The organism is Facivitalis istanbulensis (assembly GCF_040560405.1).
Taxonomy (GTDB): Bacteria; Pseudomonadota; Alphaproteobacteria; order Sphingomonadales; family Sphingomonadaceae; genus Sphingomonas; species Sphingomonas istanbulensis.
Genome location: NZ_JAVSCQ010000023.1, coordinates 1 through 54,989 on the forward strand (window position 1 = coordinate 1; position 54,989 = coordinate 54,989).

Sequence of the window (54,989 nt, forward strand, 5' to 3'; positions counted from 1 at the left end):
GATGCGCGCCAAGGGCAAGGCGCCCAAGACGATCCTCATCGCCGTCGCACGGCAACTCCTCGTCATCCTCAACGCCATGATCCGAAAGCGACAGCCTATCGCTCTCGCATGAGCATCACAGTTGCCCCCATGGTTCGCATGGCCGCGCGCTGACGCGCTTTTCATATCCGGGCAAGCCGGTGTTCAGCCGCGACTGGCCACATTATCATCCGAAGAAGCCCGCGCCCGTTCGGTCGGCGCGTGGCGATGGCGGATGGCAGCATGGCGCGTATCGCATCCTGGCTGATAATGGCTCCGGTCCTGCTGGCGGCGATGCCTGCCCGCGCCGCCGATCCGGCCCGGGATGCCGCCTGGGCCGAGCGGCTCGGCTGGGGCCCGTCGGCCGTTCCCGAGACCGGCCCGCCGCCGGGCAGCGACGCCTGGCTGCGTCATCAGCTCGACGGAAAGATCGATCCCCTGCCGCCCGCCGTCCAGGCGCAGATCGACGCGATGCGGATCTCGCGCGAGCCGGTCGCGGCGCTGGTCGTCGAAACCGACGCGCTGCAACGCAACGCCAATCTGCTGAAGGACCCGGACCAGAAAAAGGCCGCGCGCGAGGTCTATCAAAAGGCGATGAACGCGCTGGCCGACGAAGCCCGCACCCGCTTCGTCCTGCGCGCGCTCTATTCGCCCGACGCGTTGCGCGAGCGGATGACCTGGTTCTGGTTCAACCAACTCAACGTCCAGGCCGGCAAGCGCGACATCCGCGCGATGGTCGGCGATTATGAGGACACGATCCGCGCCCATGCGCTGGGCCGGTTCCGCGATCTGCTGGAGGCGACGCTGCGTCACCCGGCCATGCTGCGCTATCTGGACAATGACCAGAATGCGCGCGGCAAGATCAACGAGAATTACGCACGGGAGATCATGGAGCTGCACTCCATGGGGGTCGGATCGGGCTATAGCCAGCAGGACGTGCAGGAACTGGCGCGCATCCTGACCGGCGTCGGCGTCGACCAGAAACCCGATGCCCCCCGGCTGAAACCCGAACTCCAGCCGCTCTATCTCCGCGCCGGACTGTTCGAGTTCAATCCCGCGCGCCATGATTTCGGCACCAAGCATTTCCTGGGCCACACGATCACCGGCTCGGGCTTTGCCGAGGTCGAGCAGGCGCTGGACCTGATCGCCGACAGCCCCGCGACGGCGCATCACGTCTCGCTGAAGATGGCGACCTATTTCATGGGCGACCATCCGCCGTCCGCGCTGGTCGACCGGATGGCCGCGACCTTCCGCAAGAGCCATGGCGACATCGCCGAGGTATTGCGCACCATGATCCGCTCGCGCGAATTCGCCGGATCGCTGGGCAGCGGGTTCAAGGACCCGGTCGGCTACACATTGTCGGCGGTGCGGCTGGGCTATGGCGATCGCACCGTCACCGACGCCCGGCCGATCATCGGCTGGATACGCCAGATGGGCGAAGGGCTGTACGATCACGAAACCCCCGATGGCCATGACCTGACCAGCGCGGCCTGGTCGGGGCCGGGCCAGATGGCGACGCGCTTCGACATCGCGCGCCAGATCGGTGGGGGCGCCGCCCGGCTCTTCCAGCCCGCCGATGCCGCACCGGGCACACCCGCCCCGCGATCCGCGCCGCCGATACTGAAGGATTCGCCCATTCTCGTCGCGCGGATGCCGGCCATGGGCAAACCGACCATCGCCACCCTGGCCCAGGCGCGCTCGCCCGCCGAGTGGAACGCGCTCTATTTCTCCTCGCCCGAATTCATGCACCGATAGGAGGATCGCATGATGATCCCGCATTTCCCCCGGCATCTTTCCCATCATGTCCATCGCCGCGACCTGCTGCGCGGTGCCGCCGCCCTGGCTCCGATGGTGGTCGCGGGCCGCGCCTTCGCCGCGCCGCAGGCGGGCAGCCGCCTGCTGGTCGTGTTCCTGCGCGGCGCCTATGACGCGGTGAATATCGTGGTGCCGAGCGGCAGCGATTTCTATCGCCAGTCGCGGCCCACCATCGCGCTGCCCAAACCCGATCCGGCCAATGCGCAGGCCCCCCTGCCGCTCGACGCCGACTGGGCGCTGCATCCGACGCTCAGGGATTCGATCCTGCCGCTTTGGCAGGCGAAACAGATCGCCTTCGTGCCGTTCGCCGGCACCGACGATATGAGCCGCAGCCATTTCGAGACGCAGGACACGATCGAGCTGGGGCAGCCGGTCGGCGGGCATCGGGACTATGGCTCGGGCTTCATGGCGCGGCTGGCCGCTATTCTGGGGCAGAAGGAACGGCCGATCTCATTCACCGACCAGTTGCCGCTATGCTTCCGCGGCGGCGAGGACCCGATTCCCAACCTCGCGCTCGCCAATGTCGGCAAGCCGATCGACCAGCGCCAGGCCTCGCTGATCCAGAGCATGTATTCCGGTCATCCCGACCTCGCCCGCTCGGTCAGCGAGGGCTTCACGGTGCGCGACACCGTCTACAAGACGCTGGACCAGGAAATGAAGGCGGCCAGCCGTGGCGCGGTGTCGGCCAAGGGCTTCGCCCTGTCGGCGCAGCGGATCGGCATGCTGATGCGCGATCAGTTCAACCTCGCGTTCGTCGATGTCGGCGGCTGGGACACGCACGTCAACCAGGGCGGCGCGACCGGCTATCTCGCCGATCGGATGGGCGATCTGGGACGCGGGCTGGCCGGGTTCGCGCAGGCGATCGGGCCGGCGGCGTGGCGGACTACCACCGTTGTCGTCCTGTCCGAATTCGGCCGCACCTTCCGCGAAAATGGCGATCGGGGGACCGATCACGGCCATGGCAGCATCTATTGGGTGATGGGCGGCGGCGTGTCGGGCGGTCGCATGGCGGGCGAGCAGGTCGCGCTGTCCGCCGCCACGCTCAACCAGAATCGCGACCTGCCGGTGCTGACCGATTACCGCGCGCTGATGGGCGGGCTGGTGGCGCGCCAGTTCGGGCTGAAGGCCGATCGGCTCGCCACGCTGTTCCCCGACACGATGCCGCGGGATCTGGCGCTGGTCTGATCCGTCAGGCGGCGCGCGCGCGGATATCGGTCAGGACATCGGCCAGCGTCAGCCGGGCCAGCGCCTCCTCCAGCCCGACGCGCACCGGCATCAGCATCGTGCCCAGGCTGTCGGTGATATGCCGGTCGATGATCCCGTCCCCTGCGGGCGGGTTGCGATGAAAGGCGAAGATATTGCGATCCTCGACCGCGTCATAGACGTCGAACAGCCGGATGTCGGCTGGCGCGCGCGCCAGCATCGCGCCGCCCCGATTGCCCAGCTGCGAGCGGGTCAGCCCGGCACTGGCCAGACGCAGCAGCAGGGCGCGCACCACCGCCGCATTGGAATTGACGCTGGCCGCGATATCTTCGGATCGAAGCGGCGTCTCGCCATGCTCGGCCATCAGGGCCAGCATGTGCAGCGAGACCACGAAACGCGTACTGGTCGGCAAGAAACCCGGTTCCTTCAATCTTTTGCACAGCATCGCCAATCGGTTGCGAAGGGGGCGGCGCTGCCTCTCATGCCGGGCGCATTCGTGCCCGGCAAATGGCGATCCATGTCCGTTGGGCGAAGGCCCGGCGGCCCCTAGCGGGCCGTGCCGCCGGGCAGGCGGATTTCATAGAGTTCGGGCCAGTTCTTGCCGGTCACGAAAATCCGGTGCTTTGCCCGGTCAAAGGCGATGCCGTTGGCGACCGAATCCCGGTCCGTAACGCCCGCGCGCGCCACCAGCGCGCTCAGGTCGATGACGCCGCTCACTTGGCCTGTCGCCGGATCGATCTGCACGATATAGGGCGTCATCCAGACATTGGCCCAGATTCGGCCATCGATATATTCCAGCTCGTTCAGATATTTGAGCGGCCGCCCGTTGACGCTCACGTCCAGCGTGCGCGCGACGCGCATCGTCTCCGGGTCCAGGAAACGCAGGCGCGGCGTGCCGTCGGACAGAATGATGTGATGCCCGTCATCGGTCATCGCCCAGCCTTCGCCCTGATAGCGCCACTCGCCGGTCCGTTTGAGCGCCGGGCGGCTCCAGCGGAAACCGCGACCGCCATGCCAGGTCACGCTGCGCAGCTCGCGGCCCCAGGCGACGATCCCTTCGCCGAACAGGCCATCGGGCACCACCGCCTGCCGCACCGTCCGGCCGGTCGGCAGGTCGACCTGGCGGATGACGCTCTCGCCCTCGCGCCCCGTGCTTTCGTAGAGAACACTATCGGCGATGAGCAGCCCTTCGGTAAAGGCGGTGCGTTCGTGCGGATAGGCGTGGACCAGCTCGGGCCGCACCACCGGCGGCGGCGCGGGCGCGACGGCTGTGGGCGCAGGCGCGGCCTGGTGCGGCGCGGCGGACGCGCCGAGCAGCAGCGCGAGCAGGATCGACACGAGGGTCACAGCGTGCGCACCAGACGCGCGACACGCGCGATCCAGGCGGGGGCGGGCACGGTCACGCCCGCGCTTCCCGGTTCCAACGGCAGAAGGTGCAGCGCATCATGCGCCAACCCGGCCAACCGAGCAAAGACATAGCCACCGGCGCGGCGGGGCACGAGGATATCGCGATTCATGGCGTCGGCGAAGCTATCGGGTGCCAGCGGTTCGCACCAGAGTTCATCGCCCGCGCGATAGTCACCGATCGCGCCGGTCACCGTCACCGCGATCATGCCCGGCGTCGCGCAGGGGGGCGAAACCGCGCGCGGCTGGCGCGGCGCGACCGCCCCGCGCGGCCCCAGCAGCGCGGCGACCGGCAAGGTCTCGCGCAGGGGCAGCGTCACCAGATCGGCGGTGGTACAGCCCAGCGCGGCGGCGATGCGGTGAAGCCAGGGCAGCGACACGGTGCGCGTCCCCATCTCCAGCCGCCCGATCGTCTGCGGCGTGGTCGGCGGGCAACAGGCGCGCGCGACGTCCTCCAGCGTCATTCCCTTGGCGCGGCGAACCTCGCGTATGGCGGTAATCATCGCGCCCTCCCCTCTCTTCCGGTCCCTGCGGCTGTCCTACAGCGGCCTGCCGCTGGCAAGCCCCCCGTCCACCCGATCGCTTATGGGCATGGCAAGCAGGCATGGGTGGCGGCGAGGCGCGTGCTGGGCTAGGGACGGCGCCGGTCCCCCCTTATTCTACCGGAGACGCCGCCGATGCGGTTCGCGATCGTCAAATGCCATGGCTCGGGCAATGACTTCCCGATGATCGACGCGCGTACCCTGACGCTCGCCGAGGAGCAATGGGCGGGCGTGGCGCGCGCGCTGGCCAAGCGCGACGGGCCGGTGGGTGGCGACGGGCTGCTCCTGCTGGTGCCGGGCGACGCGCAGGCTGCCTTCGGCATGGTGATGCGCAACAGCGACGGCAGCGAGGCGGAAACCTGCCTCAACGGTGTCCGCTGCGTCGCGCGGGCGGGGTTCGAGGCGCTGGGGATCGACGCCGCCACCGTCCGGCTCAAGACCTCGCACGCCGCCGCCACCCGCGATGCCGACCTTGCCCCCGGCGTCTACACGGTCCGCGAAACGGCGGGCCCGGCGGGACTCTCCACCGCCGCCTGGCCGATCCATGGCGCGCCCGAGCGGCTGGTCGAGGCGGTGTTGCCGATGCTCGACACGGACCGGCGCTTCACCGCCGTCACCATGCCCAATCCGCATCTGGTCCATTTCGTCGAGACCGGGGACGAGGCCGAACTGGTCCGGCTGGGCGGGATGTGCGAGGCCGCGCCCGACTGGCTGCCCAACCGCGCCAATGTCTCGTTCGTCGAGTTGCGCGGCGATTCGCTGTTCGTCCGCACCTTTGAACGCGGCGTCGGCCTGACCGACAGTTGCGGCAGCGCGATGGCGGCCTCCACCTATGCCGCCTGCCTGACTGGACGGATCGGCTGGGACCGGCCGACCGTGGTGTTCAACCGGGGCGGGCTGGTCCGCGCCTTTGCACAGGCGGACGGGATGGTCACGCTGTCGGGCAACGCCACCTATGAATGGGCCGGCTCGATCACGGTCGATCTTGCGACCGAGACCGCGAGCGAGTTGGTGATCGAACGGCGCTTCCTGGACGAAATCGCCGCCTGGGACGCCGCGAAGCGGCAATAGGGATGCGCCGGACGCCACCCTAGGCGCAACACGCGCAACGTCCGCGCGTTGATGGACTATGCGCCCCGTCCGCCGCCAGATTGCCGACCAGCTCCGCGATATCGTCGGCGCGCGCCAGATTGACCTGACGCGGCCGCCCGGGGATGACGGGCTGTTCGGCCCGGGATCGGCGACATGGGCGGTGCATGGCGATTTCACCGCGATGATGGCGGGGGGCATCGCCTCTCTGCTGCTCCAGATGCTCCACCCCGCCGCGCTGGCGGGCGTGTGGGATCATTCGGATTTCCGCCGCGACATGGCCGGGCGGCTGCGGCGGACCGCCGGGTTCATCTCCGTCACCACCTATGGCGCGACCGAGGCGGCCGAGCGGATGATCGCGCGGGTGCGGGCGGTGCATGAGCGGGTGCGCGGCACGCTGCCCGACGGCACGCCCTATGCCGCCTGCGATCCGCATCTGCTGACCGTTGTTCATGCCATGGAGGTCGACAGTTTCCTGCGTGCACATCGCGCCTATCGCGATCCCGGCTTCCCCGATGCACGCGCGGACCAGTATCTGGCGGAGATGGCGGGCCTGGCCCGGCGTCTGGGGGCCGTCCAGGTGCCCGAGGACCGGCGGCAACTGGCGCGCTTCCTCCGCGCGATCCGTCCCGAGTTGCGCATAGATGCTCGCACCCGCGCGGTGGCGCGGACGCTGCTTCACCAGCCGCCGCCCAGCCCCGCCCTGGCCCCGGTCAGCAAATGGCTGACCCAGGCGGGTATCGCGCTGCTCCCCGATTGGGCGGCGCGGCTGCACGGGCTGGACGGCACCATGCCCATTCGCCCGGTGTTGTTCGCGGGCACCCGGCGGCTGGGCGGCGCGATCCGCTGGGCGCTGGCGGGTTAGGACAACACCGAATCCTGCTCCTCTCCGAGACGGGAGCAAATGGTCGAGTGGCGATCGGCCCGCCCCCTCCAAGCCGCAGCGTTCAAGCCACCCCCAGCCGCCGGATCGCGCCCAGATAACCGCCCATCCCCTCCAGCGCGCGGACGGTCAGCACCATGAAGGCGCGGCGGCGGTCGGCGGGATCGGGTTGCCGCTCGAACAGTCCCGATTCGGTCATCTTGCCGATCCAGCGCAACGCGGTCGTCGGCGCCACGGCCGACGCGATGCACAGGCTCGACACCGAGACGCGCCCGCCCTCCAGATGCGCGGCATGCAGGTCGAGCAGCATGTCCCAGGCCGGTTCCTCGAACAGACCGGGCGCGAAGAAGCCGTCGCGCAGGCGGCGCGCGCGGATCATCCGGCGGACCAGATCGGCATCGCCGGGCAGTGCGCGCATCGGCGCGGCGTGAAAGCTCTGATGCCGGTCGCCGACTCCGCCCGACCGGTCCTCCGGCGTCTGCGTCGACAGCCGGGTCAGCGCCTCGGCAATGCGCGCCACCTCGGCATTCAGGTGACGCAGCCGTTCGGACTCGCCCTCGCGGAGATGACCATGCACCATGGCGGCCCCAGCCTGCGCCGCCCCCGCGACCGCCAGTGCCCCGACCAGTTCGATCTCGCTGGCATCGCACAGCATCGCGACGCGCGGGCCCAGCAGCATGGCGGCGACCAGATCGATATCCGCCGCCGACAGGCTGACCACCACCGACAGGTCCAGTGCGGTGGCGACCGCGTCGATCCGCGCCAGCGCGATCTCCTTCGCCTGCGCATCGGCACCGTGCGTGTCGATCATCAGCAGCGGCCACCCCGCCTGCCGCCCGATCTCCTCGGCCACGCCGGGCCAGTCGATGACTCGCATCACCCGGCCGCCCGCCTGGCGCACCACCTGTTCGGCCGCGCCCGACAATGCGGGCGCGCTGACCAACACGACCGGAAAGCCGTCGCCGTAATAATCCCGTTCGTCCACCGATGCCCCCCGTCCAGTCACCGTGACCGGCCATGGACGCACGGACCCGTCGCGCCTGTCGCGCCGTCCACCGCCCGGCCGATCGGAGCCGCCGTCCGGGAGTCGACAGCGGCCCGAATCAGACGCTCAGCCGAGCGCCTTGACGATCTCTTCGACCATCTTCTTGGCGTCCGCCAGCAGCATCATGGTGTTGTCGCGGTAAAATAGCTCGTTATCGACCCCGGCATAGCCGACGCCGCCCATCGAGCGTTTGACGAACAACACCGTCTTGGCCTTTTCCACATCCAGCACCGGCATCCCGTAGATGGGCGAGGATTTGTCGGTCTTGGCCGCCGGATTGGTCACGTCGTTCGCGCCGATCACGAAGGCGACGTCGGTCTGGGCGAACTCGGCGTTGATGTCCTCCAGCTCGAACACCTCGTCATAAGGCACGTTCGCCTCGGCCAGCAGCACGTTCATATGGCCGGGCATCCGCCCCGCGACCGGATGGATGGCGTATTTGACGCGCACGCCTTGCTTCTTCAGCAGATCGCCCATCTCGCGCAGGACATGCTGCGCCTGCGCCACCGCCATGCCGTAACCGGGGACGATCACCACCTGTTCGGCCTGCGCCATCAGGAAGGCCGCATCCTCCGCGCTGCCGCGCTTCCACGGCCGGTCGACCGCCGCGCCGCCGCCCGCACTGCCCGCATCGCTCGCGCCGAAGCCGCCCGCGATCACGCTGATGAAGCTGCGGTTCATCGCCCGGCACATGATATAGGACAGGATCGCGCCCGAGCTGCCGACCAGCGCGCCGGTGATGATCATCGCGGTGTTGTGAAGGGTGAAGCCCATCGCCGCGGCGGCCCAGCCCGAATAGCTGTTCAACATCGACACCACGACCGGCATGTCCGCGCCGCCGATGGGCACGATCAGCAGGAAGCCGATGGCGAAGGACAATATGGTGATCGTCCAGAAGATCCATGGCGCCTGGTCGCGGGTGAACATCGCGACCAGGATGACGATCGCGCCGAGAATGCCGAGGTTCAGCGCATGGCGGCCGGGCAGCAGGATCGGCTTGCCCCCCATATTGCCGTTGAGCTTCAGGAAGGCGATGACCGAGCCGGAGAAGGTGATCGCACCGATCGCGACGCCCAGCGCCATTTCGACCCGGCTGACGACATGGATGCTGGCAAAAGGCTGTCCGATCATCGGCACGACCATGTCGGCGATGTCGAACGCGACCGGATTCAGGAAGGCGGCACAGGCGACCGCCACGGCGGCGAGGCCGACCAGCGAGTGGAAGGCGGCAACCAGCTGCGGCATCGCGGTCATCGCGATGCGGCGCGCGATCACGAAGCCGATGCCGCCGCCGATGGCGATCGCGACCAGGATTTCGGGCAGGCTGGCGATCTCATGCGTGACCAGGGTCGTGACGACGGCGATCGCCATGCCCGCCATGCCGAAGCGATTGCCCCGCTGGCTGGTCGCCGGGCTCGACAGCCCGCGCAGCGCGAGGATGAAGCAGACGCCCGCAACCAGATAGGCCAGCGATACCCAGGGATTGGCCGCCACCGTCGCGACGACGGGAGCCAGCGGCGCAGGCGGCACAGGGGCGATCACGCGCGCTTCTCCTTCTTGCGGTACATGGCGAGCATCCGCTGCGTCACCGCAAAGCCGCCGAAGATGTTGATGCTGGCCAGCACCACCGCCCCCAGCCCGAGCCATTTGGCGATCGCCGACCCGGTCGCCCCCGCCGTCGCCGCCGAGGCGATCAGCGCACCGACGATGATGACCGAGGAAATGGCGTTGGTCACCGCCATCAACGGCGTGTGCAGCGCCGGCGTCACCGACCAGACGACGTAATAACCAACGAAACACGCCAGCACGAAGACCGACAGGATCGATATGAAGTCCATGATTACTCCTCCCCGCAAGAGCGGCTGGCGGCGGTCGCGAGGATATAGCCGGTCACGCCATCGATATTGTTATGGATGTCGATCGCCGCGATGCGCAGTGTCTCAAGGCCACGTTCGGCGAGCCAGCGATCTCGGGCGATGTCGCGCAGCGGACGGTCGCCACAGTTATGCGCTTCGCCATCGATTTCGATGATGAGCCTCGCCTCATGGCAATAGAAGTCTGCGATATAGGGCCCCGCAGGATGCTGGCGGCGAAATTTGAGACCGCCGGGGCGTTCGCGAAGAATCTGCCATAGGGTGATTTCGGGCGCAGACATGTCTTGTCGTAGCATCCGTGCACGATCGCCAACCGCTCCATGACCCTGCAACATCTCAATTCCTCCCCTTGCAGGGGAGGTGGCGCGCGTAGCGCGTCGGAGGGGTGTCCCCCTCTCGATAGCGCGACCCCCCTCCGTCAGGGCTTCGCCCTGCCACCTCCCCTGCAAGGGGAGGATTTACGGTCACGACTGCAACCTCGGATTCACCACCTGCCCGCCCCTGGTCAGCCGGATCGCGTCGCCGATCTCCGCGTCCAGCACCGGCCGCCCGGCCTCCTTGTCCCAGAAAGCCGACAGGAAATTGTACAGGTTGCGCGCGAACAGCGCCGAGGCGTCCGCCGCCAGGCGGCTGGCCATGTTCCGATGACCGATGATCGTCACGCCGTGGCGCTGGACCACCTCGCCCGCCACCGCACCCTCGACATTGCCGCCCGCCTCGACCGCGAGGTCGACGATGACGCTGCCGGGCCGCATCGTCGCGATCTGCGCATCAGTGACGAGACGCGGCGCGGGGCGGCCGGGGATCAGCGCGGTGGTGATGACGATGTCCTGCCTGGCGATATGCCCGGCGACCAGTTCGGCCTGCGCGGCGCGATACGCCTCGCTCGTCTCGCCCGCATAGCCGCCGGCACCCTCGCCCTCGATCCCGGCCACGCCCTCGACGAAGATCGGCTTGGCACCGAGCGACTGGATCTGCTCCTTCGTCGCCGAGCGGACATCGGTGGCCGATACCTGCGCGCCCAGCCGTCGCGCGGTCGCGATCGCCTGCAACCCCGCGACGCCGACGCCCATCACGAAGACGCGCGCCGCCGGGATCGTCCCCGCCGCAGTCATCATCATCGGAAAGGCGCGGCCATAGGCGCTCGCCGCCTCCAGCACCGCCTTGTACCCGGCAAGGTTGGACTGCGAGGACAGGATGTCCATCGACTGGGCGCGGGTAATGCGCGGCATCAGGTCCATCGCCAGCGCCTCCAGCCCGGCGGCGGCATAGCCGTCCACCGACTCGCGGCGGCGCAGCGGATCGAAGGCCGCGACCACCCACGCCCCCGGCGCCGCACCCGCCAGCGTTGCCGCCTCGGGCGCCTGCACCGCCAGCACGATCTCCGCCCCGGCCAGCACCGCCGCGCGATCGGCGACCCTGGCCCCGGCCTGTTCATAATCGGTATCGGCGATCCCGGCGGCGGCCCCCGCCCCGGCCTCGACCGCGACGGTCGCGCCCAGCGCGATCAGCTTGCGAATCGTCTCGGGCATGGCGGCGACGCGACGCTCGACCTCGCCCGTTTCGTGCAGGACGGCAATATGCAGCGCCATCGGATCAGGCAATCAGCCAGAGGACGATCGCGACCAGGATGGCCGCGGCGATCGCGCCCCATTTGAGCAGTTCGATCATCCGGCCATAGGTCGCGACATGCGCCGCCATATCGCCGTTTCCCATGTCATTGGCCGCCATGATCCTCACCTCACCCTTTTCGCCCCCGTGTCCGGTGCGCGGGCCGCCGCGCCCGGATGCCGGAAACCGAAGCTTATTCACCGGGCGCGTCGGATCAACCCCGAAATGTCGTGAAAACCTTTGCATGTCGGCAGGCCCCCGGCATCGCCCCGTCACCGAAATGGCGGATTTTCCGACTGATGGAAAAACTGTCCCGATTTAACGCGGATTTTAAGAATATTGCGCTATACCCTTCGCAACAGGGGATACGGGACAAGTTATGACGCGCAACGGTCAACGTTTGCTGCTGCTGATCGACGACGAACCTGCACAACGCCGGTTGATTGCGGCCTTGGCGCAGCGTGGCGGCTGGCGCACCGTTTTCGCAACCGATGCGGACATGGCGGCGTCGGTGCTCGGCTCGGCGCAGGGGCACGAACTCGATGCGGTGCTGATCGACCATTGGGCGCAAGGGGCGGACGCCACTGCGCTGATCGCCGAATGCCATGCGCTGCGCCCCGAACTGCCCATCCTGATGCTCACCGCCAATGATTCGGTCGAGCAGGCGGTGGCGGCGATGCGCGCGGGCGCGACCGACTTCCTGGTCAAGCCGCTGGCCCCGGAGCGGCTGCTCGCCGCGCTGGAGGCGACGGTCACGACGCAGAGCAACGGCGAACTCCGCCCGCTGACCGAGAAGATTCCCGCCCTGCTCAGCTTTGACGAGATCGTCGGCGACGCGCCCGAATTCCGCGCCGCGCTCGACATCGCGGCCAAGGCGGCACGGGCCCGCGTCTCGGTCCTGATCGAGGGCGAGGGCGGGGTCGGCAAGGAATTGCTGGCCGAGGCGATCCACGCCGCCAGCCCGCGCGCGCAGCACCCGATGGTGCGCGTCAACTGCGCCACGACCGCCGCCAACCTGCTCGACAGCATCCTGTTCGGCCATGAGGAAGGGGCCTTTGCGGGCGCGTTCGAACGGCGGATCGGCAAGATGGTCGACGCAAACGGGTCCACCCTGTTCCTGGACGAGGTGGCGGGCATGCCGCTCGACACCCAGACGCGGTTGCTCGACATGCTCCAGACGGGCACGATCCTGCCGCTGGGCGGTCGCCATGCGCGCGAGGTCGATGTGCGCGTGATCGCCGCCGCCGACGGCCGGTTGCTCGACGCGGTCGAGGCGGGACGTTTCCGCGAGGATCTCTATTACAAGCTCAACGTCGTGCAGGTGGCGATTCCGGCGCTGCGCGACCGGGCGGGCGATATCCCGCCGCTGACCCGGCATCTGCTGGAGCGCATCGCGCAACAGCCCGGCCTGCCCGCGCTCGACATCACCGACGACGCGATGGCCCTGCTCTGCCGCTATGACTGGCCGGGCAATGTCCGCCAGTTGCAGAACGCGCTCTTCCGCGCGGCGGTGCTGTGCGAGGGGGACGCGCTGACCGCCTGCGATTTCCCGCAGATCGCCTCGCTCGGGGATCGGCCGTCGGTGACGGCCAGCGGATCGGGGCCGCTGCACAATGGCGGGATCAGCCTGTTCCGGCCCGACGGCAATCTGCGCCCGCTGGAGGATATCGAGGCCGATGTCATCCGCCTGGCGATCGGCCATTATCGCGGCCGCATGACCGAGGTGGCCCGACGGCTGGGGATCGGTCGCTCGACCCTGTACCGCAAACTGGGCGAACTCGGCATCGACAACGCCGCCTGATCGCCCGCCCTTCCGATACTGCCCGAAGACGCGCGGATCCACGCGTCTTCAAACGCCTCTTACCACAACACGCCGTCGACGGGCTGCATCGGCTCGGGCGCGGGGTCGCCGATCGCCTGGAGCAGGTCGATCTCGATCGTCCGGCACATCGCACTCAGCGGCAGGTCGTGGACCGTGTCCGAGAAGGGGTCGACCAGATCGTCGCCGATCTGAAGCGCGGCCAGGAACATCAGCCCCGCGATCGACGAGCCGACCGGCGTGGCGAAGCCCAGCGTCTCGACCAGGCCGATCGGCAGCAGCACGCAGAACAGCCGGGTGAAGAAGGCGGGGATGAAGCGATACTGGTTGGGCAGCGGCGTGTTCTTCAACCGCTCCATCCCGCCCTGCGAATTGGCGATGTCGACCAGCACCGATTCCATCTGAGCCTGCTGGATGGTGTCGATCCAGCCCTTGCGCTGCGCATCGGCGATGCGGCGGCCGGTGCCGTCGAGCAGGCCGTTGGCGGTGTTGAGCCGGGCCAGCGCGGGCTCCGCCTCGCCACGCGACAGGAAGCGCAGCACCTCGGTATCGACGGGCTGTCTGCGCAGTTGGCACCGCAGCGCGTTCACATAGGCGATCTGGCGCAGCACGATCGAGCGCTTCAGGTCACGCCCCTCGGGATCGGGCAGGAAATTGCGCGCGCTGCGGGCGATATTGCGCGAGGCGTTGATCATCAGGCCCCAGAGCTGCCGGCCTTCCCACCAGCGCTGATAGGCCGAGTTGGTGCGAAAGCCGAGGAACAGCGCCAGCGCGGTCCCGAACAGGGTCAGCGGCAGCGAGGGCGCCTTGAACGGCAGCACATAATAAGCGATCGTGACGATCACGTCCCAGATGAACAGCCCCAGCAAAGGCCGCCAGACCTCCCCGATGATGATGCGGGTGCGCGGTACGGCATCGACGATCAAACTCTATCTCCCTCAAGCAGCCACGAGGCGCAGCAACGCAAAACCTCGCCGATGGATGCGCGCCCGAAATAGGCGGACGGCGGGAGGAGGAAAGGGGCGCGACGATACGGAAACGAAACGTCACGAACGCGCCATGAAGCCGGTGCCCCCGCCATCGGGCGACGACCGCCCCATCCTGCCGGGACGAGCGCCATGGGACCGCCGCTCTGGCGGCGACGGCGGCGCGGCGCGGGCGCTTGCCCTGACCCGCGCGGACAGGCATGGCACGGGCATCATGACCGTCATGTCCCCGCCCCGCATCCTGATCGTCGCCGGTTCCGATTCGGGCGGCGGGGCCGGGATACAGGCGGATATCAAGACGGTCACGATGCTGGGCGGCCATCCGATGACCGCGATCACCGCCATCACCGCGCAGAACACGCTGGGCGTGCAGGCGGTCCATCCGGTGCCTACCGCGATGGTGATGGCACAGATCGACAGCGTGCTGTCCGATATCGGCGCGGACGCGGTGAAGATCGGCATGATCGGATCGGCGGAGACCGCCCATGCGCTGGCCGACCGGCTGGAAACGCTGGACCTGCCGGTGGTATTCGACCCCGTCATGGTCGCAACCAGCGGATCGGTGCTGGCCGATGCCGATGTCATCGCCGCCTTTCGCCGCTTCCTGGGGCTGGCCGCGCTGACCACCCCCAACCTGCCCGAACTCGCGGCGCTCGGCGGTGAGGCGGCGGTCCGGCCCCAGACCGCGGCCCTGCTGGTCAAGGGCGGGCATGGCGAGGGGCCGGTGATCGAGGACCGGCTGGTCCAGCCGGGCGGCGAGCAGCGCTGGCAGCACCCCCGGCGCGACACGCGATCGACCCATGGCACCGGCTGCACGCTGGCCAGCGCCATCGCGACCGGGCTGGGCCAGGGCATGGCGCTGGCCGATGCGGTCGATCGCGCCATCGCCTTCGTCCAGGCCGCGCTCGCCGCCGCGCCCGATCTGGGCCGGGGCCATGGGCCGATGGGCCATGCGCTGGGCATGGTCCCCTTCTATCACCTGCTCGCGACGATCAGCCGCGAAGGCTGGGACGCCTCCGCCTTCGCCGCGCGCTGGGGCTAGGGCCGCGCGGAGCGGATGTCCCGGATGACGGCCCGGATGACGATTTGCAATCCGGGTCCGACGGACTAAGTCCCGCCGCCATGGTCGATAGCAATTTTCCCGCGCCCCTGTGCGGCGTGGACGAGGCGGGACGCGGCCCGCTGGCCGGGCCAGTGGTCGCCGCCGCCGTCATCCTGCCCGCCCGGCAGATTCCCGCCGGCATCAACGATTCCAAGAAGCTGACCGAAAAGACCCGCGCCCGGCTCTATGCCGAAATCCGCGCCTGCGCAGTCGTCGGCATCGGCGTGGTCGAACCCGAAGAGATCGACCGGCTGAACATCTATTGGGCGACGATGAAGGCCATGACACTGGCCGTGGACGCCGTGACCGCCGCGCTGGGCCAGGCCCCCGCGCATGTGCTGGTCGACGGCAACCGCCTGCCCCGATGGGACTATAGCGCGACGCCGATCGTCGGCGGCGACGCCAAGTCGCTGGCGATCGGCGCGGCGTCGATCATCGCCAAGCACCGGCGCGACACGTTGATGATCGCCGCGGCCGAGCTGTATCCGGCCTATGGCTGGGCATCGAACAAGGGCTATGGCTCGGCCGCGCATCTGGCCGCGCTGCGCGAGCATGGCCCCACCCCGCTCCATCGCCGCAGCTTCGCGCCGGTGGCGCAATGCGATCTGGCGCTCTGATATCCCCGTTTCCTCGCCCTCGCGCCGCTGCGGGGAGGATTTGACGGCGAATTGAGTCACCCCCGCCACACCCCCACTCCCTGGGGGGCGGAGTTATCCACACCCCCCATATCTGCCACCGAACCGCAACATCTCCACGAATCTGGCGGAATCCCGCGAGTCGCGGTACCGAATCGGCTCTTGACGACCGACTCGTTCCGGGCCGATGCGAGGGTTCGAGGGTAGAAGGGACGGTAAACCATGGGGGTCATCCAGACGGTAGGACGGCCGATCGGGACGCTGCCGGTATCGGCGCACCGCGAAAGCGACCTGCCGCTGGGCCAGATCCTGATGGGCGACTGCATCGCCGCGCTGCGCTCGCTGCCCGACCGGTCGGTCGACATGATCTTCGCCGACCCGCCCTATAACCTGCAACTCGGCGGAGAGCTGTTCCGCCCCGATGGCAGCCATGTCGATGCCGTTACCGACGCCTGGGACAAGTTCGACACCTTTGCCGCCTATGACGCCTTCACCCGCGCCTGGCTGGCCGAATGCTACCGCGTGCTGAAGGACAATGGCTCGCTCTGGGTCATTGGCAGCTATCATAACATCTTCCGCGTCGGGACCGCGGTGCAGGATCTGGGCTTCTGGATCCTCAACGACATCATCTGGCGCAAGTCCAACCCGATGCCCAATTTCAAGGGCACGCGCTTCACCAATGCGCATGAGACGCTGATCTGGGCGTCGAAGGGCGAGAAGGCGAAATACACCTTCAACTATCGCTCGATGAAGACGCTGAACGACGAGATTCAGATGCGCTCGGACTGGGAATTCCCCATATGCGGCGGTCAGGAGCGGCTGAAGAAGGACGGGCAGAAGGTCCATCCGACCCAGAAGCCCGAGGCGTTGCTCTATCGCATCCTGCTGGCCTGCACCCGGCCGGGGGACGTGATCGCCGATCCGTTCTTCGGCACCGGCACCACCGGCGCGGTCGCCAAGCGGCTGGGACGCCAATGGATCGGGATCGAGCGCGAACCGGCCTATTGCGCCGCCGCAATCGAGCGGATCGAGGCTGCCCTCCCCCTCGACGAAAGCGCGCTCGCCACGATGCAGAGCCCCAAGGCGCAGCCCAAGGTGGCGTTCGGGACACTGGTCGAAAACGGCTATCTGCTGCCCGGCATGCCGCTGATGGATGCCAAGCGCCGGTGGCGCGCGACGGTGCGCGCGGACGGATCGCTTCTGTCCGAATGCGGCCAGGCGGGATCGATCCACCGGCTTGGTTCGGTGTTGCAGAACCGGCCGACCTGCAATGGCTGGACCTTCTGGCATTATGAGCTGGAGGGCGCGCTGAAGCCGATCGACGCGATGCGCCAGACCTGGCTGCTCGCCACGCAGCCCTGAACCTTCGCCTACGCAGCACCACCCCGGCGAAGGCCGGGGTCCAGTCGCCCCGAATGACGAGGATCGTCGGCCACGGCGCGGCATCTGGGCCCCGGCCTTCGCCGGGATGGTTACAGGGTGTAGGCTCGCGGCCAGCCTCCTTCCCTTCGTTGAGGAACCATCATGCACCTGCGCCCCGTCCAGTTCGTCGACACGCCCGTCGGGCTGGAGGACGGCAGCGTCGCCCGTCTCGCGGGCGGGATGCAGTGGTTCGCCGCCTATGAAGTCCGCGAGGGCACCAGCCGCCGCACCGTCCCCGTCGCGCGCTTCGGGCAGGCGCTCGGCGGCTCGCCCCGTGCCGAGGCGCTGCACGCCGCCTTCACCACCCCGCGCGCGCCGTGGGTCATCGGCCCGCGCACGCTGTGCTTCGACCAGCCGCAGGTCGCCGCGATCCTGAACACCACCCCCGACAGCTTTTCCGATGGCGGCCGGCATGCCGGCGACCCGGCCGCCGCCGCCGATAGCGGCATGGCGATGGCGGCGCTGGGCGCGGCGGTGATCGACCTGGGCGGCGAATCCACCCGGCCCGGCGCCGCGCCGGTCTGGGAAGGCGATGAGATCGCGCGCACCGCTCCCGTGGTCGAGCGGCTGGCCAGAGGCGGCGCGCTGGTGTCGATCGACACGCGCAAGGCCGCCGTCATGGAGGCCGCGCTGGCGGCGGGCGCGGGCATCGTCAACGACGTCGCCGCGCTCCTCTGGGACGATCGCGCGCTGGAGGTGGTGGCGAAGGCCGGTTGCCCGGTCATCCTGATGCATTCCCCCGATCCCGAAAAGGGCGGGCATGGGGGCGGGGGCTATACCGATGTCCTGACCGAGGTGTTCGACTGGCTGGAGGCGCGGGTCGCGGCGGTGGTGGCGGCGGGCGTGCCCCGGTCGCGTATCATGATCGATCCGGGCATCGGCTTCGGCAAGTCGCTGGCCGACAATCTGGCGCTGATGAACGGGCTGGCGCTCTTTCACGGGCTGGGCTGCCCGATCATGCTGGGGGCCAGCCGGAAACGGATGATCGGCGCGCTGTCGAACGAAGCGCCGGTCGACGCGCGGCTGGGCGGCTCGCTGGCGCTGGCGCTGAAGGGCGCCGAAGCCGGGGTGCAGTTGCTGCGCGTGCATGACGTGGCCGAGACGGTGCAGGCGCTGCACGTCTGGCGCGGCCTGCGTGACCGTGCGCTGATGGGATAGGCATCGGATAAGCGCCCTCGCTTTTCTCGGACCAAGCGCCCAAATAGGGGGCATGTTACGGCCCCAGCCCCAGATCATCCGCGTTATCGACCTGGAGACGACCGGACAGGCCCCGCCGCAGCACGGCGTGTGCGAGATCGGGTGGCAGGATGTCGCGCTGGGCAAGGACGGTCGCTGGGCGCTGGAGGGTGAAGGCGGCAGCATCCTGGTCAATCCGGGCCGCCCGATCCCGCCGATCACGCAGGCGATCCACCATATCCTCGACGGACAGGTTGCCGACGCGCCCTGGTGGCACGATGTCGCGCGCCGCGTGCTCGATCCCTGGCCCCGCCGCCTGGCGCTGGCAGCACACCGGGCGGATTTCGAACAGCAATATTGCACCCCCGCCATGACCCAGTCGGCCGACTGGATCTGCACCTGGAAATGCGCGCTGCGGCTCTGGCCCGACAGCCCCAGCTTCTCCAACCAGGTGCTGCGCTACTGGCGCAAGCCCGAGGGGCTGGTGCATGAGCGCAGCCTGCCCATCCACCGCGCCTTTCCCGACGCCTATGTCACCGCGCATCACCTGCGCGACCAGTTGAACGAGGCGAGCCTTGCGCAACTGCTCGAATGGTCGCGCAGTCCCGGGCTGTTGCCCCGCGTGCGCTACGGCCCCGATCGCGGCAAGGACTGGCGCGAGATCGACGAGGATTCGCTGATGGGCTTCCTGAGCGACCGCGATCCCGATGTCCGCTTCACCGCCGAGACCGAAATGGCGCGGCGGCGCGGCGGCGGCCATGTCGGGCGGCCCGGCCCCCAGGAACTGCTGCTGTAAATGTTGCTTTAACGCGAACGCAACGGCTCTGGCGTCGCCCCCTTTCCTTCGATATGGCAGCAACTTATGCAGGGGGCTCCGACCGCAATACCCACCACCGACAGCCCGATCGGCCGGATCCTGGTCGCCGCCATGGCGACGGGCTTCCTCGCGCTCATCGTCGCGGCGGTGACTGCGGGCTATGCGATCCAGAAGACCAACCGGCACAGCGACTGGGTCATCCATACCTATCGCGTCGAAGGCGTGCTGACCGAGGTGCGCCGCCTGGCCGAGCAGAAGGAAACCGCGCGGCGCGGCTATATGCTCGCCGGCACCCAGCCCTTCCTGGACAGCTTCAACCTGGCGCAGGCCGCGTTGCAGCCCAAGATCGCCGAGCTGCGCATGCTGACCGCCGACAATCCGCGCCAGCACCGCCCCATGGACATGGTCGTGCAGCAACTGGGGGCGATCGACGCGGCGCAGCGCGCGACCAACGAGCTGGTGCGACAGGGCCGCGGCGCCGACGCGCTGCGCCAGTTCCGGGCCGATACCGGGCTGCTGCGGATGACCCGACTCCGCCGGGTGTTCGTCAGGCTCGCCAGCGAGGAACACCGCCTGCTGGCGCTGCGCGATGCCGAGCAGGCTGCCAGCCGCCGCCTGTTCTCCGGCGTGATGGGCGTGGCCGGGCTGCTGCTGGTGCTGGTGGCGATCATCTCCTTCCTGACGGTGCGCCGCTATACCCGTGACCTGGGCCGGTCGCGCGACGCGCTCGCCCAGCTCAACACCACGCTGGAGGAGCAGGTGCAGGAACGCACCGCCGACCTCGCGCTGGCGAACGAGGAGATTCAGCGCTTCGCTTATATCGTCAGCCACGATCTGCGCTCGCCGCTGGTCAACGTGATGGGCTTCACCGCCGAGTTGTCCGCCGCGACCCAGCCGCTGGCCGAGTTGATCGACCGCGCCGAGGCCGAGGCTCCGCAGATCGTGACCGAGGAGGCCCGGCTGGCCGCGCGCGAGGATCTGCCCGAGGCGATCGGCTTCATCCGCACCTCGACCGCCAAGATGGACAGGCTGATCAACGCGATCCTGAAGCTCAGCCGCGAGGGGCGGCGCGTGCTGGCCCCCGAGATGATCGCGCTCGACAAGCTGGTCGAGCAGATCACCGACTCGATCCGCCATGTGATCGACGATCGCGGCGTCACGCTCACGATCGAGCGGCCGATGCCCGTCATCGTCAGCGACCGGATCGCGCTGGAGCAGATCCTCTCCAACCTGATCGAGAACGCCACGAAATATCGCCACCCGCACCGCCCCGCCGAGGTGCATGTCTCGGTGGAGGAAACCCGCGGGCGGGTGATCGTGGCGGTACGCGACAATGGGCGTGGCATCGATCCGCGCGACCATCAGCGCATCTTCGATCTGTTCCGCCGTTCGGGACAGCAGGACCAGCCGGGCGAAGGCATCGGCCTGGCCCATGTCCGCGCGCTGGCCTATCGCCTGGGCGGCACGATTTCCGTCGAATCCCAACTGGGCGAAGGCGCGACCTTCTTCCTGTCACTCCCCCCCGCCCTTTCCATCGAAGGCCTCTGAATGAACGACCATCGCTCCGTCGGCATCGTCATGATCGAGGATGACGAAGGCCATGCCCGCCTGATCGAGAAGAATATCCGCCGCGCGGGTATCCTGAACGACATTCGCCATTTCACCAACGGGACGACCGCGCTCGACTATCTGTTCCACGCGCCCGACGGCCCGGCGAAAAGCGGCCCGGCGATGGTCCTGCTCGACCTGAACCTGCCCGACATGAGCGGCACCGACATCCTGGCGCGGATCAAGGAAGAGGGCAGCCCGCTCAAGCGCGCGCCCGTCGTCGTGCTGACCACCACCGACGACAAGGTGGAGATCCAGCGCTGCTATGACCTGGGCTGCAACGTCTACATCACCAAGCCGGTGAATTACGAGAATTTCGCCCAGGCGATCCGCCAGCTCGGCCTGTTCCTGTCGGTGATCCAGGTGCCCGAGGTCGAAGGCTGAGCCAGCGTCCCGCCCCGACCGCGATGGAGGGTGCGCGCATCCTCTATATCGACGATGACGACGCGCTGCGCCGGCTGGTGACGCGCGCGCTGTCGCGGCACGGCTATGCGGTCACGGGCGCGGCATCGGGGGCCGCAGGCGTCGATCTCGCCGCCGGCGGCGGGTTCGATCTGGTTGCGGTCGACCATTACATGCCGGGTATGGACGGGCTGGAAACGCTGTCCGCGATCCTTGCGCTGCCCGAGCCGCCGCCCGTCGTCTATGTCACCGGATCGGACGAGGGGCGGATCGCGGTCGCCGCGCTGAAGGCGGGGGCGGCCGATTATGTGGTGAAGGCGGTGGGCGAGGATTTCTTCGACCTGCTGGCCGCCAGCTTCGCCCAGGTGCTGGACCGCTCCCGGCTGGAGCGCGCCAAGGCGGCGGCGGAGGCCGAGCTGCGCGCCTCGAACGCGCGGCTGGAGGCGATGCTGAGCGAGGTGAATCACCGCGTCGCCAATTCGCTGCAACTCGTGTCCGCGATGATCGGCCTGCAAAAGGGCAGCCTGTCCGACGCGCGCGCCAGGGAGGCGCTGGAGGATACGCAGCGCCGCATCCGCGCGATCGCGCAGGTTCATCGGCGGCTCTACACCGCCAATGATGTCGAGCAGGTCGATCTGCGCGACTATCTGGGCGCGCTGGTCGAGGAACTGGGCGAAAGCTGGTCCAACGACGTCCTGCCACGCACACTGACCCTGATCGCCGAGCCGGTGCGGGTGAAGACCGACCGCGCGGTGTCGATCGGCGTGATCGTCACCGAACTGGTCACCAATGCGTGCAAATATGCCTATCCCGGCCGCGCGGGCGAGGTGCGGATCCGGGTGGAACGCACGGACGATGGCTGCCTGCTGATCGTCGAGGATGACGGATGCGGCATGGCCCCCGGCCGGACGCCGCAGGGGACCGGGCTCGGCGCGAAGCTGATCCGCGCCATGGCGCAAAGCCTGCAGACGGTGGTGGACTATGATCCCGCGCATCAAGGCGTGCGCGCGATGCTGCGGGTCGCCGTTTAGGACCTTCCGGACAGCCCGCCTCGGACGTCGCCACGCGCCCGCTCCCCGGCCGCCGATCGACCGCGCAACGCGCGACGATCGGCGGCGGGTTCGGGCACCGCGCTCAGGGCTTGCGGAACTTGTAGACGAACTGGTCCGTATGGCCGCGAATGGCGGGGTCGAAGACGTTCTTGCTGTGATCGTCCGCCGGATTGCGCAGCACGCGGCTTTCACCGACGAACCGGAAACCGACCGACTCGATCTGCCGCTTGACATAAGCGGGGTCGATCCGGTGCGTGGTGTTGGTGTTGGCCAGCCCCTTGCCCACCGTGTCGGCATGGTCGATCACGACATAGGTGCCGCCGGACTTCAGCAGCTTGAACACCGCCTGGTCGAAGGCGCGTAGCGCGGGTTCGCCCGCATCCTTGTTGGCGACGTCATGATAATTCTGGACGGTCCAGAACAGGTCGACCGGCTTGTCCGCGGCGGGCAGGTTGACCGCCTGCACCGCGACGGTCGCGTTGGGCAGGTTACGCGCGGTGAGTGGTCCGAGCGACTTCTCCGCATAATGCGCGGCGGCGGCGGGCCAATAGGCATAGACATGCCCCTTTGGGCCGACGATGCCGGAGAAGATCCGCGTCCAGTAACCCTGGCCCGGCAGGTAATCGATCACCGTATCGCCGGGCTTCACGCCGGAAAATGCCAGCACCGCCGCCGCCTGCCGCCGCGCGTCATCGCCCGCCTGGTCCGCCCGCGCCGGATCGGCCAGCGCGGCGGCGATGTAGGACGGGATCGCCGCCGCCTTCGCCCGAGCCTCGGGCTTTGGCTGCGCCACCGCGACGGTGGCGCCGCCCGCCACCAGCATCAATCCCAGTGCGATCGCCTTCATGCCTGCTCTCCTTGCCCGGTCCCGTCCCACGCTTCGATCACCCTGAGCGAAGCGTGGGGTGTTGGCTTACACGTCCAGATTGGCGACGTTCAGCGCATTGTCCTGGATGAACTCGCGCCGCGGCTCGACGACTTCGCCCATCAGGCGGCTGAACACCTCGTCCGCCGCCGCGACATCGTCCGAGGTCACGCGGAGCATCGAGCGGACCGCCGGGTCGAGCGTGGTCTCCCACAATTGCTCGGCATTCATCTCGCCCAGGCCCTTATAGCGCTGGATGGCCAGCCCCTTGCGCCCGGCGGTCAGGATCGCCTCGAACAACTGGCTGGGCCGCGCCACGCGGGTTTCGCCACGCGCCAGCGTCGTCGCATGGCCATCCTCATCGGTCGACACGGCGTCCGCCGGGTTTTCAACGTTGCCGCTGCGCAGCGGCACCAGCTTGGCGGCATGGGTGAAGCTCTCCGCCTGTTCGGCGGCGAGCGTGTGCAGCTTGCGCGCCTCGGCCGAGGCGATGAAGCTGGCCTCGACGATGTGGTGATCGGTCACGCCGCGCCACAGCCGCTCGAAATGGACGCCGCCATCCTCGGTCAGCCGCGCCGACCAGCGCGCCTCGTGATCGCCCGACTCCAGCCGCCGCGTCGTCTCGGTGACGGCAGCCATGCGCTGCTCGCGGGTCAGCACGGGGTCGAGCGCGCCCGCCAGCGCCAGCACCTCGATGATCGACGCGTCATAGCGGCGCGGCACATAGCGCATCAGCGTGCGCATCCGCCGCGCATGATCGACCAGCGCCTTCAGGTCGTTGCCCGACCGCGAGCCGCCCGATCGCGCGCCGCCCGGCCCCTCCAGCACCATGGTCGAGACGCCCGCCTCGACCAGATATTCCTCAAGCGCGCTGTCGTCCTTCAGATAGACTTCCGACCGGCCCTTGGTCGCCTTGTAGAGCGGCGGCTGGGCGATGTAGAGGTGCCCGCGCGCGATCAGCTCGGGCATCTGGCGATAGAAGAAGGTCAGCAGCAGCGTGCGGATATGCGCGCCGTCGACGTCTGCGTCGGTCATGATGACGATCTTGTGGTAACGCAGCTTGTCCGCGTTGAAATCGTCGCGGCCGATGCCGGTGCCCATCGCCTGGATCAGCGTGCCGATTTCCTTGGACGAGATCATCCGGTCGAACCGCGCGCGCTCGGTATTCAGGATCTTGCCGCGCAGGGGGAGGATCGCCTGGAAATGGCGGTTGCGCCCCTGCTTGGCCGAACCGCCGGCCGAGTCACCCTCGACCAGGAAGAGTTCGGACTTGGCGGGATCGCGCTCCTGGCAATCGGCCAGCTTGCCGGGCAGCGAGGCGATGTCCATCACGCCCTTGCGCCGCGTCAGTTCGCGGGCGCGCTTGGCCGCCTCGCGCGCGGCGGCGGCGTCGATCACCTTCATGATGATCGAGCGGGCATGGCCGGGATTTTCCTCCAGCCATTCGGACAGCTTGTCGGCCATCAGGCTTTCGAGCGGGGCGCGCACTTCCGAGGACACCAGCTTGTCCTTGGTCTGGCTGGAGAATTTGGGGTCGGGCAGCTTGACCGAGACGATCGCGGTCAGCCCTTCGCGCATGTCGTCGCCGGTGAGCGAGACCTTCTCCTTCTTCAATAGCCCCGACTTGTCGGCATAGGCATTGAGCGTGCGGGTCAGCGCGGCGCGGAAGGCGGCGATATGGGTGCCGCCGTCGCGCTGCGGGATGTTGTTGGTGAAGGCGAGGACGTTCTCGTAGTAAGAGTCGTTCCACTCCAGCGCGACGTCCATGCCGATCGAATCGCGCTGGCCGTTGATCGCGATCGGATCGGGCATCAGCGAGGTCTTGGAGCGGTCCAGCCACTTCACGAACGCCGCGATGCCGCCTTCGTAGAATAATTCGATCGTCCGGGGCTCGTCATGCCGCGCGTCGGTCAGGAACAGGCGCACGCCCGAATTGAGGAAGGCCAGCTCGCGATAGCGATGCTCGAGCTTCTCGAAATCGAACTCGACGATCTTGAAGGTCGATGGTGACGGCAGGAAGGTGACGCGGGTGCCCTTCTGCCCCGGTTCGGCCTTGCCGACGACCTTGAGCGGGGCGACCGCATCGCCGTGCGCGAAGCGCATATAATGCTCCTCGCCGTCGCGCCAGATGGTCAGGTCCAGCCATTCGGACAACGCGTTGACCACCGACACGCCGACGCCGTGCAGGCCGCCCGAGACCTTATAGGCATTGTCGTCCGACGTATTCTCGAACTTGCCGCCCGCATGGAGCTGGGTCATGATGACCTCGGCCGCCGAGACGCCCTCTTCGGGGTGGATCCCGGTCGGGATGCCGCGGCCATTGTCGGTGACGCTGACCGAGCCATCGGCGTTCAACTGGATATCGATGCGGTCGCAATGCCCCGCCAGCGCTTCGTCGATCGCATTGTCGCTGACCTCGAATACCATGTGGTGGAGGCCCGAACCGTCGTCGGTGTCGCCGATATACATGCCCGGCCGCTTGCGCACCGCGTCGAGGCCCTTCAGCACCTTGATCGAGGAGGCGCCGTACTCATTCGTCTGGGGGGTATCTGCCATAGCGAGTATATAGGAATTCCGGCCCTTCAGGGGAAGCAAAATGGAAGGCGTTCCAGGCCTTTCGCAGGCGCTGGGAGGCGCTCCTCGCATTGGTGGCGTTTCCGGGCCAGGACCGCCGCCGAAGCGGCGGGGCTGACACCGAATTCACCGATCGGCCGGGAGCCGTTCAGGCGGCGGCGCGTACGCACCGACGCTCCTTGTGAAGGAGCGTTCCGATGATGCGTACCCCCGTGCTTCTCCTCGCGTTGCTGGGCCTGTTCTCCGCCGCCGGCGCGTCCGCCCAGACGCTGCGGCGCGACGATCCCGGCTGCAACCTGGCACAGCAGCGCAACCTGAAGGGCGAGATGGGCGGCGCGATCCGCGACCCGCGCCAGGCGCATATCGCGATGCGCGCCGATATCCTCCAGGCCGATATCGGCAATGCGCGCAAGGCGCGCCGCCTGTCACAGGCCGAAGCCCAGAAATGGTGGCGGCGGGTCGACCGGGTCCGGCGCGACAGCAATCGCTTCGTCCGGCAACAGGGCTTCCTGAGCGCGGCCGAACGGGCCAGCTATGACCGCGAACTGGACATGGTGGCGACGGCGATCTGCCGGTAACGCGGCTTAGAAGCCGATCCGCGTCGCCGCGCCGGGCACATCCGTGAACAGCGCGGGTTCGGTGCCGGTCATCCACACCTGCCCCCGCCCGGCCAGCCGCTCGAACAGCGCGGCGCGGCGGGCCGGGTCCAGATGCGCCGCCACCTCGTCCAGCAACAGCAGCGGCGGCACGCCGCGCCGCTCGGTCACCAGATCGGCATGGGCCAGGACGATGCCCAGCAGCAACGCCTTTTGCTCGCCGGTCGAACAGAGCGCGGCCGCCTGCCCCTTGGCGACATGGGTGACCGACAGGTCGGCCCGGTGCGGCCCCACCAGCGTCCGCCCCGCCGCCGCGTCGCGCCGCCGCCCCATCGCCAGTGCATGGGCAAAGGCGCCGGGCTCGACCGCCTCCCCCTCCAGCGCCAGCGCGGCGCGCGCGAAGACGCTGTCTGGCGCCTCGGCCAGCCTCTGGTCGAGCGCGGCGACCGCCGCGACGCGCGCGGCGTCCAGCGCCACGCCATGCTCGACCATCCGCGCCTCCAGCGCGCCCAGCCAGTCGGGATCGACCGGCCCGTCGCTGGCCAGCAGCCGATTACGCTCGCGCATCGCGGCGTCATAGCGGGTTGCATGCATCCCGTGCGCCGGGGCCAGCGCCAGCACCAACCGGTCGAGAAAGCGGCGCCGCTCGGACGCGGGCTCGACGAACAGCCGGTCCATCGCCGGGGTCAGCCACAGGACGGACAGCCAGTCGGCCAGCGCATTGGCGCTCGCCGTCGCCCCCTGAACCCGCACCACCCGCCGTTCGGGCGCGGAGGCGAGCGCGCCGGTCGCGATCTCCACCTCGCCGTCCAGCGTGGCCGCGACGCCGAACCCACCCTTGCCCCCCTGCCGCGCCATCGCCGACAGCGCGGCGCGACGCAGCCCGCGGCCGGGCGCGAGCAGCGACACCGCCTCCAGCACATTGGTCTTGCCCGCACCATTCTCGCCGGTCAGCACGACGAACCCCGCCGCCGGGGACAGCACGAGGTCGGCATGATTGCGGAAATCGGTCAGGACAAGGCGGCTGAGCATCGCATCCGCCTTAAACGATCCTCCCCGGCACGGGGAGGATTACATCACACCCGCATCGGCATCAGCACGTACAGCGCAGGCGCCTTGTCATTTTCGCGGATCAGCGTCGGCGCGGCCGCGTCGGCCAGGTGAACCTCGACCAGCTCGCTGTCGATCTGGCCCAGAATATCGAGCAGATAGCGGCTGTTGAACCCGATCTCGAAGCCCAGCGACGTGTATTCGCCCGGCACTTCTTCCGACGCGGTGCCGTTTTCGGGACTCGTCACCGACAGGGTGATCCGGTCGCGATCCAGCGCCATCTTCACCGCGCGGGTCTTTTCGGTCGCGATGGTCGAGACGCGGTCGACGCCCTGCATGAACGCCTTGGGGTCCAGCTTCAGGATCTTGTCGTTCGCGGTCGGGATGACGCGGCTGTAATCGGGGAAGGTGCCGTCGATCAGCTTGGAGGTCAGGATCGCCTGCCCCAGGTCGAAACGGATCTTGGTGCCCGACAGCGATACGCCGACCGAGCCGTCGACCTCGTCGAGCAGCTTGCGCAGCTCGCCCACGCATTTGCGCGGCACGATCACGTCGGGCATCTCCTCGGCACCGTTCGGGCGGTCGATGGTGACGCGCGCCAGACGGTGGCCGTCGGTCGCCGCGGCCTTCAACACCGGATTGCCGTTGTCCTCGGCGACATGCAGGAAGATGCCGTTCAGATAATAGCGCGTCTCCTCGGTCGAGATGGCGAAGCGCGTCTTGTCGATGATCTGCCTGAGCAGTTCGACCGGCAGCTCGAACTGGGTCGGCAACTCGCCCTCGGCGATCACCGGGAAATCGTCGCGCGGCAGCGTGCCGAGCGAGAAGCGTGCGCGGCCCGCCACGATGGTCATACGCCCTTCCGCCGCCGTCAACTGCACCTGGCTGCCCTCGGGCAGCTTGCGCGCGATGTCGAACAGCGTGTGCGCCGATACGGTGGTCGAACCCGGCTGGTCGACGGCGGCCATCACGCTGTCGTTGATCTGGAGGTCAAGGTCCGTCGCCATCATGCGCAGCTGGCCCTCCGCCGTCGCCTCGAGCAGCACGTTGGACAGGATCGGAATCGTGTTCCGCCGCTCCACCACCGACTGGACATGGCTCAATCCCTTGAGCAGCGTTGCGCGTTCGATCGTCGCCTTCATCTCGAAATCCCCCGCCGGAACGACCGCATGGCCCGAGTCCGATAGTGATAAATGGCCTTGGTTCCTACCCGCGAAGAAGGGGCCGGAGCAAGGCTCCGACCCCTCCAACATTGGGGTAAAACCGTCGTTAATGTGGAAAACAATCCACGATCAGAAGCGCAGACCCAGTCCGGCGAGCAACTGATGACGGTTCGGGTTGATGCCGACGCCATCCAGACGGTCATAATGCGAGTAGCGATATTCGCCCTTCACGAAGGTGTTGGGGCTCATCGCATATTCCAGGCCGGCGCCCAGGCGATAGCCGCCGACGTCCTGCGAATTGACATTGGTGACACCCGCATTGGTATAGCGTGCGTCGAACCTGGCATTGGTGTAGCCGGCCTTCACATAGCCCAGCGCGACCGGCGAGATCATGTAGCCGACGCGCGCACCGGCATAGAGATCACGCCCCGCGCCCAGGCGGAACTGGTCGCCGGCCACGTTGATGCTGTTGCTGCGCGTGTCCGAGCTGGACCCGGTGATTTCACCTTCCGCGCCCAGCGTCACCGGACCGGCGGGGATGTCATAGCCAATGCCGGCGCCGTACAGCACGCCGTCACTCGCGCTCTTGTCCTTGCCCTGCCGGTCGTTGAGGCTGTCATAGCCGATCAGGCCCTCGACGCGGAACCCCGTGAAAGGCTGCGCGGTCTGCGCGGCGGCGGGGGCCGCGGCAGCCAGAGCGGCCGAGGTCGCCAGGGCGGCGAGCATGAGCTTACGCATAACTTACTCCGTTACTATACAGGCCGCCATTACTGGGGCGGTCGCGGCATCAATGACGCGAAAGCGCAGGCGTTGCATGAACCTCAGCTAAACAGGAAAAAGCGTTGCATCCGCGCAACAGCCGCGACAGGGATCATGCCGATGGACAGCGCCTCCGCCCCGCTTCCGCCCGCCCCGCCGCCCATGCGGGAGCGCGTCTCCGTCGCCCGGCGGGGCGCGGCGGCATGAGATTGCGCATCGCGCTTCCAGCCGCGCTGCTGCTGCTCGCTGCCCCGCTCGCCGCGCGCGACACGATCGGCGTCTATAAGGGCTGGGGCGCGTTTCGCGATCCCGATCGCTGCTATGCGATCGCCCGGCCGTTGCTGGCGGGTGGGCGCAGCGGCGGCTTCGCCAGCGTCGGCACCTGGCCCGCAAAGGGCCTGCGCGCGTCCTTCTCGCTGCGGCTCAGCCTGCCCCGCGACCGCGCCGCCCCCGTGACGCTGGCGATCGGCGAGCGCCGGTTTCCGCTGGTCGGCACCGGTCGCGACGTCTGGGCCCCCGATGGCACGACCGACCATGCGCTGGTCATGGCGATGCGCTCGGGCCGCAGCATGAGCGTGTCCGCCGTCGCCGCCGACCGCCGCCCCTTTGCCGACACCTATACGCTGGCGGGCGCGGCCTCGGCGATCGATGCCGCGACGCTGGCCTGCGTCGTGGCCGGACGCGGCTGAGCACGCCGCAGCGCGGTGGTGGAAATCCATGCCATTTTGCGCTATGGCCCCGCAATGCAGACAGTTTCGGCCGCCCCCATGCCCATCCCCGGGCACATCGATCCCGTGCCCGTGCCGCGCGGCGTGCAACCGCGTCCCGACGGCCGCGTCGACCTGATCGGCCTGACCAAGGACCAGCTGCGCGAGGCGCTGTTGTCGGCCGGCATGGAGGCGCGGCAGGCCAAGCTGCGCTCCAAGCAGATCTGGCACTGGCTGTACAATCGCGGCGTCACCCGGTTCGTCGACATGACCGACATCGCCAAGGCGCAGCATCCCTGGCTGGAGGACCGCTTCGTCATCGGCCGCCCCGACGTGGTCGAGGCGCAGGTATCAAGCGACGGCACCCGCAAATGGCTGCTGCGCTCGGCCGATGGCCAGGATTACGAGATGGTCTTCATCCCCGACGCCGACCGGGGCACGCTGTGCGTGTCGAGCCAGGTCGGCTGCACGCTGAACTGCCGCTTCTGCCACACCGGCACGATGCGGCTGGTCCGCAACCTGACCGCGGGCGAGATCGTCGGGCAGGTGATGCTGGCGCGCGACTCGCTCGGCGAATGGCCCAGCCAGCCCGAGGGGCGGATGCTGACCAACATCGTCATGATGGGCATGGGCGAGCCGCTGTACAATTTCGACGCGGTTCGCGACGCGCTGAAGCTGGTCATGGATGGCGACGGCCTGGCGCTGTCCAAGCGGCGCATCACCCTGTCGACCAGCGGCGTGGTGCCGATGATGGCCCGCGCCGGCGCGGAGATCGGGGTGAACCTCGCCGTGTCGCTCCACGCCGTTACCAAGGATGTCCGCGACGAACTGGTGCCGCTGAACAAGAAATACGGCATTGAGGAGCTGTTGCAGGCCTGCGCCGACTATCCGGGGGCGAACAACGCGCGGCGCATCACGTTCGAATATGTGATGCTCAAGGACAAGAACGACTCGGACGCGGATGCGCATGAGCTGGTCCGGCTGCTGCGCCATTACGACCTGCCCGCCAAGGTGAACCTGATCCCGTTCAACCCGTGGCCGGGCGCCGATTACGAATGCTCGGACCCGGACCGCATCCGCCGTTTCTCCGACATCGTGTTCGAAGGCGGGATTTCCGCCCCCGTCCGCACCCCGCGCGGCCGCGACATCGACGCCGCCTGCGGCCAGTTGAAGACCGCCGCCGAAAGGAAGAGCCGCGCGCAGCTCGACCGCGAGGCGGAGGAGAAGTTCGCGGCGCTGGGCTAATTAACCGGTAAGATCATCGGGCCGGAATGGAGCGGACGGCCGCGCCCTCCCGATCCCGACCCTCTCGCCCGCCACCTCCCGCCTGCGACACGGACCCCGCCGCCATGTGCCACGCCCCGCGATGATCGACTGGACGTTTATCGCGCTGGCGGCGGCGGGGGGCTTTGTCGGTGGAGCGATGAACGCGCTGGCGGGCGGGGGCAGCTTTGCGACCATGCCCACGCTGATCGCGCTGGGCCTACCCTCCACCATCGCCAATGCGACATCCAACGTCGCGCTTCAGCCCGCCGCCATGGCCAGCGCCTGGGCCTATCGCCATGGGCTGGGGCCGGTGATGGGCGTCACGATGCGGCGGATCGCGGCCATCACCTTCGGCGGCGCGCTGATGGGCAGCCTGTTGCTGTTCCTCACCCCGCCCCGCGCCTTCGACGTGATCGTGCCCTGGCTGCTCCTGACAGCGACGATGGCGATCGCGGCCGGGCCACGCGCCGCGATCTGGCTGGCGCGGATCGCGCAGCCGGGGCCGCGCGCGCTGATGACCGCGCAAGGGTTGCTGGGCATCTATGGCGGCTATTTCGGCGGCGGCATCGGCATGATGCTGACCGCCGCCTGGGGCCTGTTGTCGGGGCGCAGCCCGGCACAACTCGCCGCGCCGCGTACGTTGATGCTCGCGACCGCCAATGCGGCGGCAACCCTGGTCTTCATCGCCACCGGGATGGTCGCCTGGGCCCAATGCCTGCCGATGCTGGCGGGCGGCATCGTCGGTGGCTGGAGCGGCGCGCTGATCGGGCGCAGGCTGCCCGTCGGGATCATCCGTGGCTGGACGCTGCTGCTGACGCTGGTGACGACACTCGTCTTCTTCTGGCGCGGCTATTTCGCCTGAACGACGCGGCGTTCCGTGCCACGCCAGCGGGCCGGGAGGCGCATCCCGGCCCGGATCACGTTATTTGGTATCGCACACGCCGACACGGCGCGCGTCGGTATGGACCTTCTGCGACATGGAATGTGCGCCGGTCACCTCCATCTGCTGATCGGTGGAGAAGCTGGTCGCGGTGAAGGTGCCAGTCGTCCGGCTCTTCATCGTCATGTCGCCCGGCATCTTGCAGGTCAGATCGGTCTCGATCTTGCCGTCCTTGAAGCTGTTACTGGTGATGGTGCAGTCCGAGCCGGCATTTTTGAGCAGTTCGGTCGGGCCCTTGGCGGCCTGTTCGGCGGTGATGCACAGGCTGGCGGTCTGGGCGGGCGGGGTGGGGTTGGCCCCCTTGGGCATGTTCGACATCTTCAGCTCGCTGACCTGGGTCTTCAGCTCCCACTTGCCGGGTTGCAGTCGTGGCATTTCGACGCCCGATCCGGTGCTGGTCGCCTTGACCTCTCCGGTGGCGGCATTGGTGGTCAGGGTGGTGGAGCCGGTCTTCTGGTCACAAGCGGCCAGCGGCAGTGCACCGATCAGGATAAGCGGGACAAACAGCTTCACAGGATTCTCCCATCTTCGTGTCGGACGCGGTCTCCGTGATCCGACCAACGGACATGCCGGACGACGCCATCGTCACCCCGCCAGCAACACCCGAAGCCCGCATCCGGTTTCGTCGCGGCCGAACGCCTAATCCGGCCGCCGCATCTGGAACCGGGCACCCTCGGTGATCTCGAAATAATCCGCCGGGCCGCCACCGCGCAGGATAGGCCGGGCGCGGGCGGTCTGATAGACACCGTTTTCGATAAGGTCGGCAGCGATATGGATGCCCACGGCCTCGCCGATGACGAGCCACTGGTCGAGGGCCCGCCCTTCCTTTGTTTCCAGCCGGATCAACTGGGTCAGGCGGCATTCGAACGCGACGGGGCTTTCCGCCACGCGTGGCGCTTCGACCATCTGTCCCTCGACGGCGCTTAGTCCGGCAAGCGCGAATTCGTCCACCTCGGGCGCCGTCACCGCCGAACTGGCATTCATCGTCTGGGCCAGCGGCATCGTCGCCAGATTCCAGGTAAAGGCCCTGGTCGCGGCGATATTGTCGACCGAATCCTTCCACCCCTGCGATGCAAAACCGATCAGCGGCGGACGATAGTTGAACAGGTTGAAGAAGCTGTAAGGGGCGAGATTGTTGACGCCCGCGACCGACCGGCTGCCGATCCAGCCGATCGGCCGCGGCGCGACGATCGCGTTCAGGGGATCATGCGCCAGCCCATGACCGTTGACGGGCTCGTAGAAATGCCAATCCTGAATCATAGACGTCCCACCGGAGAAACAAGGATGGATGGCCAAACGCCGGACGGACCGCCAGGAGCCGAGCCGCCACGCGTCATTCGTCGCCACGGCGTCGTGACGCGGCTGTGGCACGGGGTCAATGCGGTCGCGGTGCTGATCCTGCTGGGTTCGGGGCTGGGCATCTCCAACGCGCATCCGCGACTCTATTGGGGGCAATATGGGGCCAATTTCGACCCGGCCTGGGCGCGTCTGCCGCGTTTTCCCGGCTGGATGACCATTCCCGGCCATTATGATCTGGCGCTCTCGCGGCGCTGGCACCTGTTCTTCGCGCTGGTGCTCGGTTTCGGGCTGCTCGCCTATATGGTGGGCGGGCTGGCGACACGGCATTTCCAGCGCGACCTGCGGATTCGCGGACGCGAACTCCGCCCGCGCGCGCTCTGGACCGATCTGCGCCACCATCTGGCGTTCCGTTTCCATGACGCGCGGGACCCGCGCGCATACAATATCCTCCAGAAGCTCAGCTATGCGTCGGTCCTGTTCGTCGCGCTGCCGCTCGCCATCCTGACCGGCATCGCGCTGTCGCCGGGGATGAACGCCGCCTGGCCCTGGCTGCTCGATCTGCTGGGCGGACGGCAATCCGCGCGGTCGATCCATTTCATCACCGCCACGCTGCTCGCGCTGTTCACCATCGTCCATCTGGCGCTGGTCATCCTGGCGGGCGCGGGCAATGGATTGCGATCGATGACGACCGGCCGCTGGAGGGTGCCGGAATGAGCCTGCTGCTCCCGCGCCGCGCGATCCTGACCGGCGGCCTGACCGGTGGCGCGGGGCTTCTCCTGTCGGGATGCGACCGGATCGCCCGGCAACCGACCGCACGGAAGATCCTGTTCGCGGGCGAGGACATGCAAAAGGGGCTGCAACGCGCGCTGACGGATCGCGGCGCGCTGGCCCCCGAATATCGCCGCGACCAGATGTCGCCCATCTTCCGCACCAATGGTACGCGGAACCCCGGCACGCCCGAATATGCCGCACTCGCCGCTGCCCGATTCGCCGATTGGCGACTGCAGGTCGGCGGGCTGGTCGGCACGCCGCTGTCGCTCTCGCTGGCGCAGATCGGCCAGATGCCCGCGCGCCGCCAGATCACCCGCCATGACTGTGTCGAGGGGTGGAGCGCGATCGGCGAGTGGATGGGGCCGATGCTGGGCACCGTGCTGCAGGCCGCCGCCATCCGCAGCCGGGCGCGCTATGTCGTCTTCACCTGCGCCGATCTTTACGGCGACCAGCCCTATTATGAATCGATCGACCTGGTCGACGCCTTCCACCCGCAGACGATCCTGGCCTGGGGCATGAACGGCCACATGCTCGACATCGGCCATGGCGCGCCCCTGCGCCTGCGGGTCGAGCGGCAATTGGGCTATAAACATGCCAAATATCTGATGCGGATCGACGCGGTCGACAGCCTGTCCGGCATCGGCGCGGGCAAGGGCGGCTACTGGGAAGACCATGTCGATTATGACTGGTATGCCGGCATTTAAAACACTAGGGCGTGCCATATGGCGCTGATCGATCTGTTTCTGTCGCGCGCGGTCCGAAAGGGCCGCCTGACCCTCACCCATCATGACGGAACCGTCCGCGAATTCGGGACGCCCGATGCCGATTATCCGGACATCGCCATCCGCTTCACCGACGCGCGCGTCGCGGGGCAGATCGTCCGCAATCCCGCGCTGGCGGCGGGCGAGGCGTTCATGGACGGGCGACTGGTCGTCGATCGCGGCGATGTGCGCGGCCTGGTCGAACTGCTGACCGTCAATGACAAATGGGAAGCCGGCGCGGCCAATCTCAACCCCTCCCGGCTGGTCCGGGCGGCGGGCGCGGTCAAGCACCGAGTCGACCGGATCAACATGGAACGCCGTTCGAAGAAGAACGTGGCGCACCATTATGACCTGTCGGGCACGCTGTACGATCTCTTCCTCGACAGCGACAAGCAATATAGCTGCGCCTATTATACCGATCCCCGTAACGATCTGGAGCGGGCGCAGCGCGACAAGAAGGCGCATATCGCCGCCAAGCTGGCGATCCAGCCGGGGATGAAGGTGCTGGACATCGGCTGCGGCTGGGGCGGCATGGCGCTGTACCTGCACCAGATGTGCGGGGCCGAGGTGCTGGGCGTCACCCTGTCCGAGGAACAGCTGAAGGTCGCAAGGGAGCGCGCCGCGGCGCTGGGCGTCGCCGACAAGGTGAAGTTCGAGCTGATCGACTATCGTCGGGTTCAGGGACAGTTCGACCGGATCGTATCGGTCGGCATGTTCGAGCATGTCGGGCCGCCGCAATATCGCACCTTCTTCCGCAAGTGTCGCGACCTGCTGACCGAGGACGGCGTGATGCTGCTCCACACCATCGGGCGGCTGGGCGGGCCGGGCGTCACCGACGACTGGACGACCAAATACATCTTCCCCGGCGGCTATAACCCCGCCCTGTCCGAAATCGTGCGCGCGCAGGAAGGGCTGCGCATGTTCCTGACCGATGTCGAGGTGCTGCGCTGCCATTATGGCTGGACGCTGGACGAATGGTATGCGCGGACCGTGGCGGCGAAGGAACAGATCGTCGCGCTCTATGACGAACGTTTCTACCGCATGTGGCTATTCTATCTGGCGGGCGCGGGCGCGGCGTTCCGCAATGGCGGGCTGTGCAACTATCAGGTGCAGCTGACGCGCGGACGGCTCTCGGTGCCCGTCACGCGGGATTACATGTTCGAGGGCGAACGCGCGCTGCGCGGTTGAATCACCACCCCGCCACGGGTCCGTGGCGGGGACTTGGTGGGCCATCAGGTCCGACGGAAAAGGGGGGCTTCCACCCGGGGCGCGCTCCCCCCTGTCGGGGCGGATCAGGCGCGCAGGCGGCGGATGTCCAGCACGTCGACCCCGGCCAGCGTGACCGGGCCGAACCGCCCCTCGACCTCGGCGATGATGCCCTGGGCGGTCGAGCGGACCCGGGTCCAGGGGATTTCGCGCACCACGATATGACGGCCGTGCAGCTTGATCGCCGCGACTCGGCCATCGACCGCGACCGCCAGCGCCCCCTGCCCGTCCGCGCCCACCACCGCGCCCGATACGGTGAAGCCGCTCAACGCCGCTTCGGCGGCCGCCGCCACCTCTTCGGGCGAGCCGACGCGCCGCTCGCGCCGCCGCCGGAAGACCAGGCCGAGCCCGGCCCCGCCCAGCAGCGTCCCCGCCGCCACGCCCGCCAGCGCCCAGCCCGCCATGCTCCCGGCCACGGGCAGGCTCATTCCTTTGCGCCCGCCAATGCTTCCAGCGTCGGGTGCAGGCCGGACAGGTCATAGCCCGCCGCTTCGGCCTGCATCACGATCAGCGTCGGGTTCCGGCCCGCCTTGGCCGCCGCCAGCGCCCAGAGATTGCAGCTGCGCGTGCCCGACCGGCAAAAGGCCAGCACCGGCCCCTTGGCCTCGACCAGCGCCTGGGTCATCTGGTCGACCATCTCGTGGCTGAACCCGCCCGGCGTCACGGGAATGGCGGTATAGGCCAGCCCCTGATCCTCCGCCGCGGCGCGAATCGCATCGCCGCTCGGCTGGCCCGGCTCTTCGCCTTCGGGCCGGTTGTTGACGATGGCCATATAGCCCGCCGCCTTGATCGCGGCGACATCCTCGGGCCGGATCTGGGGGGCGACGGCGACGCTTTCGTTCAGGGGACGGATCATGCGGTTCACCTATTCAAAGGGCCGTTTCATCGCAACATGCGCGGCGCCTCTTTCGCACCGAAAAGACGCATCGCGGCACGCTTGGCTCCCACGCCCGGGACGGAACCTTCCACGCCCGCGCGTCGTCTGGTTCGCGACAGGTTTCGCATCGCAGGAAGGGCACGCCGTTCATGTCGCCGATCGATCGCCGCCAGGGCCTATGGGGCCTTACCGCACTGGGTCTCGCTGCCGCGATCGTGCCGCTGGCGCTGCGCCGGGCCCGGGCGGGCACCCCCGCCGCCCCGCGCGGCACGCTGGCCGTCGTCGAGAAGGGCGAGGGGCGGGTCGCCTTCTATCGCCTGCCCGATGGCGCGCGGCTGGGCACCGTGCCGCTGGGCATCCAGCCGCACGAGATGGTCGCCGACGACGCGGGCCGCCTCGCCTATGTCGGCGGCTACGGCGTGAAGGGCTGGCAGGTCGCGGGCGAGGGCGGGCACCAGCTCTGGGTGGTCGACCTGGCCGCGCGGCGGCTGGCGCGCACCATCGATCTGGCGCCGCATCGCCGCTGGCACGGGGTGCGGATGGACGCCAAAGGCCGACTCTACGCCCTGTCCGAAAGCGACAGCCAGCTCGCCCGCTTCGATCGGCCCGACAGCGCCGGGTCCCCCGACCGGATGATCCCAGTCGGCGGCGCGCGCAGCCATTATTTCGTGGTAAATCGCGATGGCGACCGCGCCTATATCGCCGATACGATGAGCGGCATGGTCATCATGGTGAACCCCGAGGATGCCAGCATCGCCCCCGTCAAACAGCATATCGGCCAGGCGCCCGAGGGCCTGGCCCTCAGCCCGGACGAGCGGACCCTCTATGTCGTCGATCGTCCGGCGGGCATCCTCCACGCGCTCGATGCCGTCACGCTGCAATCCCGCGCCCGCGTGACGCTGCGCGGCGAGGCGGTGCGCGTGATCGTGCAGGACGATGGCCGGCTGATCGTGTCGAACCCGGCGGACCAGAGCCTGACCCGCCATGCGCCCGCGACCCTGGCCGAGGAGGCGCGCCTGCCGCTGCCCGCCGCCGCGCCCGGCCTGACCCTGCCCGCCGGAGGGCGCACGCTCTATGCCGCGCTGGCCGACAACCGGATCGCGATCATCGACCTGGCAAGCTGGCGCCTCACCCACAGCTTCGCGACCGGCGACGCGCCCGATACCGCGGTGCTGCTGTAATACCGACTGGGCTTTGCCTGCCGGTCGCTTTGCGGTAGCGATGCCGCGATGGCTGCCAGGATACCTTGCGATGTCGCGATTATCGGCGCCGGGCTGGCCGGCGGCCTGATCGCGCTTGCGCTCAAGGCGCGCCACCCCTCGCTCGACATCCGGCTGGTCGATGCGGGCGAGTCGATCGGCGGCAATCACCTCTGGTCCTTTTTCGGCAGCGACGTCGCCAAGCGCGATCGCTGGATCGTCGAACGGCTGGTCGCCCATGGCTGGCGCGCCTATGACGTCGCCTTCCCGGCCCATTCGCGCACCATCCACCAGACCTATTATTCGATCGAGAGCCACGGGCTGGATGCCGAGGTCCGCCGCGTCCTGCCGCCGCACGCGCTGATCCTGGGGCGCAAGGTGCTGGCGGTGTCCGCCACCGCCGCCGTCTTCGCCGATGGCGACCGGGTGGAGGCCAGGGGCGTGATCGACGCGCGCGGCGTGGGCGACCTGTCCGCCTTGTCCTGTGGCTGGCAGAAGTTCGTCGGGCAGGAACTGCGCCTCGCGCGCGCGCATGGTTGCGAACGCCCGGTGGTGATGGACGCGACGGTCAAGCAGATCGACGGCTATCGCTTCGTCTACGCCCTGCCCCTCGCCGAGGATCGCATTTTCGTCGAGGACACCTATTACTCCACCTCGTCCGAGTTGAACCGCCGCGCCATCGTACAGCGGATCGAACGCTATGCCGAAGGGCGCGACTGGATGACGGCGGAGGTGATGCGCGAGGAGGCGGGCGTGCTGCCCGTCGCGATGGGCGGCGATTTCGACAGCTATTGGCGCAGCGGCGGGTCCCGGACGCCCAAGGCCGGGATGCGCGCCGGGCTGTTCCACCCGACCACCGGCTATTCGCTGCCCGACGCGATCCGCATGGCGGCGATGCTGGCGCAGCGGACCGACTTCACCGGCGCGGACCTGCACGATGCGACCTATCGCATGGCGCGGGCCGCCTGGGACGCGCGCGGTTTTTATCGTATGCTCGACACGATGTTGTTCAAGGCCGCGGAGCCGGACGAACGATACCGTGTACTGGAGCGTTTCTATCGACTCCCGCCTGACCTGATCGGGCGATTCTATGCAGGGCAATCGACCATGGCCGACAAGGCACGAATATTGACCGGACGGCCGCCGGTGCCGATCCTGCGCGCGATCGCCGCGCTGCGGGGCCGGTCATGAAGAGCGCGGTCGTCATCGGGTCGGGCTTTGGCGGGCTGGCGCTCGCCATCCGCCTGCAATCGGCGGGCGTGCAGACCACGATCGTCGAGTCGCGGGACAAGCCCGGCGGGCGCGCCTATTACTGGGAACGCGACGGCTTCACCTTCGACGCGGGGCCCACGGTCATCACCGATCCGGCCTGTCTGGAGGAACTGTGGGGCCTGACCGGGCGCAGCATGTCGGAGGATGTGACGCTCGATCCCGTCAGCCCCTTCTACCGGCTCAACTGGGTCGACGGCACCAATTTCGATTACGGCAATGACGACACCCTGCTCCGCTCCGAAATCGCCAAGCTGAACCCCGACGATGTCGCGGGCTATGGCCGGTTCCTGGACTATGCCGCGGGCGTGTACCGCGAAGGCTATGAGAGGCTGGGCCATGTCGCGTTCCTCGACTTCGCCTCGATGGTGAAGGCAGGGCCGTCGCTCGCGAAATACCAGGCGTGGAATTCGGTCTACGCCATGGTGTCGAAATTCGTGAAGTCGGAGAAGCTGCGCCAGGCCCTGTCCTTTCACACGCTGCTGGTCGGCGGCAATCCGATGACGACCAGCGCCATCTATGCCCTGATCCACAAACTCGAACGCGATGGCGGCGTCTGGTTCGCGCGCGGCGGCACCAACCGGCTGGTGGCGGGGATGGTCGCGCAGTTCGAGCGGATCGGCGGCGTGCTGCGACTCGGCGACCCGGTGACGCGGATCGAAACGCTGGGCGACCGCGCGACCGGCGTCGTCACCAAAGGCGGCCTGACCATCCAGGCGGATGCGATCGCGACCAACGCCGATATCATGCACAGCTATCGCGACCTGCTGGCCGACAATCGCTCGGCCCGGCGCACGGTCGACCGGCTGGAGCGCAAACGCTATTCGCCCTCGCTGTTCGTGGTGCATTTCGGGATCAAGGGCACGTGGCCGGGCATCCCGCACCACATGATCCTGTTCGGCCCGCGCTATAAGGGCCTGCTGACCGATATTTACGACACGGGCGTGCTGTCGGAGGATTTCTCGCTCTACCTCCACCACCCGACCGTCACCGATCCCGGCCTGGCGCCCGAAGGCCATTCGACCTTCTATGCGCTGGCCCCGGTGCCGCACATGGGCAAGTTCCCGATGAACTGGGACGAGATCGGGCCGATCCTCGAAAAGCGGATCCTGGACGAGGTCGGCCGCCGCCTGATCCCCGACATCCACGACCGGATCGTGACCAAATTCCATTATGCGCCGTCGGATTTCGCGACCGACCTGAACGCGCATATGGGTTCAGCCTTCTCGCTGGAACCGATCCTGACCCAGAGCGCCTATTTCCGGGTCCATAATCGCGACGATTCGATCCCCAACCTCTATTTCGTCGGCGCGGGCACGCATCCGGGTGCCGGGATTCCGGGGGTGGTGGGCAGCGCCAAGGCGACCGCGGCGCTGATGCTCGACCGGCGATAGATTCGCGCTTTTCCCTTCGACCGATCGATGACAGGCTGATCGCCGACGGCAATCGACAGGATCTCGGGTGATGGCGTTATCGGCACTGTTCGCGGCGATGCTGGCCGCCACGGCTCCCATGATCGACCGCGACATCGCCGCCCCCGGTCCGCAAGGCGCATTGAAGGGCAGTTGGACCGGGCCGGAAGGGGCCAAGGTGCCCGTCCTGCTCATCATCCCCGGATCGGGGCCGACCGACCGCGACGGCAACAATCCCAAAGGGATCAAGGCCGCCCCCTATCGCCTGCTGGCCGAAGCGCTGGCGGCCAGAGGCATCGCCAGCGTGCGGATCGACAAGCGCGGCATGTTCGCCAGCGCGGGCGCGGTACCCGATGCGAACCGGGTGACGATCGACGATTACGCCACCGACACCCGCGCCTGGATCGCCGCCATCCGCGCCAGGACCGGCGCGCGCTGCGTCTGGGTGCTGGGGCATAGCGAAGGCGGGCTCGTCGCGCTGACCACCGGCGCGGCAAAGCCCGAGGGGCTGTGCGGCGTCATCACGGTCGCCGCCCCCGGTCGCCCGCTGGCCGAGGTGATGAAGGCGCAGTTCCACGCCAACCCCGCCAACGCCCCCCTTCTCCCCGATGCGGACAGGGCGATCGACGCGATGGCGGCAGGGCGGACCATCGAGGCGGCCACGCTGACGCCGCCGCTGCCGATGATCTTTCCCGATATTGTGCAACCCTTCCTCATCAACGCCTTCGCGAAGAATCCCGCCACGCTGATCGCGGCGATCACCAAACCGGTGCTGATCGTGCAGGGCGAGGCCGATCTGCAGGTGACGGTCGAGGATGCACGCCTGCTCAAGGCCGCGCAACCCGCCGCGACGCTGGTCCTGCTACCGCGTGTCAATCACGCGCTGAAGACCGTGGAGGGCGACAGCCGAGGGGCCAATCTGGCGACCTATGCCGACCCCAACCTGCCCATCGCGCCGGGCGTGGTCGCGGCGGTCGCCGCCTTCGTGACCGGGCATCCGCCGCGATGACATCATAGCCACCAGCAGGGCCGCTGGTGGCGGAACACCCGGTTCGATCAGGCCGGCAGCGCTTCTTCCTCGTCCGCCTGCTCGACCTCGGCGGCCTGGCGGGCCCACATTTCGGCATAAAGCCCACCATGCGCCAGCAATGCGCCATGCGTGCCGCGCTCGACCACGCGGCCGCCATCCAGCACCACGATCTGGTCGGCATGGACGATGGTCGACAGCCGGTGCGCGATGACCAATGTGGTCCGGCCACGCTCGATCGCCTGGAGCGTGGCGAGGATATCCGACTCGGTCCGGCTGTCGAGCGCGCTGGTCGCCTCATCCAGGATCAGGATCGGCGGGTTCTTCAGGAGGGTGCGCGCGATCGCCACGCGCTGCTTCTCGCCGCCCGACAATTTCAGCCCGCGCTCGCCGACGCGCGTCGCATAGCCCTGGGGCTGGCGTTCGATGAAGCCGGCGATCGCCGCGCCGCGCGCCGCCCGCGCGATATCGGCCTGATCCGCGCCCTCGCGGCCATAGCCGATATTATAGCCGATCGTGTCGTTGAACAGGACGGTGTCCTGGGGCACGATCCCGATGGCGCCGCGCAGGGAGTCCTGCGTCACCGTCGCGATCGGCTGTCCATCGATCGTGATCGCGCCGCTCTCCACCTCGTAGAAACGATAGAGCAGCCGGGCGAGCGTCGACTTGCCCGCGCCCGAAGGGCCGACGACGGCGCAGGTCGTACCCGCGGGCACATCGAGGGTCAGCCCCTTCAGGATGGGCCGTTCGGGTTCATAGCCGAACACGACCTGCTCGAACCGCACATGCCCGCCGCGCACCACCAGCGACAACGCACCGGGCGCATCGACGACCTCGGCGGGCGTGTCGATCAGGTCGAACATCGCGCCCATGTCGATCACGCCCTGCCGGATGGTGCGATAGACCATGCCCAGCAGGTCGAGCGGGCGAAAGAGTTGCGACAACAAGGTGGACACGAACACCACATCGCCCGGCGACGCGGCGCCCCGGCTCCATTCCCATGCGACCCAGGCCATGGCGAAGCCCAGCATCAGGCTGGTGATCGCCGCCTGCCCGACATTCAGCCAGGCGAGCGAATTCTCCGACCGGGTGGCGGCGCGCGCATAGGCGGCGACGCCGGCTTCGTAGCGCCGCGCCTCGCGCTCCTCGGCGTTGAAATATTTCACCGTCTCGAAATTCAGCAGCGAGTCGACCGCATGGGCCACCGCGCCGGTGTCGAGGTCGTTCATCTGGTTGCGCAGCGCGTTGCGCCAGTCGGTCACCTTGCGGGTGAAGACGATATAGGCCACGACCATCACCAGCGTGGTGACGACCAGCACCGGCCCGAAGTTGCGGCCGAAGATCCCCAGCACCAGCACCAGTTCCAGCACCGTCGGCGCGATGTTGAAGAGCAGGAAGTAGAGCATGGTGTCGATGCTCTTGGTCCCGCGCTCGACCACCTTGGTCACCGCGCCGGTGCGCCGTTCGAGGTGAAAACGCAGCGACAGCCGATGGAGATGGCGGAACACATCGGCCGACAGCCGCCGGGTGGCGTCCTGCCCCACCGTCTCGAACACCGCATTGCGCAGATTGTCGAACAGCGTGGTGCCGAACCGCGCCGCCGCATAGCCGATGACCAGCAACGTGACGAGCATCACCGCGCTGCGGTCACCCCCCGCCATCCGGTCGATCGCATATTTGAGCGTATAGGCCGCGCCCAGCACCTGGATCAGCTTGGAGACGATCACCAGCACCATCGCCGCCCCGATCCGCACCCGCAAGGCGGGCGCGCCAGCGGGCCAGAGATAGGGGAGAAAACGGCGAAGCGTCGGGATCAGCGGCCGGTCGGGCGTGCCGGCGGTGGAGTCGAGGGGCGGCATGTCACCCCCATGTCGGCGGAACCGCGCCGAAGTTCAATGGCGCGCGGCGCGATGAAGCTGATCCACCGGCCATCGGGCGACAATTGGCCGCCCATCTTGGCGGGATTGCCGAACAGCCTGGTCCGTTCGATCAGCGGCCCGTCCGCCGCCGCCGCGGGTTGCGCGACCATCACCGTCGCCCCCGCGGCCAGGACCGTTCTTGAACGCCATGTCATGCTCCCCGTTCATGAACTGTATTGCCAGAGCATGACGGCGGCCATCGGGTCCGACAAGCCCGAAATCGGAACCCCTCGCCATGGTCGCACGTTTTATCCGCCAGTGGAGACGGTGCGATGGAACCGATTTTCTTTGTGATGGCCATTCTGGGGTGCGGCGACGGCAGCGTGGACTGTACCGAGGCGCGGATCGTGCCGGTCCGGTATGAAACCATGGCCCAATGCCGTGCGGACCTGACCGAGCGACTCGCCGCGAACACCGACGTGCCCTATCCCGTGATCGGCGCGGATTGCCGTCGTTCGGGGATGCTGGTCGCCAAGGCGGGCCACAAGTCGCCGCGCGGTTGAGCGGCGCTCGTATCCACGCCGGTGCCCGCCGCGTCTCAGAGCAGTGCGTTGACCGCTTCCATGAACCGCATCAGGCTGATCGGCTTAGAAACATAGGCATCGGCCCCCGCCGCGCGGATCCGCTCCTCATCCTCGCGCCCGGCATAGGCGGTGACCGCCATCACCGGGATGCGGCGCAGCGTTTCATCGGCTTTCAATTCCAGGATCAGTTCATAGCCGGTGACGTGCGGCATCTGGATATCCATGATGATGAGGTCGGGCTCGACCTCGCGCGCGCGCGCCACCGCCTCCCGCCCGTCGCGCACCGGCTCCGCTTCGAAACCATGCGCGCGCAGAAGATCGCAGAAGAGTTTCAGATTGAGTTCGTTGTCCTCGACAACGACCATCTTTCTTGCCACGCCCGCTCCACCATTCACCAGGGACGACGATAGGCAATGCCCCGACCGGATACAATCGATCCCGCCATGGCGCTGGCGCTCCGGGCGCTGATCTGGACGCTGGACAGCCCGTCGCGCGCCGAACGGCTGCTCGCACTGACCGGGCTGTCCCCGGTCGAACTGCGCGCGGGCGCGGGCGAACCCGCCATGCTGGCGGCGATCCTGACCTTTCTGGAAACGAACGACGCCGATCTGGTCGAATGCGCCGGCATGCTGGGCGAAAAACCCGAAGCTCTGGTCGCCGCGCGTCGGGTGCTGGAGGCCGTATGAAGCCGCTGCTGATCTGTGATTGCGACGAGGTGCTGCTGCACATGGCGCGGCATTTCCAGGCCTGGCTGGACGAGGCGCATGACATCGACTTCGCACTCGACCGGCATGATTTCTTCGGCGCGCTGACGCGGCGGGGCGAGGGTCCGCCGCTGGACGAGGCCGCGGCCTGGGGGCTGCTCAACAGCTTTTTCCCCGCCGAGATGGCGCGTCAGACGCTGGTTCCGCATGCCGCCGAGGCCCTGGCGGCGCTGGCGGAGACCGCCGACATCGTCATCCTCACCAATTTGATGGAGGAATGCCGCCTGCCACGGATCGAGCAGCTCGCGCGCTTCGGCATCGCGCACCGGGTCCAGTGCAACAGCGGCGGCAAGGGCAAGCCGGTGGCGCGGCTGGTGGCGGATCATGGCAACCCCGTCACGGTCTTCGTCGACGACCTGCCGCAACATCACAGTTCGGTCGCCGCGCACGCGCCGCAGGTCCACCGCCTGCACATGGTGTCGGAACCCGACATGGCCCCGCATGTGCCGCCCGCGCCGGACGCCCATGCGCGGATCGACGATTGGCGCCGCGCGCAGGACTGGATCGCGGCGCGTTTTGCCGATGGACGCCCCGCCGCGGCCTGACCCGCATCCCGATCCGGCGCGCCCTCTTGACCCAATGGGCGAGCCCGCGCCATGTCTGCGTCCATGACCACGCATATCGATCGCGCGCTCGAGCAGCTCGGCCTCACCCTGCCGGAGGCTGCCGCCCCCGTCGCCGCCTATGTCCCCGTCGTCGAGGCGGGCGGCCTGCTCCATATCTCGGGCCAGTTGCCCTTCGTCGATGGCCAGCTCGTCACCGGGCGGCTGGGCGACGGCGTGTCGCTGGAGGATGGGCAGAAGGCGGCGCAGGCGTGCGGCCTGATGCTGGTGGCGCAGATCAAGAAATATCTGAACGGCGACCTGTCACGCGTCGGCCAAATCGTGAAGCTGGGCGTGTTCGTCAACTCGGCGGCGGACTTCACCGACCAGCCCAAGGTCGCCAACGGTGCCTCGGAACTGATGGTGGCGCTGTTCGGCGAAGCGGGCCGTCATGCGCGCTCGGCCGTCGGCGTGCCGGTCCTGCCGCTGGGGGCGGCCGTCGAGGTGGACGCGGTCATCGCCCTGACCTGACCCGAACAGGTCCGGTCGCCCGCCAGCGCGGCCCATGGAATGCCGATGTGCCCCCCGCCCCGACTCGGTGCGAGGGATGACCGGAAGACCGATCCCGCCCCCGCCGAAGAATCCGCATCGGCGGCGGACGGCGCTTATTCCGCCGCGATCGCCTTGGCCGTGTCGGCCGCTTCGATCTCCGCCGCCCTGGCTTCGACCAGCTTGACGATATGCTCGACCATGTCGGCATCCTCGACCGTGTGATCGGTCAGGCCCGACAGATAGACCATGTGCTTGCCATTGCCGCCGCCGGTCAGGCCGATATCAGTCTCCCGCGCTTCGCCGGGACCGTTGACGACGCAGCCCAGCACCGACAGCGACATGGGCGTGCGGATATGCTGGAGCCGTTCCTCCAGCACCTGCACGGTGCGGATCACGTCGAAGCCCTGCCGCGCGCAGGACGGGCAGGACACGACGCGCACGCCGCGATTGCGGATGCCCAGCCCCTTCAGGATCTCGAAGCCGACGCGGACCTCTTCCTCCGGCTCGGCCGAGAGCGAGACGCGGATCGTATCGCCGATCCCGAACCACAGCAGCGAGCCGATGCCGATCGAGGACTTGACCGTCCCGCCGATCAGGCCACCCGCCTCGGTGATCCCCAGATGCAGCGGGCAGTCGGTCGCCTCGGCCAGCCCCTGATAGGCCGCCACCGCCAGGAACACGTCGGACGCCTTCACCGCGACCTTATATTCGTGGAAGTCGTGGTCCTGAAGCAGCTTGATATGGTCGAGCGCGCTTTCGACCAGCGCGTCGGGGCACGGCTCGCCATATTTTTCGAGCAGGTCCTTTTCCAGGCTGCCCGCATTCACGCCGATGCGGATCGCACAGCCATTGGCCTTGGCGGCGCGCACCACCTCGGCGACTCGCTCCGACGACCCGATATTGCCCGGATTGATGCGCAGGCACGCCGCGCCCGCATCCGCCGCCTCCAGCGCGCGCTTATAGTGGAAATGGATGTCGGCGACGATCGGAACGCGCGCCGCCCGGGTGATCTTGGCCAGCGCCGCCGTCGAATCGGTGTCGGGACATGAAACGCGGATGATGTCCGCCCCCGCCTCTTCGCAGCGGCGGATCTGGTCGAGCGTGGCCACCGCATCGCTGGTCGGGGTGTTGGTCATGGTCTGCACGGTGACGGGGGCGTCACCACCCACGGGCACATTGCCCACCATGATCTGACGGCTTTGGCGGCGGACGATGTCTCGCCAGGGACGAATGGACATGGGCCCCATATACGCGCAGCGAGTTGCGGTTCAAAGTCAGTGCTGTACCAGACAGCCTGTTCATGACCGCCGCCTCCCCCATCCCCCGCCATTACGGCCTCGACTGGCTGCGCATCTGTGCGTTCGCGATCCTGATTCTGTACCATGTCGGCATGGTCTTCGTGCCCTGGGGCTATCATGTGCAGCTCGCTAGGCTGCCCTGGGTGGTGGTGCCGATGCTGGCCAGCAATCCCTGGCGGCTGATGCTGCTCTTCGTGGTCTCCGGCTACGCCACGCGCGCACTGGCGGTGCGGCATCCCACGATCATCAGCTTCGTGCGCGGACGCAGCCTCCGGCTGCTCGTGCCATTGGCCTTCGGCATCACGGTGCTGGTGCCGCCCCAGATCTGGGCCGAGCTGGCGAGCAAATATGGCTATTTGGGGTCCTACTGGACCTTCTGGACGCAGGACTGGCTCGCCTTTCGGCTGATCGGCGGGGTGGTGCCCAGCCCGGCCTGGAATCATTTGTGGTTCGTCGCCTATCTCTGGACCTACACGATGGCCGTGGCGGCGATGCTGGCCCTGGGCGCGCGCTGGGGCGCGGCGGCGCAGCGGCTGTTCGACCGGGTGCTCGGCGGCTGGGGCGGCCTGATCCTGCCGACGCTGTGGCTGCTGCTGGTCGATATCCGCCTGTTCCCCGGCGGGCAGGAGACGCATGGCCTGATCGATGACAAGCTGGCGCATGCGATCTACCTGCCCGCGCTGCTCTTCGGCTTCGGCATGGCGGGATCGAAGCGGGTGCTGGACCAGTTCCAGCGCTGGTGGATCCCGGCCGGGCTGGTCGCGCTGGGCTGCTATGCGGTGGCGGCGGGACTGGAGCTGCGCTGGCCGGGGCTGGCTGGGGCCCCCGCGCCGATGGGCACCCTGTTCGCGGGTGCCCGCGCGGTGCAGGGATGGATGGCGATCGTCGCGCTGATCGGGCTGGCCGAACGCCATTGGAACCGCGATCATCCATGGCGCAGGACGCTGACCGAAGCGGTCTTCCCCTTCTACCTGATCCACCAGACGATCATCGTGCTGGTCGCCTTCGCGCTGCGGTCCGCCGGATGGCCGCTCTGGTGCGACGCGCTGGTCCTGATCGCGGCGACGGTGACGGGCTGCTGGCTGTTCTATGCGATCGGGCAGCGGATCGCCTGGGCGCGCCCCCTGATCGGATTGCGGCCCAGGGCTGTCGCCCCGCGCGCGATCTGATAGGGACGCGCGCGATTATCCCTTCTGATTTCGGAGCTTTCCCCATGACCGCATCCTGGTCGCTGGTCCTGCATGGCGGCGCGGGCCGGATCACCCGCGACGTCCTGACCCCCGAACAGGATGCGGGCGCGCGCGCCGGGCTGGACGCGGCGCTGACCGCCGGCGAAACGGTGCTGGCGGCGGGCGGTTCGGCGCTCGACGCGGTGGAGGCCGCGGTGCGCGTGCTGGAGGACGACCCGCACTTCAATGCCGGGCGCGGCGCCTGTTTCACGCGCGAGGGACGCAACGAACTCGACGCCGCGATCATGGATGGGCGCGATCGGCGCGCCGGATCGGTGGCGGGGGTTTCGGCCACGCGGCACCCCGTCTCGCTCGCCCGCGCGGTGATGACGGCCAGCCCGCATGTCCTGCTGGCGGGCGCGGGCGCGGATCGCTTCTCGGTCGAACAGGGGCTGGAACAGGCCGACGCCGCCTGGTTCCACACCGACGAGCGCCGCCGCCAGCTCGACGAATTGCTGTCGGGTGATGCCGATGCGTTCGACAGCGACATGAAATATGGCACGGTCGGCGCGGTCGCCCGCGACCAGGCGGGGCATGTCGCCGCCGCCACCTCGACCGGCGGCGTGACGGGCAAGCGCTGGGGCCGGATCGGCGACTCGCCGCTGATCGGCGCGGGCACCTATGCCGACGATCGCGCCTGTGCGGTGTCCTGCACCGGGTCGGGCGAGGTCTTCATCCGCGTCGGCGTGGGGCATGAGATCGCCGCCCGCTGCCGCCTGACCGGCGAGGATATCCAGACCGCCGCCGAGGCCGTCCTCGCCGAGGTGAAGGCGCTGGGCGGCACCGGCGGCACCATCGTCGCCGCGCCCGACGGCCGGATCGGCTGGAGCATGACCACGGCGGGCATGTATCGCGGCCGCGTCACCGCGCAGGGCGAACGCCTGGTGGCGATTTACGCCGACGAAGGATAAAGCCTTTCCCATGAAGTCTTTGCGCCTTGTCCTGGCGATGATCGCGGCGCTGGTCGTCGCCTCTCCCGCCGCCGCTTATTGGGATTATGGCCACCGCACGGTTGCCGCGATCGCCTGGGCCAACATCACCCCGCACACCCGCGCCGGGATCCGGCAATTGCTGCGCGCCCAGGCCCGGCTCGACACGCCGACCTGTCCGGTGCGCACGATCGAGGAGGCCAGCGTCTGGCCCGATTGCATCAAGCCCATCAAGGACGCGACGGGCAAATCGCGCTTCGGCTATGCCTATGTCTGGCATTATCAGAATGTGGACATCTGCCAGCCCTTCCACCTGCCGCCCGCCTGTGACCGGGGCGATTGCGTGTCGGCACAGATTCCGGCGCAACAGGCGCTGCTCCATAACCCGCGCGCAAGCGCCAGGGACCGGCTGATGGCGCTCGCCTTTCTCACCCATTTCGTCGGCGACCTGCACCAGCCGCTGCACGCCGGGGACAAGGGCGACAAGGGCGGCAACGACACGCATGTCGATTACGGCATCTACGCCACGCCGCGCCTGAACCTGCATTCGGTGTGGGACGGGCTGCTCGCCGAGCGCGCCATCTCCACCCCGCCCTCGATGGTGCGCCGCTATCCGGCGGTCGAGCGGCGGCGCGAGGCGGCGGGCGACGTCATGGCCTGGAGCCGCGAGAACTGGGCAATCGCCAAGCGCGCCTATGCCGCCGCCATGGTGGGCGACGCCTGCCGCCCGACGCCCGCGCATATGCATATGGACGAAGCCGCCATCGCGGCGATGGCCCCGGTCGAACGCGAGCAGATCAAGCGCGGCGGCCTGCGCCTCGCCCGCCTGCTCGACGCAGCGTTCCGCCGGTAACGCGCCTCCCCGGCCTGGGGAGGAATGCGGTTAGAACAGGCGCCCGCCATTGGGCACCGCCCGGTCGGGGGCGATCAGCACAACCTCCCCCACGGCGTCGGGCAAGCCCAGCGTCAGCACCTCGGACATCATCGGGCCGATCTGGCGCGGCGGGAAATTGACCACCGCCGCGACCTGTCGCCCGACCAGCGTTTCGGGCGTGTAATGCCGGGTGATCTGCGCCGACGAGCGCTTGATCCCGATCGCATCGCCGAAATCGATGGTCAGCCTGATCGCGGGCTTGCGTGCTTCCGGGAACGGCGCGGCGGCGATGATCGTGCCGACGCGGATATCGACCGCCAGGAAATCGTCGATCCCGATCGGCCCCGGCGCAGGAGTGTCAGAAGTCGACATTGTCGTAATGCGAGGGCGGCGTGACCATCTCCATTCGCTCTGACAGCAGCGGGCGAAAGGAAGGACGGCTCTTCAGCCCGCGATACCAGCGCGCGGTCTGCTCATGTCCCTTCCAGTCGATGCCGCCCAGATAATCGGCGACCGAAATCTGCGCCGCCGCCGCCAGATCGGCCAGACTCATCGTCGCCCCGCCCAGCCAGTTGCGATGATCGAGCAGATAATCGGTATAATCGAGATGCCCGACCGCCGCCTTCATCGCCTCGCGCAGACCCTTGGCATCCGGGCTGCCGGTGCGCGCGACGCGCTTGACCATCCGTTCGTGCAGCAGCGGGCCGGTCACGTCCTGATAGAAATGCGTGTCGAACCACGTCACCAGCCGCCGGATCTCGGCGCGGCCGACGGCGGTGCCGTTGATCATCGCCGATTTCTCGACCGTCTCCTCGAAAAACTCGCAGATCGCCATCGAATCGACCAGCAGGACGCCGCGTTCCTCATCGACCATCACCGGCGTCTGGCCCGCCGGGTTCATGTCGAGAAACTCGTCGCGCCGGTGCCAGGGCGACTCGCGCACCAATTCGTACCCGACGCCCTTTTCACCCAGCAGCAGACGAACCTTGCGCGAAAAGGGACAGAGCGGGAATTGGTAGAGTTGCCACATGGGGCCCATCTAAGCGGTGGACCCCATGCGCGCCAACCCCGGCGGCGATGTTTTCACCCGCCGGTGCGCGCGGAACGACGCAACCGCCGCCAACCGATCACCACCCCGCTGGCCGACATGACCAGCCCGGCCAGCGACCAGACCCACATCCAGGCGTCCCAGGCCGGGCGACGCTGGACAAGCCATGGCCAGTTCCAGGTGTGGAGCAGCGTATAGACCCAGCGATAGGCGCGCCGCACGCGATCCTGCCGCTCGACCAGCGCGCCGCTCATCGGATCGACATAAAGCCAGGTCCGCGCCGCATCGTCGAAGCGCAGCCGCAGGACCGGCAGAGCCCCGGACCAGTAGAAATCCGGCACGGCGAGGCGCTCGACCCCAACCACATCGCCGCCGGGCACCAGCACGGCGGCCGCCCGCGCGATCATCCCCGGATCGGACCGGGCCGGACGCAGCGCCTGCGCGTCCAGCCAGCGCGGGTGAGTGGAAACCCGGTCGATCGCGACCCGCTGCCGCCCCGCATCGCCGGTCCATTCGACACTGCGCGCGTGCGGGGCGAGCGCCGCCAGCCGGTCCAGCCCGCCCGGCACCGCGACCGCCCCGGCATAGGTCTGAGTCGCCGCGGCCGGTGCCTTGGTTCCGGCAAAGAACCGTCCCGGATCGACCGACAGCCAGCCGCTGACGATCCAGGTCGTCAGCATCACCCCGCCCAGCAGCCCGCTGACATGATGCCACAGCATCCAGCCATGATAGGGCGTCATGCGCCCGCCGCGATACCGCCGCCGCCCGGGGCGCATACGCAGGATGCCGATCCACAGTCCGGTCAACGCCACCGCGATACATGGGCCGGAGACCCAGATCACGACCTGCCGCCATGCGGACTGATCGCGGCGCAGGATGGTGGGATAGAGCCAGTGCGGCACCGATCCCAGCCAGTTCCAGAAACGCTGCCCGCGCGTCGTGCGCTGCACCGGCTGCCCGGTCAGGCTGGAGATATAGAGGTCGGTCGCGGCGGCATCGGCCAGGCTCGCCTTCCACAGCGGGCGATGCCGGTCGAAGCCACCCGCGACCGTCCATTGGTCGTCCGCGATCCGCTCGACCGCGCGGACGGGCGCGCCACCGAAGCGGGCGGCGACGCCCCGTGCATGCGCCGAATCGACCGGCGCGGGCGCAAGGCCCGTCTCGGCGGACAGGATACGGGTCGCGCCATCCCGGTCCTCGACCCACCACACCGGCGCGGCCCCGCGCATCGCCAGCGTGATCCGCCGTGCCGTGCCCTCGGGTCGATAGCGTACCCGCGCCCAGTCGATCGGTGCTGCCCCCGCCCAGATCTGGGCCGCGGGCAGCGCGGGATAAGGAACGTAGAGCATCACCAGCCCGGAGGCGAACCACATGGCGAAGAGCAGGCACGCCAGGATGCCCGCCCAGCGATGAGTCAGGAAGACGTAGCGCAGGACGGCGCGGCCCCGGCGCCGGTCAGAACCCCGCACGCAACGCCACGTCGAGCGAACGCGGCCGTCCCAGCAACCATTGCTGGTCGCCATAGGCGGTCACGGCATAGGCCTTGTCGAACACATTATAGAGGCGCAGGTCGAGGGCCAGACGCGGGCTCAACGCATAGGACAGGCTGGCATCCACCGTCGCATAACCGGGAATGCGAAAGGCATCGCCATTGTCCGAGAAGCGCGGGCCGACATAGCGCAGCCCGGCACGCGCCTGCACCGCCGGCGTCGCATCCCAGCGCAGCCAGAGATTGCCCAGCGTCTCGGGCACGTTGGGTGGAGTCCGACCGGTAAAGTCCGTACCGCCCGATCGGAAATCATCGAACCGCGCATCCAGCACCGTGCCGTTGGCGTCGATGCCGAAACCCTGCGGCAGGTCGAGCGCCACCGCCGCCTCGATCCCCTGCGCCGATCGCTGGCCGACCTGCTCGATCGGGCTGGACAGGGTGCGCTGCGCCAGCAGGCCGGTCTTGACGATGCGATACGCGGCCAGCGTCGCGCTGCCATGGCCGTTCAGGAACAGCCATTTGGCCCCCGCCTCGACCTGATGGCCGCGCGCATTGCCGAACGAGACCTGGCCCGTCGCCACGGTGGTCAGCGTCGCGAGCGGATCGACGCCCGTGGCATATTGGCCGTAGAAGGACAGGGTCGCGCTCGGCTGATAGACGGTGCCGACACGCCAGGTCGCGTTGCGGAACGTCTTTTCAAAGGCGAACCGATCGGTCCGCGTGCCGCCGGGATAGCTGATCGCCCAGCGCCGCACCTCATCCTCCTCATAGCGGAAACCGCCGACCACCGACCAGTGCCGGCCCAGCGCCACCCGGTCCTCGGCAAACACGGCCAGCGCGGTGGTGCGGGTGCGATAACGCGGCGCGATTCCCTGCGTATCCAGGAAACGGCCGGGCGCGAAGGCGAAGGGATCGACCGCGTCGACCTGCGCATCCGATCCGAAATCATTCTCATGCGTGAAGCGCACCAGATTGGCGTCGATGCCCAGGACCAGCGCATTGGTGATCCCCGGTGCCAGACCGCTGCGCCACGTCACGCTCGCCTGATCGCCCCATTGCTGCTGGTCGTGGCGAATGCCGTAATTGCTGCTCCGCCGGACCGTGCCGGGCGTCCCCGCCGACCCGTCCGCGCACTGTCCGGTCCGCGCGACCCAGCAATAGCTTTCCAGATTGCGCCAGAAGCGATCGCTGGTCAGGTAATAGGCCAGGTTGGACACGCTGATCGCGCTGCTCGGCGTCCAGTCGATCTGGAGCGAGGCGCGATCGTCGACGAAGCGCATCCGCGCATCCTCGACATTATAGTTCCGGTCGCGCACCCGCAGGTCCAGCCGGCCGTCGATCAAGGGTGTACCGAAAGAGCCGGTCGGCCGCTGGTTGCCATGATCGCCTCGCAGCGTCACCACCAATGTGGGGTCCGGGGTCCAGCGCAGCGTGCCCGACAGGGCGAAGCTGCGCGAACCGCCCCGGTCGACATAGCCGTCCGACCGCCGGTAACTGGCGTCGAACCGATAGGCCAG

At 68.3% G+C, this 54,989-nt stretch carries 58 protein-coding genes (1 of these 58 running past the window's edge); 31 read left to right on the forward strand and 27 right to left on the reverse strand.

The window, feature by feature from the left end; genetic code table 11:
* Positions 1-261 precede the first annotated feature (261 nt).
* Together RN629_RS12950 and RN629_RS12955 are read left to right on the forward strand one after the other, a co-directional pair.
* Complete coding sequence (locus RN629_RS12950) at positions 262-1,773, forward strand: DUF1800 domain-containing protein (RefSeq protein ID WP_407035558.1); 1,512 nt, start codon at positions 262-264, stop codon at positions 1,771-1,773.
* A 9-nt stretch (positions 1,774-1,782) separates the two neighbouring features.
* Positions 1,783-3,018 (forward strand): DUF1501 domain-containing protein, encoded by a 1,236-nt coding sequence (locus RN629_RS12955; protein WP_407035559.1) that lies wholly within the window; start codon positions 1,783-1,785, stop codon positions 3,016-3,018.
* Between the two features lie 4 nt (positions 3,019-3,022).
* Here RN629_RS12955 and RN629_RS12960 read toward each other — a convergent pair whose 3' ends face one another.
* The 3 genes from RN629_RS12960 to RN629_RS12970 all read right to left on the reverse strand — a co-directional run bounded on the left by RN629_RS12960 (position 3,023) and on the right by RN629_RS12970 (position 4,943).
* A complete protein-coding gene (locus RN629_RS12960) occupies positions 3,023-3,448 on the reverse strand; it encodes an Rrf2 family transcriptional regulator (protein WP_407035560.1) in 426 nt (141 codons plus the stop codon).
* A gap of 134 nt (positions 3,449-3,582) precedes the next feature.
* Positions 3,583-4,368 (reverse strand): glutaminyl-peptide cyclotransferase, encoded by a 786-nt coding sequence (locus RN629_RS12965; RefSeq protein WP_407035612.1) that lies wholly within the window; start codon positions 4,366-4,368, stop codon positions 3,583-3,585.
* A gap of 11 nt (positions 4,369-4,379) precedes the next feature.
* On the reverse strand, positions 4,380-4,943 hold the full coding sequence (locus tag RN629_RS12970; RefSeq protein ID WP_407035561.1) for a helix-turn-helix domain-containing protein: 564 nt from the start codon (positions 4,941-4,943) through the stop codon (positions 4,380-4,382).
* A 174-nt stretch (positions 4,944-5,117) separates the two neighbouring features.
* On the opposite strand from RN629_RS12970, the gene dapF reads away from it, so the two are divergent.
* Positions 5,118-6,053, forward strand: coding sequence for a diaminopimelate epimerase (dapF, locus tag RN629_RS12975; protein ID WP_407035562.1), 936 nt, complete (start codon positions 5,118-5,120; stop codon positions 6,051-6,053).
* 58 nt (positions 6,054-6,111) lie between these two features.
* On the forward strand, positions 6,112-6,936 hold the full coding sequence (locus RN629_RS12980; RefSeq protein ID WP_407035563.1) for an oxygenase MpaB family protein: 825 nt from the start codon (positions 6,112-6,114) through the stop codon (positions 6,934-6,936).
* An 82-nt stretch (positions 6,937-7,018) separates the two neighbouring features.
* On the opposite strand, the gene RN629_RS12985 is transcribed toward RN629_RS12980, so the two are convergent.
* The 6 genes from RN629_RS12985 to RN629_RS13010 all read right to left on the reverse strand — a co-directional run bounded on the left by RN629_RS12985 (position 7,019) and on the right by RN629_RS13010 (position 11,604).
* Positions 7,019-7,939, reverse strand: a complete 921-nt coding sequence (locus RN629_RS12985; RefSeq protein ID WP_407035564.1) for a winged helix DNA-binding protein — start codon at positions 7,937-7,939, stop codon at positions 7,019-7,021.
* Between the two features lie 126 nt (positions 7,940-8,065).
* Positions 8,066-9,493 carry an NAD(P)(+) transhydrogenase (Re/Si-specific) subunit beta gene (locus RN629_RS12990; protein ID WP_407035613.1) on the reverse strand — a complete coding sequence of 476 codons (1,428 nt, stop codon included), beginning with the start codon at positions 9,491-9,493 and terminating at the stop codon, positions 8,066-8,068.
* Positions 9,494-9,537: 44 nt separating this feature from the next.
* Positions 9,538-9,837, reverse strand: coding sequence for a proton-translocating transhydrogenase family protein (locus tag RN629_RS12995; protein ID WP_407035565.1), 300 nt, complete (start codon positions 9,835-9,837; stop codon positions 9,538-9,540).
* Between the two features lie 2 nt (positions 9,838-9,839).
* Positions 9,840-10,208: an endonuclease domain-containing protein gene (locus tag RN629_RS13000; RefSeq protein WP_407035566.1), complete on the reverse strand. Its 369-nt coding sequence runs from the start codon at positions 10,206-10,208 to the stop codon at positions 9,840-9,842.
* A 129-nt stretch (positions 10,209-10,337) separates the two neighbouring features.
* Entirely contained in the window at positions 10,338-11,459 is a 1,122-nt protein-coding gene (locus RN629_RS13005) for an NAD(P) transhydrogenase subunit alpha (RefSeq protein ID WP_407035614.1), read from the reverse strand.
* Positions 11,460-11,469: 10 nt separating this feature from the next.
* Positions 11,470-11,604 (reverse strand): aa3-type cytochrome c oxidase subunit IV, encoded by a 135-nt coding sequence (locus RN629_RS13010; protein ID WP_407035567.1) that lies wholly within the window; start codon positions 11,602-11,604, stop codon positions 11,470-11,472.
* 259 nt (positions 11,605-11,863) lie between these two features.
* Between RN629_RS13010 and RN629_RS13015 the strand changes: the two genes are divergently transcribed.
* Positions 11,864-13,285, forward strand: a complete 1,422-nt coding sequence (locus RN629_RS13015; protein WP_407035568.1) for a sigma-54-dependent transcriptional regulator — start codon at positions 11,864-11,866, stop codon at positions 13,283-13,285.
* A 59-nt stretch (positions 13,286-13,344) separates the two neighbouring features.
* Here the strand turns inward: RN629_RS13015 and RN629_RS13020 are convergent, their stop codons facing one another.
* Complete coding sequence (locus tag RN629_RS13020) at positions 13,345-14,229, reverse strand: bestrophin family protein (protein WP_407035569.1); 885 nt, start codon at positions 14,227-14,229, stop codon at positions 13,345-13,347.
* 283 nt (positions 14,230-14,512) lie between these two features.
* Here RN629_RS13020 and thiD point away from each other — a divergent pair, with 283 nt between their 5' ends.
* The 8 genes from thiD (at position 14,513) to RN629_RS13060 (ending at position 22,482) form a co-directional block, all read left to right on the forward strand.
* The gene (thiD, locus tag RN629_RS13025) at positions 14,513-15,331 is read left to right on the forward strand and encodes a bifunctional hydroxymethylpyrimidine kinase/phosphomethylpyrimidine kinase (RefSeq protein ID WP_407035615.1); all 819 of its coding nucleotides are present in this window, start codon (positions 14,513-14,515) and stop codon (positions 15,329-15,331) included.
* Between the two features lie 80 nt (positions 15,332-15,411).
* Positions 15,412-16,008 carry a ribonuclease HII gene (locus RN629_RS13030; protein ID WP_407035570.1) on the forward strand — a complete coding sequence of 199 codons (597 nt, stop codon included), beginning with the start codon at positions 15,412-15,414 and terminating at the stop codon, positions 16,006-16,008.
* A gap of 240 nt (positions 16,009-16,248) precedes the next feature.
* Entirely contained in the window at positions 16,249-17,388 is a 1,140-nt protein-coding gene (locus tag RN629_RS13035) for a site-specific DNA-methyltransferase (RefSeq protein ID WP_407035571.1), read from the forward strand.
* 162 nt (positions 17,389-17,550) lie between these two features.
* Entirely contained in the window at positions 17,551-18,606 is a 1,056-nt protein-coding gene (folP, locus tag RN629_RS13040; protein WP_407035572.1) for a dihydropteroate synthase, read from the forward strand.
* A 52-nt stretch (positions 18,607-18,658) separates the two neighbouring features.
* Positions 18,659-19,420: an exonuclease domain-containing protein gene (locus RN629_RS13045; RefSeq protein WP_407035573.1), complete on the forward strand. Its 762-nt coding sequence runs from the start codon at positions 18,659-18,661 to the stop codon at positions 19,418-19,420.
* Between the two features lie 66 nt (positions 19,421-19,486).
* Entirely contained in the window at positions 19,487-20,989 is a 1,503-nt protein-coding gene (locus tag RN629_RS13050) for a sensor histidine kinase (protein ID WP_407035574.1), read from the forward strand.
* The gene (locus RN629_RS13055) at positions 20,990-21,433 is read left to right on the forward strand and encodes a response regulator (protein ID WP_407035575.1); all 444 of its coding nucleotides are present in this window, start codon (positions 20,990-20,992) and stop codon (positions 21,431-21,433) included. It begins immediately after the preceding gene.
* Between the two features lie 23 nt (positions 21,434-21,456).
* Positions 21,457-22,482: a sensor histidine kinase gene (locus tag RN629_RS13060; protein WP_407035576.1), complete on the forward strand. Its 1,026-nt coding sequence runs from the start codon at positions 21,457-21,459 to the stop codon at positions 22,480-22,482.
* A gap of 103 nt (positions 22,483-22,585) precedes the next feature.
* On the opposite strand, the gene RN629_RS13065 is transcribed toward RN629_RS13060, so the two are convergent.
* Together RN629_RS13065 and gyrB are read right to left on the reverse strand one after the other, a co-directional pair.
* Positions 22,586-23,350, reverse strand: a complete 765-nt coding sequence (locus tag RN629_RS13065) for a class I SAM-dependent methyltransferase (protein ID WP_407035577.1) — start codon at positions 23,348-23,350, stop codon at positions 22,586-22,588.
* A gap of 66 nt (positions 23,351-23,416) precedes the next feature.
* The gene (gyrB, locus tag RN629_RS13070) at positions 23,417-25,924 is read right to left on the reverse strand and encodes a DNA topoisomerase (ATP-hydrolyzing) subunit B (protein ID WP_407035578.1); all 2,508 of its coding nucleotides are present in this window, start codon (positions 25,922-25,924) and stop codon (positions 23,417-23,419) included.
* Positions 25,925-26,139: 215 nt separating this feature from the next.
* Between gyrB and RN629_RS13075 the strand changes: the two genes are divergently transcribed.
* Positions 26,140-26,520 carry a hypothetical protein gene (locus tag RN629_RS13075; protein ID WP_407035579.1) on the forward strand — a complete coding sequence of 127 codons (381 nt, stop codon included), beginning with the start codon at positions 26,140-26,142 and terminating at the stop codon, positions 26,518-26,520.
* Positions 26,521-26,526: 6 nt separating this feature from the next.
* On the opposite strand, the gene recF is transcribed toward RN629_RS13075, so the two are convergent.
* The 3 genes from recF to RN629_RS13090 all read right to left on the reverse strand — a co-directional run bounded on the left by recF (position 26,527) and on the right by RN629_RS13090 (position 29,489).
* Positions 26,527-27,570, reverse strand: a complete 1,044-nt coding sequence (gene recF, locus RN629_RS13080; RefSeq protein WP_407035580.1) for a DNA replication/repair protein RecF — start codon at positions 27,568-27,570, stop codon at positions 26,527-26,529.
* 44 nt (positions 27,571-27,614) lie between these two features.
* On the reverse strand, positions 27,615-28,730 hold the full coding sequence (gene dnaN / locus RN629_RS13085; protein ID WP_407035581.1) for a DNA polymerase III subunit beta: 1,116 nt from the start codon (positions 28,728-28,730) through the stop codon (positions 27,615-27,617).
* 150 nt (positions 28,731-28,880) lie between these two features.
* On the reverse strand, positions 28,881-29,489 hold the full coding sequence (locus RN629_RS13090; protein ID WP_407035582.1) for an outer membrane protein: 609 nt from the start codon (positions 29,487-29,489) through the stop codon (positions 28,881-28,883).
* A gap of 224 nt (positions 29,490-29,713) precedes the next feature.
* Between RN629_RS13090 and RN629_RS13095 the strand changes: the two genes are divergently transcribed.
* From RN629_RS13095 to RN629_RS13105, 3 genes are all read left to right on the forward strand, one after another.
* The gene (locus tag RN629_RS13095) at positions 29,714-30,199 is read left to right on the forward strand and encodes an invasion associated locus B family protein (RefSeq protein ID WP_407035583.1); all 486 of its coding nucleotides are present in this window, start codon (positions 29,714-29,716) and stop codon (positions 30,197-30,199) included.
* A gap of 78 nt (positions 30,200-30,277) precedes the next feature.
* Entirely contained in the window at positions 30,278-31,462 is a 1,185-nt protein-coding gene (rlmN, locus tag RN629_RS13100) for a 23S rRNA (adenine(2503)-C(2))-methyltransferase RlmN (RefSeq protein WP_407035584.1), read from the forward strand.
* Between the two features lie 121 nt (positions 31,463-31,583).
* Complete coding sequence (locus tag RN629_RS13105; RefSeq protein ID WP_407035585.1) at positions 31,584-32,345, forward strand: sulfite exporter TauE/SafE family protein; 762 nt, start codon at positions 31,584-31,586, stop codon at positions 32,343-32,345.
* Positions 32,346-32,405: 60 nt separating this feature from the next.
* Here the strand turns inward: RN629_RS13105 and RN629_RS13110 are convergent, their stop codons facing one another.
* Together RN629_RS13110 and RN629_RS13115 are read right to left on the reverse strand one after the other, a co-directional pair.
* Entirely contained in the window at positions 32,406-32,936 is a 531-nt protein-coding gene (locus RN629_RS13110; protein ID WP_407035586.1) for a DUF3617 domain-containing protein, read from the reverse strand.
* 126 nt (positions 32,937-33,062) lie between these two features.
* On the reverse strand, positions 33,063-33,683 hold the full coding sequence (locus RN629_RS13115; protein ID WP_407035587.1) for a flavin reductase family protein: 621 nt from the start codon (positions 33,681-33,683) through the stop codon (positions 33,063-33,065).
* A gap of 24 nt (positions 33,684-33,707) precedes the next feature.
* Between RN629_RS13115 and RN629_RS13120 the strand changes: the two genes are divergently transcribed.
* From RN629_RS13120 to RN629_RS13130, 3 genes are read left to right on the forward strand one after another with little or no spacing between them, the layout of a single operon-like run.
* The gene (locus RN629_RS13120) at positions 33,708-34,436 is read left to right on the forward strand and encodes a cytochrome b/b6 domain-containing protein (protein WP_407035588.1); all 729 of its coding nucleotides are present in this window, start codon (positions 33,708-33,710) and stop codon (positions 34,434-34,436) included.
* A complete protein-coding gene (locus tag RN629_RS13125; protein WP_407035589.1) occupies positions 34,433-35,197 on the forward strand; it encodes a molybdopterin-dependent oxidoreductase in 765 nt (254 codons plus the stop codon). The genes RN629_RS13120 and RN629_RS13125 overlap by 4 nt, the downstream gene beginning before the upstream one ends.
* Before the next feature lie 18 nt (positions 35,198-35,215).
* Entirely contained in the window at positions 35,216-36,442 is a 1,227-nt protein-coding gene (locus tag RN629_RS13130) for a class I SAM-dependent methyltransferase (RefSeq protein WP_407035590.1), read from the forward strand.
* Positions 36,443-36,546: 104 nt separating this feature from the next.
* Here the strand turns inward: RN629_RS13130 and RN629_RS13135 are convergent, their stop codons facing one another.
* On the reverse strand, positions 36,547-36,948 hold the full coding sequence (locus RN629_RS13135) for a hypothetical protein (RefSeq protein ID WP_407035591.1): 402 nt from the start codon (positions 36,946-36,948) through the stop codon (positions 36,547-36,549).
* Positions 36,945-37,376, reverse strand: coding sequence for a TIGR01244 family sulfur transferase (locus RN629_RS13140; protein ID WP_407035592.1), 432 nt, complete (start codon positions 37,374-37,376; stop codon positions 36,945-36,947). Before RN629_RS13140 ends, RN629_RS13135 begins: the two co-directional genes overlap by 4 nt.
* A gap of 170 nt (positions 37,377-37,546) precedes the next feature.
* On the opposite strand from RN629_RS13140, the gene RN629_RS13145 reads away from it, so the two are divergent.
* The 4 genes from RN629_RS13145 to RN629_RS13160 all read left to right on the forward strand — a co-directional run bounded on the left by RN629_RS13145 (position 37,547) and on the right by RN629_RS13160 (position 42,286).
* Entirely contained in the window at positions 37,547-38,578 is a 1,032-nt protein-coding gene (locus RN629_RS13145) for a YncE family protein (RefSeq protein ID WP_407035593.1), read from the forward strand.
* Between the two features lie 48 nt (positions 38,579-38,626).
* Positions 38,627-39,787 (forward strand): lycopene beta-cyclase CrtY, encoded by a 1,161-nt coding sequence (gene crtY / locus RN629_RS13150; RefSeq protein WP_407035594.1) that lies wholly within the window; start codon positions 38,627-38,629, stop codon positions 39,785-39,787.
* Positions 39,784-41,259: a phytoene desaturase gene (locus tag RN629_RS13155; RefSeq protein WP_407035595.1), complete on the forward strand. Its 1,476-nt coding sequence runs from the start codon at positions 39,784-39,786 to the stop codon at positions 41,257-41,259. Before crtY ends, RN629_RS13155 begins: the two co-directional genes overlap by 4 nt.
* Before the next feature lie 70 nt (positions 41,260-41,329).
* Positions 41,330-42,286 (forward strand): alpha/beta hydrolase, encoded by a 957-nt coding sequence (locus RN629_RS13160; RefSeq protein ID WP_407035596.1) that lies wholly within the window; start codon positions 41,330-41,332, stop codon positions 42,284-42,286.
* Between the two features lie 47 nt (positions 42,287-42,333).
* Here the strand turns inward: RN629_RS13160 and RN629_RS13165 are convergent, their stop codons facing one another.
* Positions 42,334-44,163, reverse strand: coding sequence for an ABCB family ABC transporter ATP-binding protein/permease (locus RN629_RS13165; RefSeq protein WP_407035597.1), 1,830 nt, complete (start codon positions 44,161-44,163; stop codon positions 42,334-42,336).
* Entirely contained in the window at positions 44,118-44,378 is a 261-nt protein-coding gene (locus RN629_RS13170) for a hypothetical protein (RefSeq protein ID WP_407035598.1), read from the reverse strand. Before RN629_RS13170 ends, RN629_RS13165 begins: the two co-directional genes overlap by 46 nt.
* A 117-nt stretch (positions 44,379-44,495) precedes the next feature.
* On the opposite strand from RN629_RS13170, the gene RN629_RS13175 reads away from it, so the two are divergent.
* On the forward strand, positions 44,496-44,726 hold the full coding sequence (locus RN629_RS13175; protein ID WP_407035599.1) for a hypothetical protein: 231 nt from the start codon (positions 44,496-44,498) through the stop codon (positions 44,724-44,726).
* 35 nt (positions 44,727-44,761) lie between these two features.
* Here the strand turns inward: RN629_RS13175 and RN629_RS13180 are convergent, their stop codons facing one another.
* Positions 44,762-45,112 carry a response regulator gene (locus tag RN629_RS13180; RefSeq protein WP_407035616.1) on the reverse strand — a complete coding sequence of 117 codons (351 nt, stop codon included), beginning with the start codon at positions 45,110-45,112 and terminating at the stop codon, positions 44,762-44,764.
* Positions 45,113-45,190: 78 nt separating this feature from the next.
* Between RN629_RS13180 and RN629_RS13185 the strand changes: the two genes are divergently transcribed.
* The 3 genes from RN629_RS13185 to RN629_RS13195 all read left to right on the forward strand — a co-directional run bounded on the left by RN629_RS13185 (position 45,191) and on the right by RN629_RS13195 (position 46,584).
* Positions 45,191-45,433: a DUF3572 family protein gene (locus RN629_RS13185; RefSeq protein ID WP_407035600.1), complete on the forward strand. Its 243-nt coding sequence runs from the start codon at positions 45,191-45,193 to the stop codon at positions 45,431-45,433.
* The gene (locus tag RN629_RS13190; RefSeq protein ID WP_407035601.1) at positions 45,430-46,056 is read left to right on the forward strand and encodes an HAD family hydrolase; all 627 of its coding nucleotides are present in this window, start codon (positions 45,430-45,432) and stop codon (positions 46,054-46,056) included. The genes RN629_RS13185 and RN629_RS13190 overlap by 4 nt, the downstream gene beginning before the upstream one ends.
* A 63-nt stretch (positions 46,057-46,119) precedes the next feature.
* Entirely contained in the window at positions 46,120-46,584 is a 465-nt protein-coding gene (locus tag RN629_RS13195) for a RidA family protein (protein WP_407035617.1), read from the forward strand.
* 134 nt (positions 46,585-46,718) lie between these two features.
* On the opposite strand, the gene ispG is transcribed toward RN629_RS13195, so the two are convergent.
* The gene (gene ispG, locus RN629_RS13200; protein ID WP_407035602.1) at positions 46,719-47,843 is read right to left on the reverse strand and encodes a flavodoxin-dependent (E)-4-hydroxy-3-methylbut-2-enyl-diphosphate synthase; all 1,125 of its coding nucleotides are present in this window, start codon (positions 47,841-47,843) and stop codon (positions 46,719-46,721) included.
* 62 nt (positions 47,844-47,905) lie between these two features.
* On the opposite strand from ispG, the gene RN629_RS13205 reads away from it, so the two are divergent.
* Genes RN629_RS13205 through RN629_RS13215 form a run of 3 tightly spaced genes read left to right on the forward strand, consistent with a single transcriptional unit; the run spans position 47,906 to position 50,914 of the window.
* Positions 47,906-49,072, forward strand: a complete 1,167-nt coding sequence (locus tag RN629_RS13205) for an acyltransferase family protein (RefSeq protein WP_407035603.1) — start codon at positions 47,906-47,908, stop codon at positions 49,070-49,072.
* A gap of 44 nt (positions 49,073-49,116) precedes the next feature.
* Positions 49,117-50,043 carry an isoaspartyl peptidase/L-asparaginase family protein gene (locus RN629_RS13210; protein ID WP_407035604.1) on the forward strand — a complete coding sequence of 309 codons (927 nt, stop codon included), beginning with the start codon at positions 49,117-49,119 and terminating at the stop codon, positions 50,041-50,043.
* A 10-nt stretch (positions 50,044-50,053) separates the two neighbouring features.
* The gene (locus RN629_RS13215) at positions 50,054-50,914 is read left to right on the forward strand and encodes a S1/P1 nuclease (protein WP_407035605.1); all 861 of its coding nucleotides are present in this window, start codon (positions 50,054-50,056) and stop codon (positions 50,912-50,914) included.
* A 30-nt stretch (positions 50,915-50,944) separates the two neighbouring features.
* Here RN629_RS13215 and RN629_RS13220 read toward each other — a convergent pair whose 3' ends face one another.
* The 4 genes in view from RN629_RS13220 to RN629_RS13235 are tightly spaced (at most 53 nt apart) and all read right to left on the reverse strand, a layout consistent with a single transcriptional unit that may run on beyond the window.
* The gene (locus RN629_RS13220; RefSeq protein WP_407035606.1) at positions 50,945-51,307 is read right to left on the reverse strand and encodes a tRNA-binding protein; all 363 of its coding nucleotides are present in this window, start codon (positions 51,305-51,307) and stop codon (positions 50,945-50,947) included.
* Positions 51,294-51,965, reverse strand: coding sequence for a glutathione S-transferase family protein (locus tag RN629_RS13225; protein WP_407035607.1), 672 nt, complete (start codon positions 51,963-51,965; stop codon positions 51,294-51,296). Before RN629_RS13225 ends, RN629_RS13220 begins: the two co-directional genes overlap by 14 nt.
* A gap of 53 nt (positions 51,966-52,018) precedes the next feature.
* A complete protein-coding gene (locus RN629_RS13230) occupies positions 52,019-53,452 on the reverse strand; it encodes a hypothetical protein (RefSeq protein ID WP_407035608.1) in 1,434 nt (477 codons plus the stop codon).
* Positions 53,439-54,989: the 3' portion of a TonB-dependent receptor gene (locus RN629_RS13235; RefSeq protein WP_407035609.1), read on the reverse strand. 675 nt of this gene lie beyond the right edge of the window; only the last 1,551 of its 2,226 coding nucleotides appear in the window; its start codon lies off the right edge, out of view; its stop codon occupies positions 53,439-53,441. Before RN629_RS13235 ends, RN629_RS13230 begins: the two co-directional genes overlap by 14 nt.

Excerpts from the sequence above, each read along its gene's own strand:
- RN629_RS13175 (WP_407035599.1), top strand. The coding sequence starts at position 44,496 with ATGGAACCGATTTTCTTTGTGATGGCCATTCTGGGGTGCGGCGACGGC.
- RN629_RS13055 (WP_407035575.1), top strand. The coding sequence starts at position 20,990 with ATGAACGACCATCGCTCCGTCGGCATCGTCATGATCGAGGATGACGAA.
- RN629_RS12980 (WP_407035563.1), top strand. The coding sequence starts at position 6,112 with ATGCGCCCCGTCCGCCGCCAGATTGCCGACCAGCTCCGCGATATCGTC.
- RN629_RS13205 (WP_407035603.1), top strand. The coding sequence starts at position 47,906 with ATGACCGCCGCCTCCCCCATCCCCCGCCATTACGGCCTCGACTGGCTG.
- RN629_RS13115 (WP_407035587.1), bottom strand. The coding sequence starts at position 33,683 with ATGATTCAGGATTGGCATTTCTACGAGCCCGTCAACGGTCATGGGCTG.
- RN629_RS13105 (WP_407035585.1), top strand. The coding sequence starts at position 31,584 with ATGATCGACTGGACGTTTATCGCGCTGGCGGCGGCGGGGGGCTTTGTC.
- RN629_RS13220 (WP_407035606.1), bottom strand. The coding sequence starts at position 51,307 with ATGTCGACTTCTGACACTCCTGCGCCGGGGCCGATCGGGATCGACGAT.
- RN629_RS12955 (WP_407035559.1), top strand. The coding sequence starts at position 1,783 with ATGATGATCCCGCATTTCCCCCGGCATCTTTCCCATCATGTCCATCGC.
- ispG (WP_407035602.1), bottom strand. The coding sequence starts at position 47,843 with ATGTCCATTCGTCCCTGGCGAGACATCGTCCGCCGCCAAAGCCGTCAG.
- RN629_RS13030 (WP_407035570.1), top strand. The coding sequence starts at position 15,412 with ATGGTCGATAGCAATTTTCCCGCGCCCCTGTGCGGCGTGGACGAGGCG.
- RN629_RS12970 (WP_407035561.1), bottom strand. The coding sequence starts at position 4,943 with ATGATTACCGCCATACGCGAGGTTCGCCGCGCCAAGGGAATGACGCTG.
- RN629_RS12995 (WP_407035565.1), bottom strand. The coding sequence starts at position 9,837 with ATGGACTTCATATCGATCCTGTCGGTCTTCGTGCTGGCGTGTTTCGTT.
- RN629_RS13165 (WP_407035597.1), bottom strand. The coding sequence starts at position 44,163 with ATGCCGCCCCTCGACTCCACCGCCGGCACGCCCGACCGGCCGCTGATC.
- RN629_RS13090 (WP_407035582.1), bottom strand. The coding sequence starts at position 29,489 with ATGCGTAAGCTCATGCTCGCCGCCCTGGCGACCTCGGCCGCTCTGGCT.
- RN629_RS13140 (WP_407035592.1), bottom strand. The coding sequence starts at position 37,376 with ATGATCCGTCCCCTGAACGAAAGCGTCGCCGTCGCCCCCCAGATCCGG.
- RN629_RS13225 (WP_407035607.1), bottom strand. The coding sequence starts at position 51,965 with ATGTGGCAACTCTACCAATTCCCGCTCTGTCCCTTTTCGCGCAAGGTT.
- RN629_RS13125 (WP_407035589.1), top strand. The coding sequence starts at position 34,433 with ATGAGCCTGCTGCTCCCGCGCCGCGCGATCCTGACCGGCGGCCTGACC.
- RN629_RS13185 (WP_407035600.1), top strand. The coding sequence starts at position 45,191 with ATGGCGCTGGCGCTCCGGGCGCTGATCTGGACGCTGGACAGCCCGTCG.
- RN629_RS13210 (WP_407035604.1), top strand. The coding sequence starts at position 49,117 with ATGACCGCATCCTGGTCGCTGGTCCTGCATGGCGGCGCGGGCCGGATC.
- rlmN (WP_407035584.1), top strand. The coding sequence starts at position 30,278 with ATGCCCATCCCCGGGCACATCGATCCCGTGCCCGTGCCGCGCGGCGTG.
- RN629_RS13195 (WP_407035617.1), top strand. The coding sequence starts at position 46,120 with ATGACCACGCATATCGATCGCGCGCTCGAGCAGCTCGGCCTCACCCTG.
- thiD (WP_407035615.1), top strand. The coding sequence starts at position 14,513 with ATGTCCCCGCCCCGCATCCTGATCGTCGCCGGTTCCGATTCGGGCGGC.
- RN629_RS13145 (WP_407035593.1), top strand. The coding sequence starts at position 37,547 with ATGTCGCCGATCGATCGCCGCCAGGGCCTATGGGGCCTTACCGCACTG.
- RN629_RS13130 (WP_407035590.1), top strand. The coding sequence starts at position 35,216 with ATGGCGCTGATCGATCTGTTTCTGTCGCGCGCGGTCCGAAAGGGCCGC.
- RN629_RS13065 (WP_407035577.1), bottom strand. The coding sequence starts at position 23,350 with ATGAAGGCGATCGCACTGGGATTGATGCTGGTGGCGGGCGGCGCCACC.
- RN629_RS13075 (WP_407035579.1), top strand. The coding sequence starts at position 26,140 with ATGATGCGTACCCCCGTGCTTCTCCTCGCGTTGCTGGGCCTGTTCTCC.
- RN629_RS13060 (WP_407035576.1), top strand. The coding sequence starts at position 21,457 with ATGGAGGGTGCGCGCATCCTCTATATCGACGATGACGACGCGCTGCGC.
- RN629_RS13135 (WP_407035591.1), bottom strand. The coding sequence starts at position 36,948 with ATGAGCCTGCCCGTGGCCGGGAGCATGGCGGGCTGGGCGCTGGCGGGC.
- RN629_RS13215 (WP_407035605.1), top strand. The coding sequence starts at position 50,054 with ATGAAGTCTTTGCGCCTTGTCCTGGCGATGATCGCGGCGCTGGTCGTC.
- RN629_RS13170 (WP_407035598.1), bottom strand. The coding sequence starts at position 44,378 with ATGACATGGCGTTCAAGAACGGTCCTGGCCGCGGGGGCGACGGTGATG.
- RN629_RS13190 (WP_407035601.1), top strand. The coding sequence starts at position 45,430 with ATGAAGCCGCTGCTGATCTGTGATTGCGACGAGGTGCTGCTGCACATG.
- folP (WP_407035572.1), top strand. The coding sequence starts at position 17,551 with ATGCACCTGCGCCCCGTCCAGTTCGTCGACACGCCCGTCGGGCTGGAG.
- RN629_RS13095 (WP_407035583.1), top strand. The coding sequence starts at position 29,714 with ATGAGATTGCGCATCGCGCTTCCAGCCGCGCTGCTGCTGCTCGCTGCC.
- crtY (WP_407035594.1), top strand. The coding sequence starts at position 38,627 with ATGGCTGCCAGGATACCTTGCGATGTCGCGATTATCGGCGCCGGGCTG.
- RN629_RS13010 (WP_407035567.1), bottom strand. The coding sequence starts at position 11,604 with ATGGCGGCCAATGACATGGGAAACGGCGATATGGCGGCGCATGTCGCG.
- RN629_RS13000 (WP_407035566.1), bottom strand. The coding sequence starts at position 10,208 with ATGTTGCAGGGTCATGGAGCGGTTGGCGATCGTGCACGGATGCTACGA.
- recF (WP_407035580.1), bottom strand. The coding sequence starts at position 27,570 with ATGCTCAGCCGCCTTGTCCTGACCGATTTCCGCAATCATGCCGACCTC.
- dnaN (WP_407035581.1), bottom strand. The coding sequence starts at position 28,730 with ATGAAGGCGACGATCGAACGCGCAACGCTGCTCAAGGGATTGAGCCAT.
- RN629_RS13015 (WP_407035568.1), top strand. The coding sequence starts at position 11,864 with ATGACGCGCAACGGTCAACGTTTGCTGCTGCTGATCGACGACGAACCT.
- RN629_RS13050 (WP_407035574.1), top strand. The coding sequence starts at position 19,487 with ATGCAGGGGGCTCCGACCGCAATACCCACCACCGACAGCCCGATCGGC.
- RN629_RS13180 (WP_407035616.1), bottom strand. The coding sequence starts at position 45,112 with ATGGTCGTTGTCGAGGACAACGAACTCAATCTGAAACTCTTCTGCGAT.
- RN629_RS13045 (WP_407035573.1), top strand. The coding sequence starts at position 18,659 with ATGTTACGGCCCCAGCCCCAGATCATCCGCGTTATCGACCTGGAGACG.
- RN629_RS13155 (WP_407035595.1), top strand. The coding sequence starts at position 39,784 with ATGAAGAGCGCGGTCGTCATCGGGTCGGGCTTTGGCGGGCTGGCGCTC.
- RN629_RS12950 (WP_407035558.1), top strand. The coding sequence starts at position 262 with ATGGCGCGTATCGCATCCTGGCTGATAATGGCTCCGGTCCTGCTGGCG.
- gyrB (WP_407035578.1), bottom strand. The coding sequence starts at position 25,924 with ATGGCAGATACCCCCCAGACGAATGAGTACGGCGCCTCCTCGATCAAG.
- dapF (WP_407035562.1), top strand. The coding sequence starts at position 5,118 with ATGCGGTTCGCGATCGTCAAATGCCATGGCTCGGGCAATGACTTCCCG.
- RN629_RS13035 (WP_407035571.1), top strand. The coding sequence starts at position 16,249 with ATGGGGGTCATCCAGACGGTAGGACGGCCGATCGGGACGCTGCCGGTA.
- RN629_RS13160 (WP_407035596.1), top strand. The coding sequence starts at position 41,330 with ATGGCGTTATCGGCACTGTTCGCGGCGATGCTGGCCGCCACGGCTCCC.
- RN629_RS13120 (WP_407035588.1), top strand. The coding sequence starts at position 33,708 with ATGGATGGCCAAACGCCGGACGGACCGCCAGGAGCCGAGCCGCCACGC.